Below are 56,799 nucleotides of genomic sequence, written 5' to 3' on the forward strand. Positions count from 1 at the left end.
TTTCCGGCCAAGGAAGACGGCTCGAACCCACGCGCCTGCCCCTCCTGCGGCGCCGGCCAGCTTTCGCTCAAACTCGGCAAATTCGGAGCCTTCATCGGCTGCTCCAACTATCCCGAATGCAAATTCACCCGCACCTTGGCAAATACCGAGGCCAGCGACCTGCCTGAGGGGGATCGCCCGGGGGTCAAGGTTCTCGGCGAAGACCCGCAGACGGGGGAAGAAATTTCGCTCCGCGATGGGCGTTTCGGCGCCTATGTGCAGCAAGGCGAAGGCGAAAAGCCGAAGCGCTCTTCCCTGCCCAAAAGCGTCAGTCCCGGCGACGTGACCCTGGAGCTGGCCCTCGGGCTGCTGTCGCTTCCCCGCGAGGTCGCCAAACACCCCGAGACCAAAGAGCCGATCCTGGCCGGCATGGGCCGCTACGGTCCCTATGTCCAACATGGCAAGACCTACGCAAGCATCGGCAAGGACGAAGATATCCTCGCCATCGGCGGCAACCGGGCGATCGATCTCATCGTCGCCAAGGAAAGCGGCTTGACCGGTCGACGGTTCGGCGCCGCCGCGACCGCGCCCTCGCGGGTGCTCGGGGAGCATCCGACGGGGGGCGACGTGGTCGTCAAGGCCGGTCGCTATGGCCCTTATGTCAATCACGGCAAAATCAACGCGACCTTGTCCCGCGATGCCGACCCCACCACATTGACCTTGGAAGAAGCGCTCGCGCTTCTCGCCGCGAAAGCCGACGGCGGAACGGATCGCAAAGGTGCCGTTCAGGGTCGTCTTCTCGGGGAGCATCCTGCGGGCGGGCCCATCACCGTCCGGACAGGACGCTTCGGTCCTTATGTGAATTACGGTAGGATCAACGCGACCCTGAAAAACGATCTTTCCCCGGATGCGATCACGATCGAGGAAGCTATCCGCCTGATCGAGGACAAGGAGAGCGCGGGAGGCGGTTCGAGGTCCCCCAAAAGATCATCCAAAGCGCCTTCGGCCAAGAAAGCGGCTCCGGCCAGAGCAGCCAAGAAAGCCGCGCCGGCAGCAGCCGCCAAGGCGCCGGCTCCGAAATCGAAAAAGGCTAAGCGAGCGTGAAAAAAAACGCGACAGGATCCGGCCTAGACGTGGCCGAATCCGCGCAGATCCCGCATCATTCACAGGATGGGGGATTTCCGTCACGTGCGGAAATTCTTGCCTTCATCGCCCGCGAGCGTGAAGCCACGGGCAATCCGCAAGGCAAGATCAGCAAGCGGGAAATCGCCCGCGCATTCAACATCAAGGGAGAAGACAGGATCGCCCTCAAGCGGCTCTTGAAAGAACTGGAAGCCGAGGGCGCCATAGAGCGGCGGCGCAAGAGCCTGCATAAGCCCGGACTTTTACCCTCGGTCGTGCTGGCCGATATGCTCGGGCGCGATCGCGACGGCGAGCTCCTCGCCGTCCCGGCCGAATGGGACACGACCCAGGGTCAGGCGCCGAAGATATTGCTGACGGCAAGCTCCCGCCAGAAGCCGGGGGGTGCGGTCCCGGGTCCCGGCGATCGCGCCTTGCTGCGCGTTGAATTGGTGCCGGGCGCGGAACCCGGCGAACCAACCTACACCGGGCGCGTCGTGAAGCTTTTGCCGCGCGCGAAATCCCAGGTTTTGGGGATTTTTCGCGCCGACGCGGGGGGCGGCGGACGCATTGTTCCGATCGACAAGAAAAATTTCCATCGGGGCGAACTGAGCGTCGGACCGGGCCATGAAGGCACGGCCAACGATGGCGACCTCGTGGCGGTGGAACTTCTGCGGACCGGACGCCTCGGCCTTCCGGCGGCGCGCGTGCGCGAAAGGCTGGGGGCGCTCGACAATGAAAAGGCGGTGAGCCTGATCGCCATCCACGCTCATCAATTACCCCATGTGTTCCGACCTGAGGTCATCGCCGAGGCGGACAGCGCGCGACATGCCGGCATGGCACAACGCGAGGATTGGCGGAGGGTGCCGCTCGTCACCATCGATCCGGTGGATGCCAAGGATCACGATGACGCGGTCCATGCCGAACCCGACCCCGATCCCGGCAATCCCGGCGGCTTTATCTTATGCATCGCCATCGCCGATGTCGCGGCCTACGTGCGGCCGGGGGGGCAGCTCGATCGCGAAGCCCAGGATCGCGGCAATTCGGTTTATTTCCCGGACCGTGTCGTGCCGATGCTTCCGGAAAGAATTTCCAACGACCTTTGCTCGCTTCGGCCGAATGAGGATCGCCCCGCCCTCGCCGCCCGGATCGTCATCGCCGCCGACGGCCATAAGCTGCACCATACCTTCCACCGGGTCATGATGCGCTCGGCGGCGAAACTTTCGTATGCGCAAGTGCAAGCCGCAATCGACGAGAGACCGGACGAAAATACAGCGCCGCTGCTCGCCAATGTTCTCGTTCCGCTTTACGACGCCTATCGCGCGCTCAAGCACGCGCGGGACAAGCGCGGGCCGCTCGATCTCGATCTGCCGGAACGCAAGATCATTCTGGACACAGAGGGCAAGGTTCAGTCCGTCGTGACGCCCCCGAGGCTCGATTCGCACCGCCTCATCGAAGAATTCATGATCCTCGCCAATGTCGCCGCCGCGGAAGCGCTCGAAGCCAAGCACCAGGATTTCATTTACCGTGTTCATGACGAGCCATCGCTCGAAAAGCTCAATAATCTCGCCGAGTTTCTAGCCTCGATCGGGATCAAGCTTGCCAAGGGCCAAGTTCTTCGTGCGACGCAATTCAACGGTATTCTGGACAAGGTGAGGGGCAGCGAAAACGAGCATCTCGTCAATGAAGTCGTGCTGCGCACCCAAGCGCAAGCCGAATATGTCATCGAGAACTATGGACATTTCGGTCTCAATCTCCGCCGCTACGCCCATTTCACCTCCCCGATCCGCCGTTATGCCGATCTCATCGTTCATCGCGCCCTGATCCTTGCGCTGAATCTGGGATCCGACGGCTTGGCACCTATCGCCAGGGAGCAGTTGGCCGAAATTGCTGCAAAAATTTCCGCCGCCGAACGCCGCGCCATGGCGGCGGAACGGGAGACATCGGATCGGCTGATTGCTGCCCATCTTGCCGGCCATATCGGAGCCAGTTTCGAGGGCCGTATCTCGGGCGCGACCAGCGCCGGGCTGTTTGTCAAGCTGAACGAGACGGGCGCCGATGGCTTCATCCCGGCCTCGATGCTCGGCGATGATTATTTTCGTCATGACCCCGCTTTGCATGCTCTGATCGGCTCGCGCACCGGCCAAATGCATCGGCTCGGCGACATCGTTACTGTCAGGCTTGTGGAAGCTGCCCCGCTCGCAGGCGCGCTCCGCTTTGAACTCTTGAGTGAAGTCTCGCCGCGCCAGGTAAGCGGACGCTCAGCCAAAGCCAAGCGATTGCCGCACCGCGACATACGGCCTTCTAGCGGATCACGGCGCACACGCCTATCTGGAGGCAAGACTTCAAAAAGGTGAATGTTGCAACGGTTGCACAGCTAGGCTAGCCAAAGTTCATTGCCGCGCGGCCTTCAGCTGGTGAGGATTGAGTTCATGGCAGACGACGGCCTCGTCACCATCCACAGCATGCGTTCGGCGCAAGACACAATAGAAGGCGTCGAAGCGGCCGTGAAAGCCAAGGGAGCGACCCTCTTCGCCAAGATCGATCACGCGGCCGGAGCCACCGAGGCCGGCGCCACATTGCGCCCGACCACGCTGATGATTTTCGGCAACGCGCCCGCCGGCACGCCACTCATGAAATCGAACCAGCGCATCGGCATCGACCTGCCGCTGAAGATGCTCGTTTGGAAAGACAGCGAAGGCAAAGTCTGGCTGACCTACGACGATCCAGCTTGGATCGCGAGACGGCACGGCATCGACGCCCAATTCGAACCCGTCGTGCACGCCATGTCGGCAACGCTTAGCGAAATTGCACAGGATGCGGCCGGGGTGGGTTAGGACAATTCCCGATGATCAAGACAGAGAGGAAGAAATGATGGAGTCGCCGGCGATCGATGTCCCCCCCTTTGCGCCCACGTCGCCCCGCGCCCCGCGCGATAAGGGTGCTCCCCGCAACGCATGGCAGGCAATTCGCCACGGCTTGCGCGGACATTGTCCCAATTGCACCGAAGGTAAAATTTTTCGTTCCTATCTGAAGGTCAATGACACCTGCCCGACGTGTGGCGAGGAATTGTTTCATCAGCGGGCCGATGACGCCCCGCCCTATATGACGATCTTCGTGGTCGGCCACATCGTGGGTGCATTCATGATCCTCGTCGAGAAATTCTGGCCGGATGCGCCGATGTGGCTCCACGCGATGGTTTGGCCGACCATAACCCTCATCCTCTCGCTGTGGTTTTTGCCGATCATCAAGGGTGGTCTCATCGCTCATCAATGGGCCCTGCGGATGCACGGTTTCGAAACGGCACCCGGCGCTACGATCGGCCAAAGCCCCTCCAAGTGACGCCTCAGAGTCTTCCGGCCGCGGGTCTTGCCAAGGGCAAAATCATCCCTGCGTTGGCGTCGGCGATTGCCACCGTCACGATCGTCGGCGTCGGCCTGTCGCTGACCATGCCTTTGCTCGCGCTGCGGCTGGAACAGCAAGGCTATAGCGCCCGCGCCATCGGGCTGAACCCGGTTGCCGGCGGCATCGCGATCCTGGCCGGCGCCGCCTTCGTTCCGGCCATGGCCCGGCGCATCGGCGTCAAGCCCTTGCTGCTACTGGCGCTTTTGGTCGGAGCTCTTAGCCTCCTGAGCTTTGCGCTGACCAATAATTATTGGATATGGCTGGTCATTCGCGCCGTGTTCGGCGCCGCCCTCAGCGTGCTTTTCGTGACCAGCGAATATTGGATCAATACGGTCGCGCCACCTGAGCGGCGCGGCTTTGTCCTGGGCTTCTACGTAACCAGCCTCGCCGCGGGGTTTGCCGCCGGTCCTTTGTTCCTGGTGTTTGTCGGCACCGCGGGCGCCACGCCGTTCCTGGCGGCAATTGCCCTTTTCGCGCTCGCGGCCCTGCCAATCCTGCTGTGGAGCGGCAGGGCGCCGGAGATCAAAAGCGCGGCGCATGTGCCGGTGTTCGGTTTTCTGACCAGCGTTCCCATCGCAACCCTCGCCGGGCTTCTGCATGGCGCAATCGAGACCGCGAGCCTCGGCCTGTTGCCGGTCTATGCCCTTCGCGCCGGGCTCACCGCCGAAATCGGCGCCATTTTCGTGACCCTGTTCGCCCTGGGCAATGTGTTCTTCCAACTGCCGATTGGCTATGTTTCGGATTTGATGGATAGAAGTAAGCTATTGTTGGCTCTCGGCCTTTTTGGATTTTGCGGGGCTTTGGCCCTGGCCCTGATCGGCCCTTCCTATTTTGTTCTGTTTTGCTGCCTCCTGACGCTCTGGGGCGGCATTGTCGGCAGCCTTTATGCCGTCGGTCTCGCCCATCTTGGCTCGCGTTTTCAGGGGGCCGAACTCGCCAGCGCCAATGCCGCCTTCATCATGCTCTACTCGCTGGGGATGCTGACCGGTCCGCCGATTGCCGGTTTCGGCATGGATTTCATTGTTCCGAACGGGTTTTTCTTCTCGATCGCTGCCATGCTCGGGCTCTATCTTAGTCTGGTTTGGCGGCGTCGACCTCGTAGGCTTTCTTGACAAGCCGGGCGCGATCCGTATGGTCGCGGCTTCACAATCCCCGAGCAGTCGGATGATCGCGCGCCTTGCGCCGCATTGAAGGAACACACCAATGGCCAAGGCCGCTATGATCAAGATCAAGCTTCTGTCCACGGCGGACACGGGCTATTTTTACGTGACCAAGAAGAATGCCCGCACCAAGACGGAAAAGCTGACGTTCAAGAAATATGATCCGGTCGTCCGCAAGCACGTCGAATTCAAGGAAACCAAGATTAAGTAACCGTCGAAAAATAGCGGAAACTTCGAACTATTTTACTCGACTTCGATAACAGCCAACCTCAACACGATGCAGAAGAAATTCGTCTGACGTGAACGCGAAGCACGATTGCGGATAATAGCTGCTGGAGCGTGCGAAGCCGAAGGTCTATCGGACTTTATGGTGGCCCTGCGCCATTCCATAAAATTTTTGCTCCTAATGAAACTGCCTGTCGCAGACTATGAAATTGATTTCTGCTTAATTGAGCAGGGACCATTAAGAGAAAATATTGAGTCGATCTCATTCCGGCTTGGACTTCTCCTAGAAAATGTTCGTCTGGTTTAATGTAAAGCGCTTGAGTGCCGATTCGAAAATCGTAGGGAAGACTAACTTGGATATCCGTCCAATCCATGATGTCGCCATCGCCCCTGTAATGCATGACTATCGCCACCAGTTTTTCGGTTGACCTTAGCTCTGAGCCCGAAACTACGATTTGCAATGTTTTGAAATCCGGACTGGCTAGGCCCCAGGCATTTATTCCCACGCCTATTTTTTCTAGTTTCCAATTTTGCCAAGTGGTGAGGCCCCACGGCACCCAAGCCAAAACGGTAATTATTGAGAGCGCAATAATGGAGGGTGACCGCCACCACGCCATTACTGGCGATTGGGGTGCGCCTTTTAATGAGTCCGCTTTCATGAGCTTGATCTGCTTGCGCTGGAGAAACGCGCTATATGATGCAACGCAGATAGCCAGAATCGCGAGTGTGAGCTGATAATCCATTGTCAAATAATACCATGGTAATTTTTGCCAAACATACCTCGGCATAGACGATTTTAACCACTGGAACTGCAACGCTCACGCCAATTGCTGCAATATCTAATTTAGGATCGACTTTACGCGGCCCAGCCCGGCCGCTTGGCGAGTTCCGTGAGATAGGCGCCATGCGCCTCCGGCAAGCCCTGTCCCCGCGGCCCGTAGAGGTCGCGCATCAGGAAAAACTCCATCAGCCTGAACCCGTCGCGGATGTCGCTTAAGGGCAACCCGTCGAGCAGGGTTTCGCCTTGCAAGAAGGGCGGCAGACGCAGCAGCTTGGTCTTGTACGGCTCGCCCGCGGCCTTGGAGACGGCGCGCCCGGATTTCGGCGAGACATAGACGAGATCGTCGGTGGCACCCGTCGCCGCGCATTGCGCGAGATCGAGACCGAACCCCATTTCGGTCAGAATTTCGGCCTCGAAGCGGACGACGAGCGGCGGCAAATTTTCCGGCCTCTGGACATCGTCGGCAATCTGCATGGCCATCTCATAAAGCAAGGGGTGCGGATCGCGCTCGGCGGCAAGGCGCAGCAAGGCCGCAACGAGCCCCATCGCATGGAGTGCTTCCGCGCTCGCCATCAAATGTTCGGTCCGCAATTTCCCCGGCTCGATGCAAAATGTACCGAGATGTTCGTCGAGCCGGGCCCGCCAGACGAGTTCGGCTTGATTGCCGGGTTGCAGATATGGCTGCATGCGTCGCGAGCGGCCGCCCCTGACCAGACCGAAATGTCGCCCATGCGCGCGCGTCATCGCCTCAAGGATGACGCTCGTCTCGCCATGCTTCTTCAGTCCAATGATGAGCCCGTCATCGCGCCATTCCATGCGGGCTCCGGACTATGGAATGAGGACGGTCGCGCCCGTCGTCTCGCGGCCTTCGAGGGCGCGATGGGCATTGGCCGCGTCTTCGAGCGGCATGGTCCGGTGCAGCGGAATCTTGACGTCGCCATTGTCGACCACGCGGAAAAGGTCGCGGGCCATTTTTCGAAAATCCTCGGGTTTCGCCGTGTGAGTATGCAGTGACGGGCGGGTCGCGTAGAGGGAGCCCTTGGAAGAGAGAAGGGTAATATTGAAAGCCTCGATCTGACCCGAAGCCGAGCCGAAGCTCACGAACATTCCAAACGGCCGGAGGCAATCGAGCGAGGCCGGAAAGGTCGCCTTGCCGACCCCGTCATAGACCACGTCGCAAAGCTTTCCCTTGGTGATTTGCTTCACCCGCGCGGCAAAATCTTCTTCGCGATAAAGAATGACATGTTTGGCCCCAGCCTTCTTGGCAAGCTTTGCTTTTTCGGGCGAGCCGACCGTTCCGATCACGGTCGCGCCCAGGGCCTTCGCCCATTGGCAAAGGATGAGGCCGACCCCGCCCGCCGCCGCGTGAACCAGAATCGTGTCGTCCTTTTTCACCTTAAAAGTTCGACGCAGCAGATATTGCGCGGTGAGCCCCTTCAGCATCATCGCCGCGGCGGTCTGATAGGAAATGCTCTTTGGCAATTTGACGAGACGATCCGCCTCGATCAGCCGCACCTCGGCATAGGCGCCAAAATTATGGACACAAGCGACCCTGTCCCCCTGCTTGAAATCCTTGACCCCCTTGCCGACCGCGATCACTTCCCCCGCAGATTCATTGCCGGGCGTAAAGGGGAGAGAGGGAGCAGGGTAAGCGCCGCTGCGAAAATAAGTGTCGATGAAATTGACCCCGATCGCATGGTTGTGGAGAAGCACTTCCCCGGGCCCGGGCGGCGGCAACTCAATATCTTCGATCCGCATGACGTCCGGACCGCCGACCTCGTGAACACGGACCGTCTTTGTCATGATGTTTCAGTCCCTTCTGTCGGCCGCAATCGATGCCGTGCGATCCGTGCTGGAATTGTGAGCATAGGTGTTCCAGGCAGGTTGATAGGAGTCATCCGCCTGGTCGCCCCAGGTTACCCAGCCGGGACGCACGCCGCGACCGAATAATTCGAGATAAGGACCAGGCGAACAGGATTCAATAAGCTTATATTGCTCGTCCGGCTTGCGCGAATGTTCGCGTTTGCGTGTCGCTAGATAGTTTACTTGCCTTCGACCCGGTGACAAAGTTCGCGCGTTCTTCCCCCGCGTGCCAAACAGGATCAGTTCCGTCACGTTGCGAAAGTAAAAACCGACGCCGCGGCCGTCCGATGCCCCGTCTTTTCGGACCTTGTGCCAGACAATATTGGCTTTGTAGGTAAATCCCCAGTCGGACATGACACGCAGTCCGTCCGGCAGAAGCGCATTCGGACACCAGAGATAAAGATGCGCCGTCGGGGCCGCGATCTCGGCCAGCGGGAGCGCGCCAATTTCCTCCAGAGCCATGGTGGCATAGCGGGAAAGGCGCCGATGTTCGGGGGCGACCTTGCCGGTCTTATTCTGGAACCGCCAGGGCGGATCCGCCAAGATCGTCTTGAACCGCGCGCCTGCCGCAGCGGTCAGGAGATCGATGGAGGCGGGGCTGAAACTTGAATCGGATTTCATGGGCCCTGTCCCAATGCCGGCGGGACTTTGAGCATAGGTGATTCGCCGCAGGACCGGCGGCTTTATCGATAGCAATGGGTGAAACTATACAGCTTCATCGGCCAGCATGGCAGCGATTTCCGCCTCGCAGACCAGAATGCCGTCGACCAGCGCGCGGCCCTTGTACCACCACATGGTCCGGCGCCGATTGGTCTTGGTCATATGGAATTCGACCCGATCGCCAGGGACCACGGGTTTACGGAACTTGGCCTTGTCGATGCTCATGAAATAAACGAGCGGCGCCTTCCCTTTTAAATGCGCATTGATGCAGAGTGCGCCGGCGGTCTGGGCCATGCCTTCGATCAGAAGAACGCCGGGCATCACGGGGCGCTCTGGAAAATGGCCTTGGAATTGCGGCTCGTTGATGCTGACATTCTTGATGCCGATCCCGGACTCGTCGCCCCTCGCCTCAATGATACGATCGACCATCAAGAACGGATATCGGTGAGGCAGCGATTTCAACAAACGCAGAATGTCCAAAGTTTCGATGGTTTCCGTCGCCGCCTCGCTCATCTTCTTGCCTTCCCCCCTATTGCGGTGTTGGAGCGCGTTTGCTTGATCAGGAAACGCCGGCCGCACCCGTTAAAACGGTAAAGTCCTGAAGGCGCGAGCCCGCAGATAAGACAGCCTGAGCGGGAATAACGCAATGGCGGCCGATCGTGACATTATGAGCGACCCGTACGAGATTATCGACTTTCGAGCCTTCGCCGACGACCGTGTCGCCGATCGCGCCGCGATCGATCGTCGAATTGGCGCCGATCTCGACAGCGTCCTGAATGATGACGCGGCCAATGTCCGGCGCCTTGGGAAACTGCGGCCCTTCAAGCGCGGCAAAGGCGACCGGGTCATATTGGCCGATTCGCACGCCGGCATGCAAAGCGACTCTGTCGCCGATCAGCGCGTGGGAAATCGTGACCTGAGGTCCGATTGTGCAATCGCGGCCCAGACGGACGTCCGCACCAATGACGCTATTTGCGCCGATCACCGTGCCTGAGCCAATTTCGGCGCGGGGTCCGATGACGACGCCCGGATCGACGATCACGCCAAGTTCGAGGCGCGCCTCGGGATGGATCGAAGCGCCCGGGTTGATCCCCACGGTGCCAAACAGCGAGCACGACCGATCGCCCTGAGGGAATATTCGGCGCAGAACGAGGGCGAAAGCCCGATAAGGATCCTCGACGACCAGGGCCAAAGTCCTTGGGGGAATCAGGCCCGCATGCTGGGGCCGCACGAAACAGGCGCTGGCGCGGCCCGTTTCCAGAAGCTCAATGTTCGGCAAAGCCTCAAAGAAGGTGATTTCGCCCGCTTCCGCGTCCTCCGGCAGCGCCGCGCCCCGGATAACCCCGGAGAGATCCGCGCCTTGGCCGACGGTTGCACCGGTGCAGGCAACGACTTCAGCCAGCGAAACGGAAACAGCCCGCGGAAAGAAGATTGGTTCGCTCATGGGAGCATCCCCGTTTCAGGCCGTCCCGGGAAATTCGCTCTCGTCCATTCCCCAGTCGCCGAACTGACGAAAACCGCCACTGCCTTCGTCAAATTGGGGTGAGATCGCTGGCGGAACGCACCGCCAGCGGAGGAACTCGGAAGGATCAGAAAGTGGTGCCGCCGGTAAAGCGGAAGAACTGAGTCTGATCGTACTGGTTCTTGGTGAGGGCCTTGGCGAAGTCGAAGCGAATGGGCCCAAGCGGCGACGACCAGATGATCGAAGCACCGACCGAGGTCCGAATCAACGCCGAGTCCGCGCCGACCGTAATGCAATTGCCTTGGGTGAATGCCGGCGCGACGTCATTCAGCGTGCAGACGCCGTTCGGGCTAAAATTGGTCCGCCCGGTAAATCCATACAAGGTGCCGGCGTCGGCGAAGAGAGCTCCCTTCAGACCGAGATCTCTCGGCATGCCGTAAATCGGGAATTGAGCCTCAATACTGGCACCGTAGTATTTGGTGCCGCCGAGCGGGTTACCCTGTGGGTTGGTGCCGAACGACACGTCGCGGGGGCCGATACCCGAGGGAGCAAACCCGCGGACCAGACTCGGGCCCAAATTAAAATTGTCGACGATGCGGATCGTGCTGTTGCTGCCAAAGCTTTGGATATCGCCGCCCTGCAGGTGAATAAGCCCGATGATCTGATCGTAGATCGGATGGTAGAAGCGGAGATCGGCGGTCGTGCGTACAAAGCGCGCATCGCCGCCAAGACCCGCAACATCCTGGCGCAATTCGGCATAGATCCCGGAGGTCGGGTTCTTGTTGTTGTCGAGACTATTATAGCCGAGCGTGTAGCCGGCCATCGAAGTCAGGAATGGACCTTCCGCTTCCTTCAAGGCAAGCGAGGCTTCGCCGTTGGTCAAGCAATTATAGAGGAAGCTCTGATTCTGCACGGGGAAGCCCGGCGTGATCCCATAAATCGGCGACGAACAATCATTATACGGACGCCGCGAATTATTCGGGATGGAGATATCCGTGCGGTAGATCGAATAGCGCGGCGAGAAGGTGATTTCTTCGGTCACCGGCAAGCCAAGGCGAAGCGTCGCGCCGGTTATGAAGTTGTTGTAGTAAGAATAGCGCCAAGCATCGCTTTTCTTCGCATAGAGATCGAAGCCCGCGGCCAAGCGATAGCCGAGGAAATAGGGTTCGGTGAAATTGAAGTCGACGCCGCGGCTGTATTGGCCCTCGGACACCGCAAGCCGAACATATTGGCCCCGACCCATGAAGTTCGTTTCGGTCACGGCGACGTCGGCGATGAAGCCGTCGGTGGTCGAATAACCGCCCGACACCGATAGAGAACCGGTGGGCTGATCCTCAACGTCGACGACGATGATCACTCGATCCGGGGTCGAGCCTGGTTCGTTGGTGATTCTTACTTTTTTGAAAAAGCCGAGGTTGTTGAGTCTGCGTTCGGCCCTATCGACAAGGACGCGATTATAGGCATCGCCCTCACCCACCTCGAATTCGCGCCGAATGACATAATCGCGCGTCCTTGTGTTCCCCCGCACGACGATCCGCTCGATATAGACTCGCGGCCCGTCATCGAGGACGAAAGCGATCGTGACGGTATGGGTCACGGGATCGCGGTCACCGCGGGGGCGGACCTGCGTAAAGGGGAACCCGTGCTTGCCAACTTCCTTGGTCAGCGAATCGACGGTCTTTTCGACCATGTCGCCGTTATAGATATCGCCGGCCGACAGACGCACCAATGGCATCAAAGCGGCAGCGTCGATATCGGGGATATGCGATTCCACATTGACGGCGGCGACCATATACTGGGCGCCTTCCTCGACGGTAATCGTGATGATGTAGCCGCCTTGCTCGGGGTCGAACTGAGCGTCCGAACCGACGACATGAAAGTCGGCATAGCCGTTCTTGAGATAGAAGCGACGGATGAGTTCGAGGTCCGATGCGATCCGATCTGGATCATAGACGTCGGAAGTCTTGAAGAAGGAGAGGAAGTTCATCTCCGTCGTCTGCATGAGATCGCGGAGCTTGCCGCCGGAATAGGCAACATTGCCGACGAAATTGATCGCCTTCACGCCGGTCTTGTCGCCCTCGTCGACGGTGAAGACGACATCGAGGCGGCCGTTCGGCAAATCGACTGTCCGGGCCCTCACCTTGGCCGCGGCGCGACCTGAACGGCGGTAGACGTCCTTGATGCGCTCGATATCGGCGTCGACCATGGCGGGGCTATAAGGCCCGCGCGACTTCGATTGAACTTCAACCGTCAGCGTCTCGGTCTTGACCTTGCTGTTGCCTTCGAAAACGACGCGATTGATGATGTTGTTTTCAGAGACGCTGATGACAACGCGGCCGCCAGCCCGGCTGACGCGAACGTCGGAAAACAAGCCGGTGGCATAGAGATCCTTGACGCCCTTGTTGATGGCCGCCTGATCGGAACCGGTGAAATAGGAAGCGATCGTCTCGGAATCCACGCGCTTATTGCCTTGGACCGAAACGCCCTCGGCAAAAGCGCCCGAACTACAGCTGATGAGCCACGCAAGAGCAACAATTGCGACAGTGAGCCGGGCTTGAAAGTTACGCATGAATTGCATTGTCAGACCGGTCCCCAAATACGCGAACGCCGAAAAACCACGGGCGCCAGATAGTTGATTCAACTGATGTTGCCCAAATCTCAAGAGCTGTACCAGCCTTCAACAAGCGTTGCTTTTACAAGCTTTGACCTCCGCTGCAAATCAAGTTTCGTCTTAGTTCAGCGTTTTATAGGGAGCGTGGCAGGTAAGACACGCATTGAGGTGAGCAAAGCATTAAGCAACAAGGTTAATGCTTTGCCTGAGCGGTATGACAACTTTGAGACCGATCGATGTCCAAGCAGCGTGCCGCCGTTGGACTACTCCCAATGCATCAGCTGCCGAGTGGTATGAATGACGTCGTTATAGGTTGCAAAGATCATCAAGCTCGTCACCAACATGAGGCCGATCTTGAAGCCGAACTGCTGCACCTTTTCATTGATCGCTTTGCCGCGAACCGCCTCCACTGCGTAATATAAAAGATGTCCACCATCGAGGAGTGGAATCGGGAAGAGATTAAGCATCCCAACTGAAATAGACAGAATTGCGGCAAGGTTAAGCAACGCCGCAAAGCCGATCTTGGCCATCGCTCCCGACACCTCGGCAATCCGAATAGGTCCGGACAATTGATCGGTGGATTCATTTCCGGCGATAAGGCCGCCGATGTAACCGCCGGTCCGGGCTACGACGTACCAGGTTTCCGATCCGGCGAGCCTGACCGATTCGAGGAGCCCATAGCGCTGGGTATGCCAATTCTCGGGCTTACCCTTTGATTCTACCCCCAGGACGCCCACGCGGGTTGTCCCGAACGGCGTCACCACGTCGCGGCGGCGCGGCGTGGCGACCAGTTCGACCAGCTTGCCGTTCCGATCGACCGTAAAGGGCAAGGCCGTGTCGCTGGCGGTCTGCACGACCCGCTGCATTTCCTCGAAGCTGCGAATCTTGGCGTCCCCGATCGAAACGATCAGGTCGCCCGGCATAAAGCCGGCGGCCTCGGCGGCGCTTCCGGCGGCCACGCCATCCACGACAGGCAAAAGGATCGCCCGGCCACTGACGTAAAAAATGCCGCTGAAAATGACGATGGCCAGAATGAAATTGGCAATCGGTCCGGCCGCGACGATCGCTGCACGCTTCCAGACCTTTTGCGCGAAAAAGCTGACCGCCCGTTCTTGCGGCGACATGGCCGCGGCGGCCGCTTCGTCCGTGACCGACGCACCGTTGGCGTCGCCATGGAATTTGACATATCCGCCGAGGGGAAAGGCCGCGACCCGCCAATGGGTCCCATAGCGATCGTTAAAGCCAAAAAGCTCGGGTCCGAAGCCGAGCGAGAATGCATCCACCTTCACGCCGCACCAGCGTCCGACCAGGAAATGTCCGAGTTCGTGAAAGAAAACCACCAGGCTCAGCACGAAAAGGAAGGGCACGATATATCCGGCCAGCGACCAAATATGGGTGAGGATCGACATTAGAACTCCTAGCGGATCTCAATCTCATCGGCACGATCCCGAAAAGACCCGGCTCTGCTTCGAATTAGATCGTGCATAGTTTAAATAAGAGGCCCCAGGTTAGTTCCATGGAAACGGCCCCGGTCAAGTTGCCCTTGCTTTGAGCAGATTCCGCCGCGAGTAAATCCTGCTTCAATGGCCGGACTCGTCTTGAGCCAAACCGCGGCAGTTCGCTCTCCAAACAAGGATCGCAAACAACCCTATCGTGGTCCGTTTTCAACAGTTTGTCCAACCTCGCGCCATGCAGAGGCGATTTGCGGCGAAGAGTAAAATCAAAAATAGGTTAGCGGTGCGACAAGCTTCAATTGCGTCTTCAAAGCAGGATCAACAAACCGAGGCGCGAACAGCACCCTGCTGAGGCAAATGGGTGCGCGCCCTTTCGCGTACAAGCTGATCAATTGCCAAAGCATCGGCAACCGACTCCGGCTCGCGCGCAATTCCGTCCGCCAGCGCCGAATTGCAGGCCTGCTCGCACATTCGGGCAATCTCATGAAATGAGATGAGCCGGTTCAAGAAAGCCTCCACCGCGATCTCATTGGCGGCATTGAGCACGGTCGGAAGGCCGCGTCCGGTCCGCAAGGCATCGATGGCGACGCGCAAGGCCGGAAAACGGTCGAGATCGGGGCGCTCGAACGTCAGTTGGCCGACCGCCGCTAAATCGAGCCTGCGGGCAGCGGTCGCAATCCGGTTTGGATAGGAGAGGCAATGCGCAATCGGAACTTTCATGTCCGGCGCGGCAAGGCCCGCCGTGACCGAGCCGTCGGTAAAGGCGACGAGACCATGGACCACTGATTGGGCATGGACGAGGACGTCAAGCCGCGCCGCGTCAATGCCAAAAAGATAATGGGCCTCGATCACTTCCAAGCCTTTGTTCATGAGGCCTGCCGAATCCACGGTGACCTTCGGCCCCATCGACCAATTGGGGTGGGTCAGTGCTTGTTCGGGAGTGGCGTTGGCGATCGCCTCGCTGGTCCAGGACCGGAACGGGCCGCCCGAAGCGGTCAAAGTAATCATCTCGATCATATCGAGGTCCGCGTCGCCCATCGCCTGGAAAATTGCATTATGTTCACTGTCGACAGGCAATAGTTTGGTGCCGGAGATCGCCGCTTGACGCATGAAAGCCGGTCCGGCGCAAACCAGGCATTCTTTGTTGGCAAGGGCGACCGTGCGGCCGGCCGACAGCGCGGCAAAGGTTGGCTCGACCCCGGCGGTACCGGCGATCGCGCCCATGACGATATCAGAAGGGCGCAAAGCGGCCTCGATCACGGCGTCGCCACCCGCAGCCGCTTCAATCGCCGTGCCGGCCAAGGCTTCCTTCAAATCAGCATAACCGGAGGGATCGGCAAGGGCCGCGAATTTCGCGCCGAGCTCACGTGCGAGCCGCGCCAAAGCCTTGGGGTTCCGCCCGCCCGCGACGGCCTCGACGCGAAAGGCGCCGCCGGAGCCTGAGATAATGGCGGCTGTGGACGTTCCGATGGAGCCGGTCGCGCCCAGGATCACCACGCTGCGAACGTCATGTTCGGCGGCACGCGCTTGCTGCAATTTGGTGATTTTCTCCATGCCGCTTCGTTCGCCTTCCCAAGTTTTTCCGAGCGAGGCGGATGAACGTTTCGCCCTGCGAAACTGCTGCAATCCAGATACCAAGCCTGATTCCGGCTCTTAATACCAGTCGAAGAGACCGGCCGCGACCGAGGACAGCCCGCGAGCGGCCCCAAAAACGGCTGCGAAGGCCGCGGCAGCCGCAAATCCATCGAGCCGGTCCATGAAACCGCCATGGCCCGGAATCAAACCGCTGGAGTCTTTAGCACCGAAGCATCGCTTTACCCAGGATTCGAACAGATCGCCAGCTTGCGAGACGGTCGCCGTGACGAGCCCGAGGACGAAAATCGGCACCGCCCGCCAGGGATCGCCCGGACCGTAAACGGCGACCGCCGCACCAACGACCGCGCCGGCGAGGATCCCCGTCAACGTGCCGGACCAGGTTTTAGAAGGGGAGATTTTTGGCCAGAGCTTTGGGCCCCCGATAAGCCGGCCGCCGAAATAGGCGAACACATCGGTGCTCCAAACCGTCGCGAATAGCCAGAAGATGGAGCGCGCGCCATAGTCCGTCGATCCATGGAGCGCATTGACGGAAACCAGGAAAGCCCCGCCATAAACCGCCCCCGCAAAAGCCCAAACCCTGCGGCCCGAGCCTGCGGCAAGGGCCAATAAAGACCCACAGACGGCAAGGATCGCGCAGGCGGCGGCGAACTCAGCCCGATGGATAAAAATCGCGGCCAGAATGAACGCCACAGCCACCAAACCAAGCCGCAGGCGCAGAAAGCGGGCAGCGATCAGGTTTTGCCATTCGAGAGCAACCGCCAAGGCGGCGACAAGCCAAATGAGTATGAAAAGCCCGCCGCCCAGCCAGACGGAAGAAAGTGCCGCGGCCATCAAGACAGCGGCGGAAACCGCGCGCGGCAGGAGATCGGCTAACCCGCGCCGCCGATATAAATTGGTTGCCCGGGGCTGTTGGCCCGGCACGTCGGCGGCATCGTTCGGCATGGTGGGCAGGGCAGATGTCTCGGCAACAAGATTCATTTTTGGGTCGTGCCGGTCAGAACCTTACCATTCCCATCCTGCCCCGTCACGCCGCCGAAACGCCGTTCCCGCGCCGAAAACTCGGCCAAAGCGGCGGTGAAAGCCTGCCGGTCGAAATCCGGCCAGTGCACGGGGAGAAATACGAATTCGGTATAGGCCGCCTGCCACATCAGAAAATTCGAAAGGCGCTGTTCGCCCGAGGTGCGGATGATGAGGTCGGGATCCGGGATCCCCGCGGTATCCAGATGGCAGGAAAGAAGGGTCTCGTCGATTTCGGTCGCCTTGATTTTGCCGGCTACTGCGTCCAGCGCCAGCGCCCGCGCCGCCGCGGCGATCTCCTGCCGGCTTCCGTAGTTGAACGCGACGATCAACGTCAGGCGGGTGTTGGCCCTTGTGAGATCCTCGGCCTCCTGAAGCAGGGCGCGGATTTCGGCCTTCAAATTGTCCCGCGCGCCGATCACCTTGACCTTCACGCCAGATTTATGCAAGTCATTGAGATCATTGCGGATAAAGCGCTTGAGAAGACCCATGAGGTCGGCGACCTCCTCGACCGGCCGATTCCAATTCTCCATGGAAAAACTGTAAACGGTCAGATAGTCGAGCCCGAAATCGATCGCCGCGCGAACCGTTTCACGCAGGGCTTCCAATCCGCGCCGGTGGCCCTCGATCCGGGGGAGGCCGCGCTTGGCGGCCCACCTCCCATTGCCGTCCATGATCACGCCCACGTGCACCGGAATGCCGGACATGCAGTTTTGCGCAGGAAGCGTTGTCTCGTCGGTGATCATGGATGGTTCATTATATCCTGGTCGCCAGCCGCCGTGGCATAGGTGTTGGCGTCCTCTTAGTTATGCAGACGGCGAGGCATGGTGCGCAGAGCGCCTCCGCCGAGGCAATAGGTCAAACAGCCGATTGGGCACGATGAAACGAAGTTCGAGAGGTCTTTAAAGAGTCTCTGCCGGATCGCAAGTCCGGTCGGCGTCGAACTTCCATCCCTCGATGTCTATAGCAGATCCTGGCGGTTCACACTTGCATGATTTCGGTTTCTTTTGCCGCCAGCGCGGAATCGATCTCGCCGACGAAACGGTCGGTCACTTTCTGAACCTCGGTCTCATGGCGTTTCTCGTCGTCCTCGCCGATGGTTTTGTCCTTGAGCAGCTTTTTCAAGGTGTCGAGCCCGTCGCGGCGGACATGACGAACCGCAATCCGCGCCTCTTCGGCATATTTATGCGCGACCTTCGCCATTTCCTTGCGCCGTTGTTCGTTGAGTTCGGGAATCCGGATCCGCAGGACTTGGCCTTCGACGGTCGGAGAAAGCCCCAAATTGGAATTGCGGATTGCCTTGTCCACCGCGCCAACCATGGCTTTGTCCCAGACTTGAACCGACAGCATCCGAGGTTCGGGCACACTGATCGTCGCCAGCTGGCTCAGCGGCATCGATTGTCCATAAGCCTCGACGTGCACGGGTTCAACGAGGCTCGCGGAGGCGCGCCCGGTGCGAAGACCGCCCAATTCGTGCTTGAGCGTCGAGATTGCGCCTTGCATGCGGCGGCTGAGATCTGAAATGTCGAATTCTGCGCTCATCTTGGAACCTTGCTTTATCCTCCCGCGGCCCGTCGAGGGCCTTGTCGGAGATAGTGCCCTTGAAACTCAAGGCGAAACCAACGTGGCTTTACCTCTTCCCTCCAGCGCGGCGAGGATCGCACCCGGTTCCCTTATCGAAAATACGATTATCGGAATTCTGTTCTCGCGCGCAAGCGCGAAAGCGGCGGTATCCATGACCGCAAGATTCTTGGCAATGGCCTCGTCGTGAGTCAATTGGTCGTAACGCTTTGCGGTTGGATCGCGCTTCGGATCGGCCGAATACACGCCGTCGACTTGCGTCCCCTTCATGATGAGATCGCAGGAAAGTTCGGCGCCGCGCAAAGCTGCTCCGGTATCGGTCGTAAAAAACGGATTGCCGGTGCCGCCAGCCAAGACCACGATCCGTCCCTTGCCGAGATGATGCAATGCCGCTTGCCGGGAATAGGCCTCGCAAAGGGAAGGCATCGCCACGGCCGACAGAGTCCGTGCCGTCTGGCCTTGCTTCTCGATTGCATATTCAAGGGCCAGCGCATTCATCACCGTGGCGAGCATACCGATAGAATCCGCTCGCGCCCGTTCAATCCCTTTGTCGGCCCCTTCGATGCCGCGAAAAAAATTGCCGCCGCCAACCACGACCGCAACCTCGACACCGCGTCGCGCCGCGCTCTTCAAATCGGCCGCGATCTGCGACAGGATTTCCGGGTCCAAGCCATGGCTTTGCGTGCCCATCAAGGCCTCGCCGGAAAGCTTGACGACAATGCGCCGCCAAGACAATTTGGGTAGACCGCGTTCGGACATTGGCTGGCCACTTGCTCCGTTTTTTACCGCAAACCTTTAGTCGCAAACCCGCTCGCATTGTAGATTCAGGGGAGTTCGCCAAACCAAAGCTACAAGGGGCACGCCTGTAATTGAGCGTCAAGTCCTACTCCTCGGCGGCTCACCAGATTCGACACGCGAGCGGTTGGTCAATGCTCCAAAAGACCACAAAGAATCGCAATGCGAATTCCTCTAATTCTTATTCAGACCACAATTGCAGCGCGCCGATGGCCAGGGCCTCCTGATGAGGATTTTGAACGAAGCGAGGTTGCCGATCATGCAAGCTGACTTATGTCGCGCCCCATAAAAAGAATCAATCGGAGACTGGCTTGGCTTGCCCCATCGACTCGGCTCATTTGCAGAAACTGAGCGAGCCATAGAAAGTGCCAATCGCGGGTCAGAAAGCATCGTGCCAGCCTTGCTTTCGCAAGTCGGGAATCCCCGCTGACGCGTTTATGGTGAGGTTGCAAGAGCGCCGTATCAACATGGGCAAATCTTTATGAACGAGCGGATCAAGATACTGTTGATCGAGGACCATCCGATTGTTCGGGATGGTTGCCGGCGTATTTTCGCCAGGCGCCCTGATTTCGAAACATTCGAAGCCAACACGGCGCGGGAAGGCCTCGCCCTGAATCAACAAGTTTTACCGCAGGTGATCGTCCTCGACGTCGAACTGCCGGACGCGAGCGGCCTCGATCTCATTCCCACTCTCCTGCGCGATAATGCAACAGCCCGCATCGTGGTTTTCAGCATGTATGAGGCGGGAACTTTCGTGACCAGCGCGCTGGAAAAAGGGGCTCTCGGTTATGTCACCAAAAACGACGATCCCAACACGATCCTGTGTGCAATCGACAAAGCCTTGGCGGGAGCGCTCTATCTGGGCCAGTCGGTTGGTCAAAATCTTGCCCTGGCCAATCTCGAACCCGCGGACGATCCCTTGCGCGATCTCAATGCCAGGGAACGTCAAGTCGTCCTCTTGCTCGGCGACGGCAAAAGCCTGACCGAGATTTCGACAACGCTTTCCATCGGCTATAAGACGGCGGCGAATATTGTCTCCGCGGTTAAGCAGAAATTGCACATCGCGACGAGCCCGGCGCTCATTAAATTCGCCGTTGAACTCAGGACCAAGGCCTGAGGTTCAGCGCCGCAGCAGCTGAACGACTTGAAGCGCTATTGCGTCCGGAATCTCGGCGCGTTCAGCTCACGGATGCCACCCGTGCCGGCACCAAGACTGTTGAGGTCGGCCATGCCGCCGGTCCCCGCGCCGATGGAAGAGTCGCGAATTCCGCCCGTGTCCCTGCCAGCGTCAACTTGATCGCCGATGCCGCCGGTTCCTACGCTCAGGCCACGCCCATTTCCAAGAATTCCACCCGTCGAGCTTCCCAAGCTCGCGTTGTCGCGAAGGCCCCCCGTTCCGACCCGGGTCGTCCCGGAGATACCTCCCGTCGCATTCCCAACCCCCAAGCCGATCCCGCCGGTTCCGGCGCCGACATGCCCGATGCCGATGACCAGCAGCGCGCGGCTGCCGTTCGGTCCCGCGCCCGAGCCGATGCTTGTTCCGGCGACGCCGCCGCCCTTTGTGATCACGGGAACCTGCGTGACTGGCGGCGCCTGCGCTGCCCCTGAAGGCTGCACAAAGCCCGACGCCTGCCCGGCCGTCGGGGCCGCCTGAGCGGCCGCGGGCGGCGGCGCGAGAGCACTCAGTATGGAAAAGCTTGCGAATGCCGCCGCTGAGGTCAGGATCGATCGGTCGCGCATCCGGCTCTTCCTTGGGTTGTTGAATGCAGAGTACCCATATGATTGCAGTTAGGTCGAAGTTTGTTCGAGGACCCCTTACTACCATCAATCTTTTGCGCGTTCCACCTCGCGACCTTGGCAGCGCGCGTCACCTAGCCGTCCGGATTGTTCTTTTCTTCCAGCTGTGCCTTGAGAACAAGCAGCTTGGCGAAAGGTGAGTTCGGGTCCGGGGGCCTTTCGCTGGCCCTTTTCTCGGTCGCCAAATGCTCGGGGCGCCCTTGCCTACGGTCGTCGGGTCTGCCGCGATTTTGTCCGCCACCTTGCCGACGATCACGCTGGGCGTCGAAGCGCGGCCGCGTCTGGCCTTGCGCCTCCCCCGCGTCCTTGCGTCGGCGATCCTGACCTGTCCTCGTCCTGGCGGCGAAATTTCTGTCGACGCGCTCTGTTGGCTCCGCGCTCTCCACGGAGGGCGGCGTTTGCACGGTCTGCGCACCAGCAGGGTTGCTAACCGCATTTGACGCCGCGCCCGATCGCTCGACCGGCCTTTTTCGCGCCCGGGCCTCGGGGCGACGACCGTGATGATGTTGCCGGTGCGGACGCCAAATTTCGATCGACAGCTCTTCCAGCACCTCGGAGGGACCCTCCGCGCCTGCTGAGTCGTCCGCTTCCGTTGCCTCGGCGGCCAGCCCCTCGGCCGCAGCGGTCTCGGTCCCCACCGCCTTCAGTTCCTCCGGCACGGGAGGTTCGGGCGCCGGCGGAGGATTGGCTTCCGCCTGGTCGGCCGCCTCTCCTGCCGCCTCCGCATTGGTTTCTGTTTCGGCGGACTCTTCGACGGATTTGTCTCCCGAACCCAGGTCCGGCCCCTTGGCGTGTTCCCCGACGCAGGGGGCCAAAGGCTCGACGGCCGCGGCGGCCAGCAAGGGGACCGTGATCGCCGGACCTTTGCGTTGTTCGGTGACATAACCGAGCGAACGAAGAATCGAGGCAAAGCTTTCCCCCGAACAGCCGGCAAGCGAGGTCATCGCCACGGTGACGACGAAAGCGTCGCCGTCGGCTGTGCCAGGTGGCGGATCGCCAGGCGTGGCGCCGGGCCGATAGCTGACGGCCGGTCGGATCAAATCGGCGAGGCGCTCGAGAATATCCACCCGTACGGCACGATCCCCACACACCCGAAACCCGGCCGCCCGGTAAAAATTCTTTTGAACCTCTTTGTCGGCGACGAGCGAGGTTCGGCCGGAGGCGGCGAGATGCAGCACGTCATCGAGCCCGTTGACCGCGTCGGCGCCGCCATGCTTCAGGGCAAACAGCTGTGCGGCGAGAGCCCGCGGAGCAGGCTTGATCAAGCTCGGCAGATAAAGATGATAGGCGCCGAAGCGGATCCCGAATTTCCGCAAGGCGGCGCGGGCATCCTGGGAAAGACCTTTGACGTCGTCGGCAACCCGCGCGCGGTCGAGAACCCCAAGAGATTCGGCAACTTGAAAGGCAATGCCGCGTGCGATGCCTTCGAGCCCCTCGCCCTTCTCCAGTTCAGCGAGTGGGCCGAGAAGCTTGTTCACATGCTGCGCCAACCAAAGATCGAGCCGACGCTGCACCATCTCGAGCGCCTGCCCGGTCAATTGTTCGTCAGCAATAATTGTAACGCGGGGTTCGAGCACATGCGGACCGGGGCCAATCTTGCCGATCGGTTCGCCAAGCCAACGGATGAGACCGTCATTGGCAAGAATGAAGGCTTCATCAACCGCCTCGTTGACTCGTTTCGCCCGGCCTTCGATCTCGCTCGCCAAAGCCTTTTGCGCGGCGGCGTTGAGCGCCTTCGCAGCTTCGCCGGCCGCCTGAGGGTCGGCCGTGAAGCGAAACCCATTGAGCTGGCCGACGTGCTGGCCCTCGACCATCACGTCACCGCTTTGGGTGACTTCGGCTTCCAACATGGCGTTCTCCCTTAGCCGGCGCATGAGAACACTCGTCCTTCGGTCTACAAACCTTTGGGCGAGACGTTCATGCAAAGCGTCCGATAATGTGTCCTCTACCTGACGCGTGACACTCTGCCAATGCGCTGGATCGCGCAACCAGCCCGAACGATTGGCAATAAAGGTCCAGGTCCTGATTTCGGCGAGCCGCGCCGAAAGTGTGTCGAGGTCGCCGTCGGTGCGGTCCTGGGCCGCGACATGGCGGGCAAACCAGTCGTCGGGAATCCGTCCCGCGCGCACTATGAAGTTGAAGACCGCAACGACCAGTTCCGCATGCGCTGCGGGCGAAAGCTTACGGTAATCAGGTATTTGGCAGCATTCCCAGAGACGCGCGATATCGGCCGTCGTCTTGGCGTGGCGAACGATTTTTTCGTCGCGCGCAGCAAAATCGAGCACCATCTGGTCCACGCCGAGCGGCGCGCGGGCAAGGCCCTGGTCCTTTGGCAAACGCTCGAGCGAGGCGACAAGACCCGCGATCGAAGAAAAATCGAGATCTGTATTTCGCCACTGCAGCATTCGGACCGATTCAAAGCGGTGATCCTCCAGCGCTTCGACGAGTTCGGCCTCGAAAGGCTGGCAGCGTCCGGTCGTCCCGAACGTGCCGTCGCGAAGGTGCCGACCGGCCCGGCCGGCGATCTGACCGAATTCGGCCGGCGTCAGATGGCGGTACTGCCAACCGTCGAATTTCCGATCGGCTGCAAAGGCAATATGATCGACGTCAAGATTGAGGCCCATGCCGATGGCGTCGGTGGCAACGATATAATCGACGTCACCGTTCTGAAACATTTCGACCTGGGCGTTGCGGGTCCGCGGCGAGAGCGCCCCGAGCACGACCGCTGCCCCACCCCGCTGGCGCCTGATCCACTCGGCGATGGCGTACACATCCTCGGCGGAAAACGCGACGATGGCACTGCGGCGCGGCAGGCGGGTCATTTTTTTCTCGCCCGCGAAGCTCAATGTCGACAGGCGCGGGCGTTCAAGAATCTTCACGCCGGGCACGAGCTCGCGCACCAGACGCTGCATGGTCGCGGCGCCGATCAGCAAAGTTTCTTCGCGCCCGCGCCGGTTCAGCAATCGATCTGTGAAGACATGGCCGCGGTCGAAATCGGCCGCGAGCTGAATTTCATCCACCGCCACGAAAGCCAGATCGAGATCGGACGGCATGGCCTCCACCGTTGCGATCCAGTAGCGGGCCGATTTCGGCTTTATTTTTTCCTCGCCGGTAATCAGGGCGACAGCGTCGACGCCAGCCTTCTCCACCGCGCGGTTATAAACCTCGCGGGCCAGCAGCCTCAGCGGCAGGCCGATCATCCCATTGGGATAGGCAAGCATCCGCTCGATGGCATGATGCGTCTTGCCGGTGTTGGTCGGCCCGAGCAAGGCGTTGACGACGGCAGCACGATCCGGCCGATAGGGTTTGCCGACAGGAAAGGGAACGTTCATGTGGTTAATCAGCGAAGAAGAAAACTCGGAAGGTCGCGCGGCTGACCCCATTCAATTCCGCTAGGCAGGATCTGACGCCCCCGGAGAGGTCATGGCCCATTGTCTTGCCCCTCCCATCACAATCCAGACGATCACCGCAAGCGAAGCGATTGATCGCTAAAAATGGGTTCGCCAACCTTTATCGCGGCCGGTGTGTCCCACTACGGCACTTGTGTGTATCACAATGGCGCCCTTGCAAGCAGCATTGTTTACAGTTTGAACGAGAGACGAACGAATCGCGCCCGAATCGCTGATGAACGATAAATCCTTGTTTGTTCACCACAATATATCGACCGGCAAAGCCAGGTCGTGCCTACGGATTGTAAAAAGAGGGCGCTAGCGCCGAACTTGGCGGGCTGTTCCGGGGAGCCTTCGGAAGACTCCGAACAGCTATTCTGTCAACCGCGAAAAGCGAAATTTGTTGCTGAAAAATCGAGCCTGAAGTTTGTCAGGCGTCGAAATAGCGTTGCAGAATCCGATCGCGGTAATCGACCAGATTTTTGCACTTTTCGGCCGCGGCATGGAGTGGCGTGTCGAAAACCGGGGTCAGGAATTGACCCACATAGGCAAAAACGGTCGCATCCGTCCCGCAGGGCGTTTCGCCCATCAAGAAACCCTTGGCCCCGATCAGATCGGAAAGTGCCTGGATGTCTTTGATCGCAAGTTGGTTTCGCTCGTCCCAATTATGACGGCCAAACCCTTGGAGATGAAGGGTTTTTTCGACTCTCCGGCGCATAAAATGTCGGACCACAGGCCGGATGGGCAAAGGCAAGGCTTTAAAAAATTGAGCCGGACCTTTGGAAAAATTGGCCTCGTCCAGCCAGCGCGTCGCCAACAGCGCAAGATGAAGGTGGTCTTCGCACATTTTTTCGACGGCCCAAGCCGCGGCCTTTTGTTCGGCGGTGAGCCCTAAGTCGAAATCAAAACCGTATTTCTTCTCGATGTGAAAGCGGATAAACGTCGAATCGGCTATGATGGTGCCTTCATCGTCGATATAGGGCAGTTTGCCTTTCGGCGCGCGAAAATAGCCATTGCGGTCCGTCCGATAGGGCAGCCCCGCCAATTTCAGCAGCAGCATGGCCTTGGTGACAAAAGGGCTTCCGTCGGGAAGCCCAAAGTAAGGCCCAAATGTATAGAGCGTGATGATGATCCTTCTCCGCTCTTAGCGTCCGCCTCGCACCCTCAATGCGAGGACGTCGCGGTCACATCGGAAGGCTCGATTGAAAATTCGATGGCATCGATTTCCGCGGCGCCCGCCAATGTCATCAACGCGACGTGAAACGGCACCACAACATGAGCCCGTGGAATCGGGGCGAGCCACGCCTCGATATTGCGGTTTTCGGCCATGAATCTCGTCGATTTGGAGTCGCGCTTATGGCCGGAGATCGGCGTGTAGCGGGCCGCACAGACCGTGACCGGGCCGGAATAGCCTTTGACCGAAACCCCCCTGATCCCGACATAACGGAGCGTGACGTCGAAACGAACGTAGCCGTCATAAACCGGGATGGTTCGGTTGCAGGCTGCCGGTCCGACCAAGGGTTGGCCCTCGGGAACGGCCATGATCAACGCGCTCGTGGGATCAAGAATGTTGTGCTTGTTGGCCTCGGTCACCGGAATGCGACCTTCCCGGTCCTCGAAAGGCGGATAGATCTCTACGGCTTTGACGTTTCCGGCATCGAGCGACATCCGAACCGTACGGGTGCCTTGGGTATTCGCGGACGTCGTCGCATAGGTGGAGGGGGCGACGCCGGTCTTGCGGACGGCACCGCTCGAAGCCAGCGCGAGCTTCACATTGGCGACCATGGCCGCGACGCCGGTCAGCTTGGCACTCAGGTCGATTCGATAATTTGTCGGATTGACGGTTCCGACGGCTGCCGCTTCCCCGATATGAAAACCAATCAGGCTCACGCTGTAGCGCGCCCGAAATTCATCGGCCTTCCCCGACGTCAGGCCAAGGCAAAAAACAACCGCGCAAACAAGGGCGAACTCCAGGATCAACCCGTGCCGCAAAAGAAGATTTCCTTGAAAAATAGCCATTTAGCGGCAACCATGATCAAAGAGCACAAACAACGAAAATTGTTTCACAAATCCGCCGCTTTCATGGCCCGAAAGCCAGCGAATCGTGGCGCCCTAAGTGGCATGATAGCAGGATCGTAGGCAAGCGGCTACGAGGGCAACCCGCGCCGCTTGGCGACAGACTTCCCTCCTCATTTCGCGCTTGCCAAACGCCGAAAGACCCACTCCCATGGGGCGATTGTTTGGTGCAGAGTGCTTTCCCTCGTCGAACGTCTTTCGGTCGAAGGCCGTTCTCAAAACAAAGTTGGAGCAAGTCCTTGTCTCAAAAGCCTATTCATTTTTTCGGGGCTCGCTCCCATCGGCCAACAACCGGGTCAATGTCTATTCTCATCTCCCAGCCTTTGCGAATCAGGGGTTGGAGCTTAGCCGTTGCCGCAAGCCTTTTTGCGTATTCGGCCGGTTTCGCCGACGCGGTCCCGTATGCGGCATTTTTACCCAAGCTTGTCGGTGAGGGGATTTCGCAGGTCAAACTCAAGGCAAAGCCGAGTTCCCAAGGCGGAACGACGCCCAGCGAAGTCGCGGGACGCTATGCCATTTTGCGAGAGGGTGGCAAGGATACCGGGTGCATGCTGACCCTGGACGGACAGGTGAAGGCGCGAGGCGGCGACAAGGCCACCCTATCGCCCGCGTGCCGGGATCAGGGGATCGTGATTTTCGATCCGATGGCTTGGCGCATCGTGGATGGCCGTCTCGTCTTGACCGCGCGCAAGGGACACATCACCCATCTCGACGCGCAACCGGACGGCACCTGGAAAAAAGATGCGAGCGAAGGCAAAGGCCTTAGCCTGAAGAAATTATAAGTGCCCAATCTCAGATAAGGCGAGGCCGCGAATCAGCGCGGCCTCGCTTCTGAGCCGCACATAACATTAGCCTTCGACGACTGGTTTTTTGGGTCCACCGTGCGAGGCATGACCGCCCTTGCGTCCTGCTTCGGATGCAAGCGTATGGTTGCGCGAAAAGCTGCGCTTGTTGGGGTTGACGCTCTGGCCACCCTTACGCCCAGCTTCCGCCGCGAGTCTCGGGTTCTGGGAAAAGCTGCGCTTTTCGTGCGGCACGCTCTCGCCACCCTTGCGCGCGATCGCCCGCTGCTTTTCCGGATCCATGGAGGCAAAGCCTCGTGTCGAGACGGACGACTTCTTGGGAGATTCCGCTGAAGAGTTCATTGTTCCTCTCTCGAAATGACTGTTCCACTCTAAATAGGTAATGTTTTGCACCGTTAAAGGTTGCCCGGATGCTTTCAAGTTCACGTGACCGGCAAAAGACGCCATGAATTGACGGCTAAGCCATCACTCGCAATTGAAACGAGGCAATTCTCGTTAAGCCGACCTGGCGCGGGCCGAGGTGTCAGACCGCACCCTCAATAGGTCCAGCCGACTCAAACGGACTGTAAGTTGAAAAGGATAACGTCTTCTTGATCGGGAAGTCTCATGTCCTACGCAAGCCATGCCGGCCGCACGAGATATGCTTTTGGCGATTTGCGGACGCTGCTCGCCCAAGCTTCGCCTGATCGCGCCGGCGACCGGCTCGCCGGGCTCGCGGCCCCCAGCGATGCGGCGCGCGTCGCGGCGCGCATGGCCCTGGCCGATGTCCCGCTAAGGCGGTTTCTGGACGATCCGCTCATTCCCTACGAGGCCGACGAGGTGACAAGGCTCATCCTCGATTCGCACGACGTATCCGCCTTCGCGCCCATCGCTGCCATGACCATCGGGGATTTTCGCGATTTTCTGCTGTCCGACGAAGCGACAACCGCGACGCTGAGCGGCCTGGCCGCTGGCATAACACCCGAAATGGCCGCGGCTGTCTCAAAGCTCATGCGCAATCAGGATCTGATCGCCGTCGCGCGAAAGCTTTCCGTGGTCACGCGGTTTCGAACGACGATCGGCCTGCCGGGCCGGCTGGCCGTGCGCATCCAGCCCAATCACCCCAGCGATGATCTGTCCGGCATCGGAGCCTCTATTCTTGACGGTTTGATGTACGGCTGCGGAGACGCCTGCATCGGCATCAATCCCGCGACCGACAGCGCCAAGCAGGCCATGCTGCTGCTTGAGCGGATCGAAGACCTGCGCCTGCGGTTCGATATTCCGGTCCAATCCTGCGTGCTTGCGCATGTCACGACGACCTTGCAGGTGATCGAGAGGAAGGGTCCGGTCGATCTTGTCTTTCAGTCGATCGCGGGGTCGCAGGCAGCCAATCGTTCGTTCGGCGTGGACCTCGCGCTGCTTGACGAAGCCCTTGATGCCGTCCGATCGTTGAACCGCGCCGAACCCGGCGCCAATCTCATGTATTTCGAAACCGGCCAGGGGGCGGCGCTGTCCGCCGAGGCGCACCACGGTGTCGACCAACAAACGATGGAAGCCCGCGCTTATGCGGTGGCGCGGCGCTATGCGCCCCTGCTGATCAATACGGTCGTTGGATTTATCGGCCCCGAATATCTTTTCAACGGCAAGGAAATCATCCGCGCCGGCCTTGAGGATCATTTCTGCGGCAAGCTCCTCGGCCTGCCGATGGGTGTCGACGTCTGCTATACCAACCATGCCGAGGCGGATCAGGATGATATGGATACCCTCTTGACCTTGCTCGGCGTTGCCGGCTGCAGCTACATCATGGGCGTGCCCGGCGCCGACGACATCATGCTCGGCTACCAATCGACCTCCTATCATGACGCGCTTTACCTGCGGTCCGTCCTTGGCCTGCGGCCGGCTCCGGAGTTCGAGACCTGGCTCAAATCGTTCGGAATTATGGACGTCGCTGCGCGGGTACGCCCGAGCCCGCAGAACCGCGCGGCGCAACTGCTCGGCGCGGCGCGGCGATGAAATCCAGCACCGATTTTTGGAGCTTTTTGCGCGAGTCGACGACCGCGCGGATCGCTCTTGGCCGCACCGGCGATGCGTTGCCGACAGACCGTGTTCTCGAATTTCAACTGGCGCATGCGCACGCCCGCGATGCGGTTCAAGCCAATCTCGATGACGCAAGCCTGATGGGGGAGCTTGCCGATTGGAGGCCGGTTCTTGTCCATAGCCGCGCCGCGGACCGGATGATCTTTTTGCAGAGGCCCGATCTCGGCCGCCGCCTCTCCGGCACTTCGGAGGCAGCATTATCGGCCGGCGCTTATGACGCCACGATCGTCATCGCCGATGGGCTCTCCGCAACGGCTGTCCAGCGTCAGGCGGCCCGTCTCTGCAAATTGCTGCTGGCAACGCCAAACCTCAATTTTGCGCCGCCGGTCATTGCGTTGCAGGCGCGCGTCGGCTTAGGGGATGAAATCGCGGCGAAGCAAGGCGCCAAGATGGTTGTGGTGTTGATTGGCGAGCGTCCGGGCCTTTCGGCCTGCGATAGTCTTGGCGCCTACATCACCTTTGATCCGAAGCCGGGCCTCACCAAGGACGCCGATCGCAATTGTGTTTCGAATATCCGGAACGATGGACTTTCGCTGGAAAGCGCGAGCCGGCGCATTCTCGCCATCATGGCGCTGGCCAGAACCATAGGGCGCACCGGCACGGCACTGAAAGAAGATGAAGCGCTGGCTTTGATCCCGCAAGCACCGCAAACCGAGATGCCGTGATCAACGCTCGCCAATGAACGGAGCCAGAATTTCTTCCGCTTTGATCAAAAGCTCATCGGCAACCTGCGCTTCGGCGGCGCGGACATTTTCGACAATCTGTTCGGGACGACTTGCTCCGATGATGGCCGAGGCTACTTCCCTTCGGCGCAGCACAAAGGCAAGCGCGAATTGGGCGAGAGTCATGCCGGCTTCACCCTCGGCCACGCGCTTCACCTCTTGAACAGCCTCCAGGACCGGGGCTTCCAACCAGCGCTTCGGAACCATCGCTCCCATGGATTGATCGGCGGCTCTCGAGCTATGTGGCATGGGCGCATTTGGCTTGTACTTGCCGGTCAAAACGCCCTGAGCGAGCGGCGACCATACGATTTGATTGATCCCAAGCTCGGCGCAGCGGGGAAAGATTTCCTCTTGCGGATACGGCCAGAGCATCGAGTATTGCGGCTGGCTGGAAATGAACCGCGCAACGCCCCCCATTTGCGCGGCCAATTCGATCTTGTCGAGCGGCCATTCGCTAAAGCCGATATAGCGTGTCTTGCCTTGCGCGACGGCCGCGGTCAAAGCCTGCATCGTTTCTTCGAGCGGCGTGTCCTCGTCGTAGCGATGGCATTGATAGAGGTCGACATAATCGGTCCGAAGCCGCCGCAGCGAATCATCAAGCTGCTTCACAATCTGGGCGCGCGACAGACCCCTGTCGGTGCTGCTCATGGCACCGAAAACCTTGGTCGCGAGCATGTAGGAACTGCGATCGATGCCTTCGAGCGCCTCTCCGACCACGATCTCGGCCGCGCCGCGGCCATAGACATTGGCGGTATCGAAAAAGTTAATGCCGAGATCGAGGGCTTTGTGGATGCACGCCGACGCTTGGCGCTTTTCCACGCCACCCGAATAGGTCAACCAAGAGCCCAGCGAAATGGCCGAAATCTGCAAATCGCTCGCACCGAGACGGCGGTACTTCAAACACAACCTCCGGGGTGAGGCTCACGCTCCGCCGACTGCAGGCTAGACCGGACCGAGCCAAAAACCGCTCGCACCGGAACTTAAAGTGGCCGGCGGCGCCGCGAACCCGGCGCCATGCCTATGCGATCTACCGCTCGGCCAAGATTGATTTCCTACCAGCCTCAAGAGGTCGGGTAACGAATATCTCCAAGTCGGCCTGACGCTACCGGCCAGTCGACTTACTTGAGATGCTGAGCAAGAAACTTGTTCATCTCGAACATTGTCACTTTATTCTTGCCGAACACCGCGGCCAACTTGTCGTCCGCGAGGATTTCCCGCTTATTGGCTTCGTTTTGAAGCTTGTGCTTCTTGATATATTCCCACATCTTGCTGACGACTTCGGTCCGCGGCAGCGGGTCTGATCCGACGACCGCCGCAAGCTCCTTCGACGGCTGCAGAGGCTTGGAGAAGGCACTTGTCGCGGGCTTAGCCTTTGCCGCCTTACCCCCGGACTTCCCGGCGGTGGTCTGCGACTTCTTATCTGTACTCGTCATTCGGTCTGCCTCCAATTAATCATCTGCGCGGGCGAAGGCCATGGGATGGCGAAAGCGCTCGCGGGCGTCACGCTCTGTCCGCGACTCGTTTTCTCTCAACGAGCTTACCACGACGGAACCCCAACCATCGCGCCCCGTCAAGCGAGGCGCGCATTGTTTGTGAGCGTATCGTCGTCGGAGTGCCATCTTCCCTATGGCCAATGCCAGGGCCAAAGGTGAATATAGACGGCCAGGGCCGCTTCGGAGAAACCCCCTTAACCTCTGATTCGTCTCACTAAGTTAAGCTAATTCTTGGGTTCCGCCGCTGTTTTTCGGCTCGAAATACTGAACGAAACCGAAAGTTTTGGGGAAAACCACTTTTGACGATCATTTACGAGGATTTTCCCTCGCAGAAGCCCCCACGGTCAGGTCATGGCTTCGGCAGCGTCGGCCATATGGCGTCTGGTGAGAGCTTCGCGCAATTTCTCCATGGCTCGGCTCTCGATCTGGCGAACTCTTTCCTTCGAAATGCCCAAACGGTCGCCCAGAGCTTCGAGCGTGGCCCCTTCCTCGGCGAGACGGCGCTCGCGGAGAATTCGCCTCTCGCGCTCGGAAAGGCCGGTCAGAGCTTCATTCAGCCAAGCGATCCGCCGGTCGGTATCGATCGAAAGACCCACAACCTCGTCCGGGCGCGGCTTGTCATCCACCAGAAATGCGATTCGCTCCGAGGTACCGGCCGAATCGCCCTCGCTGAGAGGCGCATTCAAGGAAAGATCGGGCCCGGCCAGGCGCGCATCCATCATTTCCACATCCGACCGGCTGACACCGAGAGACTCCGCAATATGATTGAAGACTTCGGTATTGAGCTGCCCCCCGCCGCTTTGGGCCAATTTCGCCCGCATCCGCCGAAGGTTGAAGAAAAGGGCTTTCTGCGCGGAGCTCGTCCCGCCCCGCACAATCGACCAATTATGCAAAACGTAATTTTGCATCGAGGCGCGGATCCACCATGTCGCATAGGTAGAAAAGCGCACGTCGCGCTCGGGTTCGAACCGTGCCGCCGCCTCCAGCAGCCCGATGTGGCCTTCCTGGATCAGATCGGCGACCGACAAGCCATAGTGGCGAAATCGCACCGCGAGGGCGATCACCAACCTCATATGGGCGCAGGTAAGCGCATGCATGGCCTCTTCGTCAGCGTTGTTTTTCCATCGCAACGCGAGTTCATGTTCCTCGTCACGCGCAAGGTAGGGAGCAGCCATTGCCGCAGTAAGAAATTGTTGCCCGACGCCAGCAAACTGAGCCATTGATCTCGCCTATTGCCCCGAATGCGCCTCACCGTCGGCGACCATGCCGACGCGAATCGCCCCCGCCCACCCGGCTGCGATGTCGATAAATGGGCGACGAGCTTCCCGTGTCTCGGCGCTGCCGCCGGAGGACTTTCAAAAGCTGCGTTGCTTCACTCTCCCCACCAGCCGGCTTGTCTTAAACGATTGCCCTGCGCGGCTGGTTCCACCTTTCCTCCCCTTGATTATCCGCCAAGCGATCGATCCAACAATTCCGGGTAATTTGGGAAAACTGGAGAGCGGCCCGTCCACCGCAGCCTTATCGCTTGCTCATTGGCGGTCTCTCCCTCATATTTTGCAAATATTAGCACCCCGCCGCAACCAGCTCCGGCCTTGAACCGGACGTTTGGGAGAGTTCCATGTTTATCGAGACCCAGGCTACACCTAATCCCGCAACCTTGAAGTTTTTGCCCGGCCGCCCCGTCATGACCCTTGGAACCCTGGACATCAGAAGTACCGAAGGCGCGGCGCAATCGCCGCTGGCTGAGGCGCTTTTTTCGATCGATGGGGTCTCCGGCGTGTTTTTCGGGTCCGATTTCATCTCGGTCACGAAATCCGCCGGCGAGTGGCAGGAACTCAAGCCCGTGGTGTTGGGCGCGATCATGGAGCATTTTGTTTCGGGCGAGCCGCTGCTCAATGAACAGGCAGAAACCTCGGTTGAAGGAGACGGCGAAGAGTTCTTCAAGGCCAGCGATGCCGAAACGGTGGCGTCGATCAAGAAGCTGATCGAAACGCATGTCCGGCCCGCCGTCGCCAATGACGGCGGCGACATAAAATTTCGCGGTTTCCGCGACGGAACCGTGTATCTCGCCATGAAGGGCTCATGTTCGGGCTGCCCTTCCTCGACTGCGACGCTTCGGCATGGGATCCAAAATTTGCTCAAACATTATGTGCCCGATGTGCGCTCGGTCGAACAGATTTAAGTCCGGGCGGTCCGCCCCGAACGGACGGCCGGCATGAAGATACTCGCGATCGACACGGCGCTTCCCGCCATTTCTGCCTGTGTCCTCGATGATTCGGCCGAAACCCCCGAGGCCCAAGAGACCATCCCCATGGAGCGGGGCCATGCCGAGGCGCTGCTTCCCTTGATCGACCGGGTCATGGCTCGCGTCGAGGGGGGCTTCGAGTCCTTGGGGCGGGTCGCCGTCACGGTCGGCCCCGGCTCGTTCACCGGACTGCGTGTCGGCATCGCCGCCGCCCGGGCGATCGGGATCGCCTGCGAGGTTCCGGTAACCGGCGTGTCGACGCTCGCCGCCCTTGCCGCGCCGCTGATCCTGGAACAAAAGCCCGGCCTGGTCGCCGTGGCAATCGATGCCCGTCATGGCAATGTGTATTTCGCGGCGTTCGGGCCGGATGGCAGGGCAATCCTGTCGCCCCGGATCGCGACGGTCCGCGAGGCTGTGCGCTCGCTTGGCGCGGGCCCGGTCCGGCTTGCCGGGTCGGGCGCCCAGTTGCTCGCGATCGAGGCCGCGGCGACGGGAACCGAAGCCGAAATTGCCCGCGAGAATGTCGGCGTAGAAATTGTTTTCGTAGCCAAACTCGGCCTTCTCGCCGACCCGGTCATGGCCCCGCCCCGGCCGTTGTACCTCAAGGCGCCGGATATCAAGCGGCCAGATGCGTCGCAGTTTCCAACACCGCCGCCATGAACGCAAAATGATCACTTGGCCCAGGACGGTCTCGCCCTTTATCCGCCAAATCGGCGCCGAGCGGAGTGCCGAATGCGCGGCCATCCATGCATCGAGCTTTGCGTTTCCGTGGCAGGAAGCCGATTTCGAACAGCTTTTTCTCGCTCCCGAGACCTTCGCCGATGGTGCCATCGAGGCCAAGGAGGAGAAGCTTGCCGGGTTTGTTCTCTCCCGCTTCGCGGCGGACGAAGCGGAAATTCTGACCATCGCCGTTGCGCCGGAATGGCGTCGCTGCGGGGTCGGCACTTTGCTTCTGGCGCCACATTTGGCCGGATTGGCGGCCCTGAGGGTCAATCGATTGTTTCTTGAGGTCGATGCCGAAAATGTCGCCGCCCGCGCACTTTATGCGAGCTTTGGGTTCGAGCAGGTGGGCGAGCGCAAAGCCTATTACCGCACCGCTGACGATCGGCTCGCGGCGGCTCTCGTTATGCGTCTCGAACTGCTATAATATCTATCACGCGAAGGGAGGCCTCTGCAGTCTTTGGACAAATGGCCTAAAATTGGGGGCTGGAATCGATCTATTTTTCGATTTGTCACAAGATTCGGCGCAATAATGTCGCCGAAGCGGTAATATTTTAGGACAAGCTTGAGAGGCACGTGCCTCGTAGACCGTGGGAGAAAATGTCAGGTTTCGATCCTTTGGTTATTGAGCGGGGCAACGCGGGCGATCCTCCCACTCATGCTGAAAAATCCGGCCGCAGGCTCTTCGTCAAATCCTTCGGCTGTCAGATGAATGTTTACGATTCGCAGCGAATGGCTGACGTTCTCGCGCGGGATGGCTTTGCCGAGACCGACCGCGTGGAAGATGCCGACCTCGTCATCTTGAACACTTGCCACATCAGGGAGCGCGCGGCCGAGAAGGTCTTTTCCGAGCTGGGCAAGCTGCGTGTGATCAAGGCTGACCGCGCCAAAATGCGGCTCGATACAAAAATCATCGTTGCGGGATGTGTCGCGCAGGCCGAAGGCGCGGAGATTTTCCGCCGCCAAAAGGCCGTGGATGTTGTCGTCGGGCCGCAAAGCTATCATCGCCTGCCGGAGCTTTTGCAGCGAGCCGAACGGCGAAGCGCGATCGACACCGAATTTCCGGCCGACAGCAAATTCGACCACCTCGCGGTGCCTTCGCCGGCGCAGATTCGCAAGCGCGGCGTCAGCGCCTTTGTCACGGTCCAGGAAGGTTGCGACAAATTCTGCAGCTTCTGCGTTGTGCCTTACACACGCGGCGCCGAGGATTCGAGGCCCCTCGCCGCGATCGTGGCGGAGGTGGAAAGGCTTGCCGCCGCCGGCGTCCGGGAGGTTTGCCTTATCGGCCAGAACGTCAACGCCTATCATGGTCGCACGGAGGAAGGCGGCTCTGCATCGCTGGCCGTGCTCTGCGCCGAGCTTGCAAAGGTGCCCGGCATCGCGCGCATCCGCTACACCACGAGCCATCCCGGCGACATGGATGCGAGCCTCATTCACGCGCATCGGGATCAGGCCAGCTTGATGCCCTTCCTCCATCTGCCCGTCCAATCAGGTTCCGATCAAATGCTGCTAGCCATGAATCGCCGGCACAAGAGCGCGGACTATGTCGCGCTTGCGGCCGAAATCCGCAGGGCGCGGCCCGACATTGCTCTATCTTCGGATTTCATTGTTGGCTTCCCTGGCGAAACCGAGGAAGATTTTGAGGCAACGCTCGCATTGATCGAAACGGTGCAATTTGCAGCCGCGTTTTCGTTCAAATATTCGGCTCGTCCCGGAACGCCGGCGGCCGAATTGAAGACTCAAATTCCGGAAGACATGAAGGCGGCCAGGCTTAAGCGCCTGCAAGCCCTGCTTGAGGAACAGCGCCAATCGTTCAATCGTTCCATGGTTGGACGCAGGCTCGACGTGCTGATTGAAAAACCCGGCCGACATCCTGGCCAGATCGCCGGCAAATCGCCCTATCTTCAGCCGGTACAGATGGACGGCGATGTCGAACATATCGGCGAAATTGTCGCCGTTGAGATCGTCGCCGCAGGCGCTAATTCGCTATTTGGACGCATCGTGCCAGATCAGGCCGCTCGAGAGGCTTTTCGTTGAAACCATCGGATCGATCAGCGCCGTTTTCACGGCCAGAATTCAAGCGCGCGCCGGCCGAAAATGATGCGGCGGAGATCACCTTGGCCTTCGATGACAATCGCCATGCATCGCTGGTCTTCGGCCAATATGATCAGAACCTCGCCAAGCTCGAACGCAGGCTCGGCGTGATTGCCAATGCCAACGGCAATCATGTGACGATCAAAGGCCCCGCCGAAGCGTGCCAACATGCCCGTCTCGTATTGGAAAACCTGTATACGCGGGTGACGCTTGGGCAGCCGGTGAGCCTTGGCGATGTCGATGGAGCGATCCAGGAAGGCGCCTTGCAAGGCACGCTCTTTCCCAAGGAGGAGGATGCCGGGCGCGTTGTCTTCGAACAGATCGGGACGCGTCGGCGCGGCAATGTGCGGGCCCGCAACGCCGCGCAAGACCTCTATTTGCGAACCCTGAAACGGCACGAGCTGGTTTTCGCGGAAGGACCGGCAGGGACCGGCAAGACCTGGCTCGCTGTGGGCTTTGCGGTTCTCTTGCTGGAACAGGGGGCAGTCGAACGCTTGGTGCTGTCGCGGCCGGCGCTTGAGGCGGGCGAGAGACTGGGGTTCCTGCCCGGCGATATGCGGGACAAGGTGGACCCCTATTTGCGTCCGATCTTCGATGCGCTGGCTGATTTCATGGATGCCCGCATGCTCGAACGCGGCATGCAAACCGGCATGATCGAAGTCGCTCCGCTCGCATTCATGCGCGGGCGCACCTTGAGCAACGCCTGCGTGCTGCTCGACGAGGCGCAAAACGCGAGTTCAATGCAGATGAAGATGTTCCTGACCCGCCTCGGCGAAGGCTCGCGCATGATCGTGACGGGGGATCCGTCGCAAACCGATCTTCCGCCGGGACAGAAGTCGGGACTGAGCGAAGCGATCGAGCTTCTCTCCGGGCTCGAGGGCATTGGCCATGTTGTCTTCAAGGAAGGCGACGTGGTCCGTCACGATCTCGTGCGCCGCATTGTCGGCGCTTACGAAGCCTCGCATCGGGCGAGCCTCGGACTCGAGAAGGCGCGGAGATGAACCCCGTGATCGAAGTCGCGATCGAAGCCGGCGATTGGGAGCCTCTCAGTAGGCTCGAGCGGCTTGCGGAGGAAGCAATCGCTGCGGCGGTTCGGCAAACCGCGTTTGTACTTCCCTCCAATGCCGAAGTCAGCGTGCTCTTCTGCGATGATGCATTTATCCGCGAGTTGAACCGCAAATGGCGCGGGATCGACAAGCCGACCAATGTGCTTTCTTTCCCGCCTGGAGGCGATCCGGGCGCAACCCCACTTCTGGGAGACATTGTCATCGCATTCGAGACGGCCGCGAAAGAAGCTCTCGCCGCACAAATTCCCTTGCATGATCACGTCGTTCATCTTTTGGTGCACGGCTTTTTGCATCTCATCGGCTACGACCATATCGAAACTGCCGAAGCCGAGGCGATGGAAGCCCATGAATGTGCCATTCTCGCCAAGCTTGGGATCGCCGATCCTTACCACGCTTGCTTGATTGAAGAAGCAGTCGACGCCCATGAGTGAACGTGACAATCCTGCCACCAGCGAAGCTGGGTTCGACCGATCGATCGTTGGTGGGAAGCCGACCCTGTTCGATCGGCTGCGTGCCTTGTTTGGCCTTGGCGGCGCTTCGATCCGCGACGACATCCAGGAAGCGCTCGCCGACACCTCGATCGAAGTCGATGTTTCGCCGCAAGAGCGAGCCATGTTGAAGAACGTCCTCGCCTTGCATGATGTGCTCGTCGGCGACGTGATGGTCCCGCGCGCCGACATCATCGCGGTTGCGCTCGACACCGAGCTTGCCGGCGTTCTGGACATTTTTCGTGCCGCTGGCCATTCGCGCCTGCCGGTTTACGGGGATACCCTCGACGATCCCCGCGGCATGGTGCACATCCGGGACTTCGTCGCTTATCTCGCCGTCGCGGCGAACACGCGGGAGGGCGAGAAGCGCGCAACCGATGTCCCCGCCCCGGCCCCCATACCGGGGGATAGCAAAAACTTTTGTGGACTTTGCGAATTGGATATTCCCCTGTCACAGACAAACATTCTTCGCCCCGTATTGTTTGTGCCGCCGTCCATGCCGGCTCTGGATCTGCTGATCAAGATGCAGGCCACGAGAACCCATATGACGCTGGTCATCGACGAATATGGCGGCACCGAAGGCCTTGCTTCGATTGAGGACATCATGGAGTTGATCGTCGGCGATATCGAGGACGAACATGACGAGGACGAAAGCCCGAAGATCGAAGCCACGGCCACCGGAAGCTTCATCGTCGATGCCCGCGCCGACCTCAACGACGTCTCGGAGGCGATCGGCACCGATCTCGCCGCAATCAGCGATGCCGAAGAAATCGATACTTTGGGAGGTTTGATTACCGCGCTCGCCGGATATGTACCGGTGCGCGGGGAAATCATTGCGAAAGGCGGAATCGAATTTGAAATTCTTGACGCCGATCCCCGCCGGGTCAAGCGAATCAAGATCCGCAAGGGTGGCCCCCGTCTCGGTCCGGGACAACTCGAAGAAAGGCTCGGTCAAACGCAGCTAAGCAACGCTGATAATTCCTCGACAGAAATATAGCCAAAAAATTCGGGCGGCAACAAAACTCGGGGTCATACGGCAACGTAATGGATACCTTCACGATGAATGCTTGGTACTTTGCCGCGATTTTTTTTACTGCCATAGCAGCATTCTGCACGTACTACGGATCAGTGGCGGAGGGTCGACGAAGCGCCGATGAACAAACTACTCACATCGAGTCCAAACTTCAGGTCTTAGGAACACAGATCCAGGAGCTTCGTCTTGGCTCGGGCTCACCAGCTCAGTCAGCAAAGATTGAAGAAGTCGATGAGAAGTATCGAGAATTAGCCGAGGAATTCTTCCACTCCATTCCGTTACGAACGGCTCAAGAGGAAGCGCGCACCGCGAAACAGCAGGTAGAAGAGGTCCAGAAAGCCCAGGAGCTCGAAGCACATTTTCGCGCTGTCAAACGTGAAGCTGAAAAGCTGGCTGCAGCCTACAACCGCTCAGGTGGACAGGTTGTATTAGAACTCCAGAGCGATGGCCTACCAGAAAATCTGTTTCGTACACCTCAAAACCATCCCGCTTACGTATTGCTTAAATTCCCGGGTTCCAAATATTGGGGTATTCGAATCGTTTCCTATCCGGACCGCACATTGGCGCTGCAGTTTGTCCGCCTCCTGTCACCTGATGGTTCTTCAAACTACCAGGCGATGCAGTTGACCAATGATTCCGTCAACCTCTTCCTTCTCAAAGACCAGTTCGGATTGTCCCTGAACCAATCCATTTCGGATCCAGTAAGAGCAAATGTAACTGACGGTCTCCTCACAACACCGCAACCGCTCGATCAATTCGAAGCCACCGCAACTGAGCTTACTCGGCGCATCATTGAGTATGAACTGTTGTCACTCAAAGCGCCTAAATGAATCATCAGGTTCCGATGCAAGGGCGACGATAGACGTCTTTTCGGGAGCCTATTGATCGCAAAAAAATTCTGGACCACCTGGCAGCGAAGCCAAAAACTATTTCGTGACAAGAAAATCAGTCAAATAACAAGATAGATGCCCCATCGAGTCGACACGCAACAGCGCCGACATCTAGCAAGAGACGGCTGAATGCACGCGATCGCCGCAACGATCATCCTCGCCGCCGGCTGGCGCCGCCGCTTGATCGCCTTCTTGGCCGGGGCCACCGGCGCGCTGGCCATGGCGCCGTTTGACATCTTTCCGGCGCTCATCATCGCAATGACAACCGCCGTATGGCTGATCGACGGGACAGCCAACAAGGTGAACATGCCGGCTTACGGGCAGGGCTCCGGTTTGCTCGGATCGGCTTGGCGCGCATTCTGGGTCGGCTGGTGGTGGGGCTTCGGCTATTTCGTCGCGGGTCTTTGGTGGCTCGGCGCGGCGTTTCTCGTCGATGCGAAGGAATTTGCGTGGGCGCTGCCCCTCGGGGTCGTCGGTCTTCCAGGCGTGCTGGCGATTTTTCCCGCCGTGGGGTTTCTGTTGGCGCGGCTTTTCTGGATGCCCGGCGCCGGGCGCATTTTTGCGTTTGCCACGGGCCTGAGCTTCTCCGAGTATTTGCGCGGGCATATCTTTACGGGATTTCCGTGGAATGCTTTCGGCATGGCGCTCGGCGGCAATCTGGTCACCGCCCAATTGGCTTCGCTCATCGGCCTCTACGGACTGACGATCATCGCAATTGCGGTGTTTTCCGCCCCGGCCGTCCTCGCCGATAAGCCGGCCCGCCAAACTCTGACGCGCCGCCTCCCGCCCGCGATCATGGCGGCCATCGCAGCTTTTGGCGCCATCTGGATTTTCGGAACGCTCCGGCTGGGGAAAGGCACCACGCCGGACGTCCCCGGCGTGAAACTACGCATCATGCAGCCGAATTTGGCCCAGGATGAAAAATTTCGGCCGGAAAACAAGGTGCCGATCGTTACGCATTATTTGAATTTATCGGCCCAATCGACAACGGAGCGGGCCGGCCTCGATGATGTGACCGTTCTCATTTGGCCGGAATCGGCGTTCCCCTTTATCCTGGCGCGCGACGCCGGGGTGCTTGGCGCGATCGGAGCGCTCCTGCCGCAAAACACAGTCCTCCTGACCGGCGCGGCGCGCGACGGGGACCTATCGTTCCGGCCCGCCGGAGACTCCGCAGGGCGGCCCCAGCACACCTATTTCAACGCCATTCAAGTGGTCGCCAGCGGCGGGTTTATTCTCGACAATTATGACAAGGTGCATTTGGTACCGTTCGGGGAATATCTGCCATTCCGTTCCCTGTTTGACCGGCTCGGCATTCGCCAGTTTGTCCATATCCCGGGCGGTTTCGAGCCGGGAACCGATCGCAAACTGCTTTTCGTACCAGGCTTACCGGCGGCGGCCGCGCCCTTGATCTGTTATGAGGCGATCTTTCCGGGCGAAGTCACCCCGGGGCAAACCAACGGGGAGCGCCCCGGATTGCTCTTGAACGTCACCAACGACGGGTGGTTCGGCACCACGAGCGGGCCCTACCAGCATTTCGCCCAAGCGCGATTGCGCGCGATCGAGGAAGGATTGCCGCTGGTCCGCGCCGCAAATACCGGCATCTCGGCAATCGCCGATCCCTATGGCCGCGTTTTAGCTGAGCTGCCGTTGGGATCCGAAGGGATCTTGGATGGCGCTTTGCCCCAGGCGATCCCTGCGCCGCTGTTTGCAGAGTTTCCGCTTGCCGGCGCCCTATTCCTTTGGGTAGCGAGCCTTATCACAACCGCCGCATTTTTTCGGTTTCGCTCTTGACGTATTTAATTTCAGAATTCATGATAATGTTTAGTTGAAAATTATTGCATGCGCTCTTTTGCAGCGTGATTATTCAACCCTCGCCTTTATTTTAATATTTTTTTCCCTATATTTTTAAAACTAACCTAAGAAAGTGCGCGGATCACACGCGCTTTCGATATTATCGGGTTTGGATTGGAGATTCGCGTTCAATCCATGGGGCGTGTGTGAAAAGGCTCAGCTGATACTGTTTTCAGCTGAAAGAAGTATGTTTGACGTGAAGGCGGTGGGTTGAGGCAGTCTGTACCGTGATTCTTTCGTCCCGGAATTTCGTAATCGGGCGGCCGGCGACTTCCTTTGCGCCAACCATGGGGATGCGAAAAGGGCAACGGGAAGGCAGGCTACTCGGTGAACACCGAGGCGGCGTGGGTGCTCGTTCAACCGAGGGGCTGCGCGGCAATGCCTAGGCGAGGATGATCATGTCATCGAACAAGCTCAGAGACTCTCTCAATCACACGATTCGCTTTATTCACGATCTCGACCGGGCCCGCAACCTTAAGGATATCTCCACCCAGGTCCTGCGCCATCTTTCACAAATCGGGGCGGAGCACGTTATCGCGACTTCAATTCCGCGGCTTGGCACGACCGGCCGCCAACAACTTAGCCACGTTCTGTTTCAGGATATTCCCCAGGAATGGATTAGCCGATATTCAACTCGCGGTTACGCCTTCGTCGACCCCACCATTCGACGGATGATGTCGGGTACCGCGCCGTTTTACTGGAACGAGCTGGATCCGGACATAAAGGACGACCCGGCCGCGCGGCGGGTCATGGAGGAAGCCGGAGAGTTCAATCTCAAGACCGGCTTTTCCTCGTCCCTGCTCACCCTCGACGGGCAGAGCGTCGCCTTCTCGCTCTCAGGGCGGCAGCTGTCCAATGATCCCGAGATGCGCGGCATGTTGACGCTCATCGCGAGCTACGCCATCGGCCGTGCGATCGCCCTCAATCAGGAAGCGACAACCTCCGAGCAAGGCAAGATGGTCAGTCTGTCGGCGCGGGAGCGAGAAGCCCTGCAATGGGCCTCAGAGGGGAAAGCCGATTGGGAGATCGGCGAAGTCATGAATATCTCCGAACATGGAGCAGATAAGCATCTGCGTTCGGTACGCTCGAAACTCGGGGCCAGCAACCGGACCCATGCGGTGGCTGAAGCCATTCGCCGCGGCCTCATCGCATAATGGTACGGGAAACCGTACTATCAACATGCATTCGCCATTGGCATTTTCCATACAGTTGCTGACTGGAAATTGACCAAGGCGCAGGGTGCGACCGGCATTTTCCAGCTAGCTATTCTGGAGAATGCGCGTGATTCACATAGTAACCGCAGAAAATGAGCATCTGTATCAAGAACAGATGGAGCAAGCTTATCGCTTACGTCATCGTGTGTTCGTTGAAGAAATGGGCTGGCACAATCTAGCCAAGCCCGATGGACGCGAGATCGATCAATTCGACGATAAACATGCCGTCCATATGCTGTATATCGAGCACGACAAGGTGCTCGGTTACCAGCGTCTCCTCCCTTCAACGCGTCCCCATCTTCTCTCCGAAGTCATGCCGGAGCTTTGCGAAGTCGAGCGGCCGGTCGGCGCCCACATCTGGGAATGGACCCGCTTCTGCGTTGAGCGCAGTCGCCGTGATAAAGGCCGGGCCGTCTGTCCCATCACCAACCAGCTTCTGACTGCTGTCGTCGAATGGGGCATGGAGTGCGGCATTTCCCAGCTCATTATCGAGACCAATCCGACTTGGCTTCTGCGAATGGTGCAGCTGCACTTCTGTCCGATGCCTCTGGGATTACCCCGCACGATTGAAGGTCAGGACATCATCGCGGTTTTGACCACCTTCGATTCCAGAACCCAGGCACGGTTGCAAGAAATGCGCGGCACCAGGAGGAAGGTCACGGTTGACAGAAGCGCTCGCCGCCCAGCCCTGCTCCATGCATAATTTGCGAAGATCCTATGTTTAATATTGACCGGCGGCCGAGGGTAAAGACTCGGCCGCCGGCGGGACGGTCCCCCGTCAAGACGTTTAGGTCAAAGTCCGGCCACACGGATAGGCTTAAGGTCATATTGGCGTTATGAGGCAGGCGGCGCCTTAAAGCATCGTTTTGGGGCGTCCAAGAGCCGAAACAGAAGCGCGGCCATTGGAACAAATTCGTGAAAAAAATACCAAATCCTATTGACCGGCACGTCGGGAGTCGGGCTCGCATGCGTCGGGTCATGCTAGGCATGAGCCAGGAAAAACTGGGAGAAGCCTTGGGCTTGACTTTTCAACAGGTCCAAAAATACGAAAAAGGCACCAATAGAATAGGCGCCAGCAGACTCCAGCAGATTTCAAGAACCCTCGATGTTCCGCCGGCCTTTTTCTTCGAGGGAGCTCCTTCCTTTGAGGCGGCGGCCGACCTTGAACCGAGGCAGTTGGGCGTCGCCGAGGAGCCAAAAAACAACTATGTGGCTGATTTTTTGTCGACGGCCGAAGGCCTGCATCTGAATATGGCCTTTGCCCGCATCCACGATCCAAAGGTCCGCAAGCGGATCATCGATCTGGTCTCCTCTCTCGCGGGCGAACAGCAACATGCCGAACCCCTTGAGAGTGAGATGACGGCGGCCGATAAAAACAGCTCTGATTGAGCCTGCCTGTCCGCTTTATCGAACATGACAGCGCGAATGGCTTGACAAAACGAACGGGTTCACAAAAGCATGGGCGCAACCAACGCGGACGCTCGCTGACCTGCGACATTCTGATCTGCGTGACCTTCTTTTTTTGGAGACAGTCCTTGGCGCGTGACAATTATCTGTTTACGAGTGAATCGGTTGCGGAAGGCCATCCCGATAAGGTCTGCGACCGGATCTCGGATGAGGTCGTCGATCTCTTCTTCCGTGAAGGCGCGAAGGCCGGGTTGGACCCCTATCAAACCCGGGTTGCCTGCGAAACCTTGGCAACCACCAACCGAGTCGTCATCGCTGGCGAGGTGCGCGGTGCCAAGATCCCCCCTGCCGCGATAGAGGCCGCGGCGCGCGAGGCGATCAAAGACATCGGGTATGAGCAAAGCGGCTTCCATTGGCAAACCGCCAAAGTGGAGGTTCTTCTCCACGCCCAATCCGTCGATATTGCGCAAGGTGTCGATGCCACCGGCAATAAGGACGAAGGCGCGGGCGATCAGGGGATCATGTTCGGCTACGCATGCCGGGAAACGCCGGCGCTCATGCCCGCCCCCATTTATTACGCCCACAAAATTCTTGAGGATTTGGCCCGCGAGCGCAAGGCCAACTCGAGCCCCGTCGGTAAGCTTGGACCGGATGCTAAAAGCCAGGTGACGGTCCAGTACCGCAATGGCAAACCCGTCGGCGTGACCCAGATCGTGCTCTCGACCCAGCACCTCGACGAAAACCTCAGTTCCGAGGATGTGCGCGATATTGTTCAACCCACAATCCTGGCGGCTTTGCCGGAGGGCTGGATCACCAAGGACACCGTCTGGCACGTCAACCCGACCGGCAAGTTCGTGATCGGCGGTCCCGACGGCGATTGCGGCCTAACCGGGCGCAAGATCATTGTCGATACTTACGGCGGAGCGGCGCCGCATGGGGGTGGTGCGTTTTCGGGAAAAGATCCGACCAAGGTCGATCGATCGGCCGCCTATGCCGCGCGGTATCTCGCGAAAAATGTCGTCGCGGCCGGACTTGCCGACCGCTGCACGATTCAGCTTTCCTATGCGATCGGGATTGCCGAACCCCTGTCGATCTATGTCGATACGCATGGCACAGGACAAGTTCCCGAGGCGAAACTGGAAGCGACGCTTGGGCAGGCCATGCGCCTGTCGCCGCGCGGAATCAGAGAGCATCTGTTGCTCAATCGGCCGATCTACGCGCGCACCGCAGCTTATGGACATTTCGGACGCTCCCCGGATGCAGACGGAGGCTTTTCCTGGGAAAAGACCGATCTGGCGGAGAAGCTCAAAGCCCATTTGGGCTAGCCGGGTCGCGCTGGCACGGGATGCCGGAAAATGACGCCTATGGCAAAGCCGCTGTCGCAGAAAAACGGCAGCGGCCACCACCTCGCGTCCCCGCAGAGCTTGCATGGGCGTCGCAAGGGCAAGAAGCTTCGCGCCAAGCAGACCGAGCTGCTTTGCTCCTTTCTGCCATCCATCCGCTTCGATCCCTCAAGGACCCTTACAGACCCAGCTGCTCTTTTTGTCGACCCGCCCTTGTCTCTCTGGCTCGAGATTGGGTTTGGCGGCGGCGAGCATTTGACCGCCGAGGCCAGCGCGCATCCGCAGTTCGGCTATATCGGCTGCGAGCCGTTTTTGAACGGGGTCGCCAAAGTCCTGGCCTCCATTGAAGATAGCCATTTGCGCAACGTCCGCATCTACGATGGGGACGCGCGGATGGTGATCGAAGCCTTGCCGAGCGGGGTCCTGGACGGGGTCTATCTGCTCTATCCCGACCCTTGGCCAAAGCGAAAGCACCATAAGCGCCGCTTCCTGTCCGACGACGTGCTTCTCGCGCTTGCGCGGGTGATGCGCCGGGGCGCCGAACTTCGTTTCGCGACGGACATCGATGACAACGCCGGCTGGACATTGGCCCGTGTTTTACGATCCAAGGAATTTGTTTGGGTCGCTGCCGGCCCGCAGGACTGGCAACAGCCCTGGCAGGAGTGGAGCGGTACAAGATACGAAGAGAAGGCGCTCAAGGGCGCCCGGAAACCCGCTTATCTCACGTTCAGGCGAGTGTGACGCCCGTCGGGCCACGCGCCTTGGCGCGCAAAGGGCCGTTCATCTCTTAAAGTTCTTCTTCACTCGTTCTTTAGCATGGAACGGAGTTTCCCTTCGCGCATTTCGTGAGAGCGCGTAAGGTTCCCGTATAGCGTTCATCCAAAGCTTCGCCAGGAAGGAAAAATGGCCCAAATAAGGCCTTTACAAACCCTTACCTTTGGCGTCTGATAAATGAAAACAATTAAGAAATATGGCACCTTGGCCATAAATTAATTGAGGAAGCGTCACATGATATTTGTGATTGGAAGTGTCCTTTTAGGGGCCATTCTCGGACGGTTTTTCAAGGTCCTTATTCTCGTCCCCGTATCTGCCCTCCTCGTCGCATTAGTCATCGGTTGGTCTTTTTACGACCAGTGCGGCCTGCTGTCGGCTTTGGGAAGAATGGCCATTTTGGTCACCGCTCTCCAGATCGGCTACGCCTCCGGCATGTTTACATACCTGATTCCGCCCTTGCTGCAACGCATGCATCTTGTTCGGAGCCATCGCGGATCGCGTGCCTCGGCCCCGGTCCATCACTAAATGTCGGCCACAAAAACTCCATAATATATCCTGATTATTGACGATTATTAATAGATAAGCTCTGGCTGAGTTAACCAATTTGGTTTCAGCCATTGGGTTAAATGGTTCTTCACGCTCTTAGCGGGACCCGTGCCACATCGTTTCAAGCCTTCACGGGCTTGAGACGGGGCTCGGCCACCCTGTTTCAGCAAACCGCAACGCCGGCCTTTGTTCCGGCGGAACTCGCTTTCTTGGTCCCTTTTGGCATTGCGCCGGCTGTCCTTCTCACTGCGGCGGCCCTTGCGGTCGAACAGGGCATCGAGCCGGACGTAGCCTTGCTGGCGAACGGCACGACCTCCGAGATTTTCTTTTACCAATGCCTGGCGCATCACCTCGGCGCAGCCTTCCTCGATGGCGAGGCCGTGCTCGGCGCCGGCGCACGTTATCCCCAATCCATTCATGTTGGGCTGGCCCCCCTCGCGGGAGACCGCAGCCCTCGCTGGCTGGCCGCGCCCCGCGGCAAAATGCTCGCACTGCTGTTGGCGCGCGCCCAAGCCGGCGAAAATCTGGGGACGGACCTCGCCATCACGACGCCCACCCGCATGTCCAGCCTGCTGCGTGCACGCGCGGCGCCTTCGATCCTGCGCGAAGCAAGTTTCGGCCTGGCAGATCTCGATCCAAGCCTTTCGGCGAAAAATGGCCCGAGCTCGCTGCAATGCGCTGGAGCGATGCTGACCCTCGCCGCCGGGACATTCGCATTTAGCCTGGCACCGGCGCCGACGTTGAACATTACCTCTCTGGCGATGACCTGTTTGTTTTTCGCTTCGATCTGCCTGCGCCTGTTCGCCGGTGCGGCCAGTTTGGGTCGGAAGCAGGAGCTGCAAAATCGCAGCCCTGTCGACGCGGCTGGCTTGCCCGCCTACTCGATCGTCGTCGCCTTGCATCGCGAGGCGCGGGTCGTTCCGCAGCTCATTGCCGCGCTCAACGCGCTGGATTATCCGCGCGGCAAGCTCGACATCAAGCTCGTGATCGAAAGCGAGGATTTTGCGACGCGGCGCGCCCTTGAGGCGCAGCGGCTTCCTCCCATTTACGAAGTCATCGTTGCCCCCGCTGGCTTCCCGAAGACCAAGCCCCGCGCGCTCAACATCGCCCTGCCGCTTCTGCGCGGCGAACTTGTCGCGGTCTTCGATGCCGAAGATACCCCGGCCCCCTCGCAACTTCGCGAAGCCGCCGAAAGATTTCTCCTGGCTCCGCGTCGTCTGGCCTGTCTTCAGGCCCGGCTCGCGATCGACAATATCGAGGATTCCTGGCTGACCCGCCTGTTTGCGATCGAATATGCGGTGCTGTTCGATGTGTTGAATCCCGGTCTTGCCGGTCTTGGCCTGCCGCTGCCGCTTGGCGGCTCGTCCAATCATTTTCGCACCGAAATTCTGCGCGAGGTTTGCAGCTGGGATGCCTGGAATGTCACCGAGGATGCCGATCTCGGCCTTCGCCTCGCCCGCCTTGGATATCGTGTCGACACTTTGGCGTCGAGCACGCAGGAAGAAGCTCCAGCCCGGATCGAGGCGTGGCTGGCCCAGCGGCGGCGCTGGTCGAAAGGATGGATGCAGACGTTTATTACGCTCACGCGCAATCCCGGTCGCCTCATTACCGAGCTTGGCCCAGCAACGGCTCTCGCGGTCCTGTTGATGATGACTGCATTGGTTATCGCGCCACCGCTCTGGCCTTTTCTTACTGCGCTCCTGATCTACGATCTTGGCACGGGCCTCCCATCGCCGAACACGATTTCCTTGCTGGTCGCAACGGTCCTTTGGATCTCGGTCGGAGCTTTTGGCTTGGGTTCAATCCTGTGGCTCTGCCTGCTTGGCATGAAGCGACGCAAACTACGGGGGCTCTGGCCTTTCCTGCCGCTGCTGCTGCCCTATTATTTGCTGACATCGGTCGCGGCCTGGATGGCGCTCGGTGATCTTATTTTGCGGCCCTTTCATTGGCACAAGACCGAACATGGGCTGGCAAAAACCTCCCGGCAAGGCACGCCGACGATCGCGGCCAAAACGGCGGCGGTCAGAGCAAGTCTGTGGTGACGCGGAGCCGCTGGAACCAGCATAGGATGGTGCGGATAGAATCGACTCTCCCGTCGTCATTTATGGCTTTCCTCGCGAACCGCCGCCGTCTAGTTCTGTTCCTCCCAGGCATACACCACTTTGTGGCCGAGCTTGTTTTCCAGATCTGCTCGACTGCCGTAATTGGTGATCAAGGCGCTGCGTAAGTCCTCCGGCATTTTCTGGTCACGATAAGGCATGGACGCAAATTCGTTCGATGCGGTCTCTGCGTCCATCCAATAGCCCTTGTCCGCGATCAGAGCTTTCGCGAGCGCCGGATCATCAAAGCCGATCACCGCGATCTCGGACGACCGCTCGCCCCACATAGCCCAGTTGAGCGAGCTTGGAATATAGGTCTCTATTTCCGTATGGAACGGAAATGGATCGTCCTCAGGATAAGGCTCAACCCAGCGCATCGAACAATATTCCTTTTTGCTGATATCGGCCTTGAAGTTGAAGGCATAGATCTTCTGGTACTTCTGATAGAAAAAAGTGATCGGATCTGGGTCAAGCACGCTCAGAAGGACGGTTTCGCGCGCCAGCGGAGACCGTGTCTTGCGCGGCACTTCCAGCACATCGCCCATAGCAAAATCGAATTCGCACAAGAGCTGGAACCGGTAGGGTCGCTTGAAGACCTGCTCAGGCAACCGTCTTTCGATATGGAAGACGCTTTCGACTTTCTGTCTGGCGGCAGGAAACTGTTCCAAGGTCAAAAAACTGTCGTTCATCTAATCATTCCGCTGGCTTGCAACCCAGCTTGCCAGAAGTTTCGTCGCCGCAAGGCGCGCAGTTCCTCTTGATGGCACGCCGCCGGACCGTTCCTTCTCGATCTTCACCAAATGGGTCTCCAACTGCGCGAGATGCGGATTGTCGCCAACGCCCAGCGGGTCCCAACACTTGAGGAGGATGGCTCGGATAGAATCTATTCTCCCGTCGTCCTTCATCACTCTGCTCGCGAACTGCCTGTCAAAAGAGTCTTCAGCGTGAGGTGCGCGATTCCTCATGAAGGCCTTGGGCGCTCAAAAAATGCCACCGGTACTCAAGCACCATGTTGTACGCAGCCCAGAATTCTTCTTGCAACGAACGATGTCTGCTTTGCTGGAATAGACTTCCACCGTTCTTCAATGTCTTTGAGATAACATTCCAATTCTTCTACCGTGCAATTGTTTCTTACAAGATCGACAATACCAGGAATGAGGTCGTCATATTCGTCGGTGAGATGCGGATTATCACCAACGATAAGCGGGTCCCAATCAGTCAGCAGGATGGCTCGAACACGCTCAGTGGGATCTTTGCTCATCACTCGCATCGCGCAGCCAAGAAATTCTATCCGGACTCAAACGTTATGAGCTAAAGTTTCGACTATGTTCTTTGCCGCGCGCCTTGTCCGCGGTCACTTTTTGCATGAACCATTGTATCGCTACCCGGGAGAGAATGATTTGATAACCTCCCCTTCATCTCTTTGTAGACCGCCTTCATAGTAAAGCTGAAATGTATTTGTATCTTCCGGCCAAGGCTCGTCAAACGAATACCCTTCAAGCATATAAATATACCCATCCTTTACCTGAAGCAGGAAGCCGGCTCCATTTTGTAGGCCGTCAATATTCCCGTCGACATCTCCGAACCGAAAGGACGGGTTGCCGGGAAGACTTGCGACTTCATCTGGAATTGAAAAATAAGTCCAGAAGCCGACGCCCGTCATGTGCCGCTTCACAACGCGCGCGGCAAGATATTGCCCGCGTAGAATCTGGAAGGTTTCAGCCTTGCCATCAACGAGCATTTCGAGGACGGCATTCTCTAACTTTGTTAATCCTTCCATGGGTAAGCCGTCCCTATTTTAATAGCTCCATCAGGCATAACCCTACCGCCTACACCGAGTTTGTAGCCATTTATTTCAATTTGTATCTTATATTGGCCAGTGATTTTCTGTTCCGTTATCACCTTACGAGTAGCGTCTTCGATTGCGCGAAAGGCAGTCTCTTTGGCATCATAGTGTGATAAAAACTCATCCAGTTCACGTCCTTCTTTATCGAAAATGTGATGCAACTTGTTCGAATCAACATTCGGAGGTTGCTTGGACTCCGGTGGCTCCGATGGCTCTATTGCCGGTTTAACCTTCTCTCGGGGAGGCGGCTTTTTTTTCGGGCTCTCGCTGTTTGAACCTTTCAGCCTTGTCCGAAGCCATTCGATGAAAGCACCAAGCGCTTTCATTCTTGCCTTCGTCCGATAGCCTGCCGGAGTTCCAGATCCGCCGCCCGACCATTGCCCGCTTTCGCGCCCGCTTCCGGCCGGCACGCGCGGCTGATCCGGGTTGAATTTCAAGAGAGCCATCGGCGAGAGATCAAATCCCTGCGCTTTCATCAGCTCGGCGGGCGCGACGCCCGAGTCGAGAAGTTCGTCGGCGACGAACAGGCGCAAGACTTGCTCATCGGTGCAAGGCGGTAGGCCCGCATGGGACAGATGAATATGTGCAAGCGCCTTCTCGCCTTCGTTCCAAAGCTCTGCCGCGCGGCCAATTTTTTCGAGAACATAAGGCGCGATGGGCCGCTCATAGGCGGTCGCGAGCAGCGCCATCGCGCGCCTCATCGTCAAGTGCCAGTCGCGGCGCACCGCGTTCCGCCCGCGTCGTTTTGGCGAGGATCGTTCCGGCGCCGAGCATCAGCCCTTCGCCGGTGATCTCCATGCGCGGACGGACACGGCGTCCCTCCCATTTTTGCAAAAGCTCTTGCGTTTGCGCCACCCAAACTCCGTTTCGAAAGCGGAAGAATCGAGTGGGAAGGGTACAGCCGACCCTCCAAAACGCCTAAAACAGACCGAGAACAAAAAGCCGAGGGAAAGTGGTAAGATCGCGGAAGCCGAACCGTCTTCGGCAGGCCGCGCTTATTTCCGCTTGAGCAAATCCGGCCTTCTCTCGCGCGTGATCCTGAGCGCTTCGGCCTCGCGCCAGGCCTTGATTTTCGCATGGTCGCCGGACAGCAGCACTTCGGGGATCTCCCTTCCCTCCCATTCGCGCGGACGAGTAAAATGCGGATATTCGAGCAGCCCTGCCTCAAAACTTTCATCCGTGCCGGAGGCTTCCTTGCCCATCACGCCGGGCAAAAGCCGCACGCAGGCATCACACACCACCATGGCGGCGATCTCACCGCCGGAGAGCACATAATCGCCGATCGAAATTTCTTCGAGGCTTCGCGCGGCGATCACCCGCTCATCGACGCCCTCGAACCGGCCGCAGATCAAGACCACGCCCTCACCGGCCGCAAGCGCCCGCACGCGCGCCTGGGTGAGCGCCGCGCCGCGCGGGCTGAGCAATAAGCGCGGCCGCCGGTCGTCCTGATCGAGGTTGGCGTCGAGACTCGCGCTCAGCACATCGGCGCGGATCACCATGCCGGGGCCGCCGCCGGCCGGCGTATCGTCGACGGCTCTATGCCGGCCAAGGCCATGCGCGCGGATGTCGTGGGTATCCAGGGCCCAGATACCGCGTGACAAACCCTCGCCAGCGAGCGAGACGCCGAGCGGGCCCGGAAACATCTCCGGAAACAGCGTGAAGACTGTCGCCTGCCACATGAGGGATCAACGCTCCGGCCGAAGAACCTCCGGCCCGTTTGTTCTTGGCACTGACTATCCGAAAACTCTGCAGCTCTTCGGGATCATGCTTCGGAAGGCTTGGCCTCGATCTCCTCGGGCGGCACCACGGTAACTTTGCCGGCCTCAAGATCGACGTGGGGAACAATCGCCTTGGTGAACGGCAAGAGCAATGTCTCGCCGCCATCGGCGCGGGCAATTTCCAAAATATCGCCGGCACCGAAATTGACGACCTGAACGACCTTGCCGATCGGCTCGCCCGTCTCGTTCATCGCAGAAAGACCAATCAGATCGGCAAGATAGAATTCTTCCTCTTCGACCGTGGGCAAGCATTGGCGCGGCACATAAAGCTCGACATTGGTCAAAGCCTTTGCGCCCTCGCGGTCGTTGACCCCGGCGATCCGCGCCACAAAGAGCCCGTCCTTGAGTGGACGCAGCGCGGCAATTGAGAATTGCCGCGTCCCCGTCGCATCAAGGAGAGGTTTGTAGGATGCAATCGCACGCGGAACGCCGGTGAAGGAATTGAGCCGCAGCTCGCCGCCGACGCCGTGCGGGGCGCCAAATCGGCCGACGAGGATGCGATCCTTGACCATGGCGTCCCAAAACATTTCGGCGAAACGCAGATTCGTTCGCGCAAGGAAGACGGGGCCTTAGATCACGATGATTTTGGATTGACTCAATCCAAAATCATGAACGTGATCGATTCCAAAAGCTTAGAGCGGGATGCGGGCGGAAAACCGGTTTCCACTTTTCCTCATCCCGCTCTAGGCCGCCGGAGCTGCCGGTGTGGCCGCCGCTTTTTCCGCCGCCGCGGCGCGTTCCTGCGCCTTTTTCCTCGGCAAAGCCTGTTTCGGATTGTTTCCCGGCGCGCGCTTGAGGAGGCCCAAACCATCGAGCAACCGGGCGACACGATCGGTCGGCTGCGCGCCCTTGGCGATCCAAGCCTGAACCTTTTCCTGATCGAGCACGACGCGGGCGGCCGAATCCTTGGCCTTCAGCGGATCGAAGGTGCCGAGACGTTCGATGAATCTGCCGTCGCGCGGCATGCGTGAATCGGCGACCACAACCCGATAGAACGGCCGCTTCTTGGCGCCGCCCCGCGACAGACGAATTTTCAAAGGCATGTGTACTTCCTTTCAACAGATGAACAGCTAAACAATGTCTAACCTTCGACGAGATCGAGCCGCTTTTCGATGCGCGCGACCCGCCCGTCGAGGCGATCGAGCTTGGTATTGACCTCGGCGAGCTGCACCGAATGGTCGGCGACGGAACGCTCGAGGTGGCCGAGGCGCACGATGACATCCTCTAATCTATTTTCCACACGATCGAGCTGCCCGCGCATATGACGCAAATGCTCGAGGATGAGATTGTCGGCCTCGGCCATTATTTCTTCTTTCCGAAGGGATTGAGCCCGCTGAACAGGCCGCCGCCAAGGCCTGGAAGCTTCGCGCCCCCAAGACCCGGCAAGGCCGGCGCCTCGGGCTTGCCGGCCGGCGGCTTCATGCTGGGTTTGACCGCCTGTCCCGGCCCTGGCCCGATCTGGCGCTGACCCATTTGCTTTTGCATGGCGGCGATCTGCTCGGGCGTCGGTTGCGGCATGCCGCCCATGGAATTGCCGCCCGGAAGACCCAGCATCGAGGCCATCTTGCCCATCGGGCTGCCGCGCTTGGCGCCGCCCATCGACTTCATCATGTCGGCCATCTGCCGATGCTGTTTCAAAAGCTTGTTGACGTCCTCGACGCGGGTGCCAGATCCCGCCGCGACACGCTTTTTGCGCGAAGCCTTGAGCACGTCGGGATTGCGCCGCTCCTCGCGGGTCATCGACGAGATAATAGCGCGCTGACGCTTGATGACGCGATCGTCGAGATTGGCGGACGCGAGCTGCTCCTTCATTTTGGCAACGCCCGGCATCATCCCCATGATTCCGCCAAGGCCGCCGATCTTCTCGACCTGGGAAAGCTGGTCCGACAAATCCTCGAGATCGAACTTGCCCTTGCGCATCTTGCCGGCGATGCGGCGGGCCTTTTCCGCGTCGATCGACTCGGCGGCTTTTTCCACGAGCGAAACAATGTCGCCCATGCCGAGAATGCGGTTGGCGATGCGGGAGGGATGAAAATCCTCCAGCGCGTCCATCTTTTCGCCGGTGCCGAGCAGCTTGATCGGCTTGCCGGTCACGGCGCGCATGGAGAGCGCCGCGCCGCCGCGCCCGTCGCCATCGATCCGGGTCAGCACAATGCCGGTCAGGCCGACGCGATCATCGAAGCTTTTGGCGAGATGGACCGCGTCCTGGCCGGTCAGACTGTCGGCGACGAGCAGGATCTCATGCGGTTTCGAGGCCGCCTTGATCTCGACCATCTCCTCCATCAGCGCTTCGTCGATATGCGTGCGGCCGGCGGTGTCGAGCAAGACGACATCATAGCCTTGCAGCCGCGCGGCCTGCTCGGCGCGCTTGGCGATCTGCACCGGGGTCTGGCCGGGGATGATTGGCAAAGTATCGATTTCGACCTGGCGGCCGAGCACGGCGAGCTGTTCCTGCGCGGCCGGACGCTTGACGTCGAGCGAGGCCATCAGCACCTTGCGCTTCATCCGCTCGGACAGGCGCTTGGCGATTTTGGCCGTGGTCGTGGTCTTGCCCGCGCCTTGCAGGCCGATCATCATGATCGCAACCGGCGGCGCCGCGTCGAGATCGATATGATCGGCATCGGAGCCGAGCGTCTCGATCAGCACATCGTTGACGATCTTGACAACCATCTGGCCGGGCGTCACCGATTTGACGACATTGGCGCCGACCGCGCGCGCGCGCACCTTGTCCACGAAGGAGCGCGCCACGTCGAGCGCGACATCGGCTTCGAGCAAAGCGCGGCGAACCTCGCGCAGCGCGAGGTTGACGTCCTCTTCCGAGAGCGCGCCACGCCGCGTGAGCTTGTCCAATATGCCTGAGAGCTTTTCCGAAAGCCCTTCGAACATGCGCTTGATCCTGTCGCAGTAGCCGCACGAAGCGGCCGAAAACCCCTAGGGCATGATCCCGAAAAGTTGCAGACTTTTCGGACAGGATCATGCCCAAAAACAAACAGATAAGGGCATGATCCCGATCATGCCGTGTCTTGGACCGCTCAGGGCTGTTCCGCGCGGAAAAGCCTAAGTTTAGGCTTCGCAACGCCAAACGCGCCCGGGAGCGCAACGCGCCGCCGGACGTTCACCGCTTGCCTCCCAGGACAAGGCGGAGCGCTCGAAACCAACCCTCAAACGGAGGACAGTGCCTTTTGGCCCGCGCGGGGGCGGAAGTCAAGGAAGGGGGTGGGGAGCGGGTGGCGGCTCAGTTTTGAGTATTGGTCGTGACCCAAGCGGACTGGCTCAGAATGTTGTTCTTGAACGTTCGAAAGGGGCGGTTGACCTTTCCGCCAAATGAAGAATCAGAAAT

At 59.3% G+C, this 56,799-nt stretch carries 58 protein-coding genes and 1 pseudogene (1 of these 59 only partly in view); 28 read left to right on the top strand and 31 right to left on the bottom strand.

What is annotated here, in order from left to right:
* The 6 genes from topA to rpmG all read left to right on the top strand — a co-directional run.
* Positions 1 to 1,083 carry the final stretch of a type I DNA topoisomerase gene (gene topA / locus CU048_06990; protein QBR71069.1) on the top strand. Its footprint begins 1,773 nt before the window's first position, so the window shows 1,083 of its 2,856 coding nt (coding positions 1,774-2,856); the start codon falls outside the window, past its left edge; the stop codon is at positions 1,081 to 1,083.
* A gap of 47 nt (positions 1,084 to 1,130) precedes the next feature.
* Positions 1,131 to 3,455 carry a ribonuclease R gene (gene rnr / locus CU048_06995; protein QBR72730.1) on the top strand — a complete coding sequence of 775 codons (2,325 nt, stop codon included), beginning with the start codon at positions 1,131 to 1,133 and terminating at the stop codon, positions 3,453 to 3,455.
* Positions 3,456 to 3,530: 75 nt separating this feature from the next.
* Positions 3,531 to 3,935, top strand: coding sequence for a hypothetical protein (locus CU048_07000; GenBank protein ID QBR71070.1), 405 nt, complete (start codon positions 3,531 to 3,533; stop codon positions 3,933 to 3,935).
* A 37-nt stretch (positions 3,936 to 3,972) separates the two neighbouring features.
* Positions 3,973 to 4,440, top strand: a complete 468-nt coding sequence (locus tag CU048_07005; protein QBR72731.1) for a hypothetical protein — start codon at positions 3,973 to 3,975, stop codon at positions 4,438 to 4,440.
* Positions 4,371 to 5,615, top strand: a complete 1,245-nt coding sequence (locus tag CU048_07010) for an MFS transporter (GenBank protein ID QBR71071.1) — start codon at positions 4,371 to 4,373, stop codon at positions 5,613 to 5,615. The genes CU048_07005 and CU048_07010 overlap by 70 nt, the downstream gene beginning before the upstream one ends.
* Before the next feature lie 91 nt (positions 5,616 to 5,706).
* Positions 5,707 to 5,874 carry a 50S ribosomal protein L33 gene (gene rpmG, locus CU048_07015; GenBank protein QBR71072.1) on the top strand — a complete coding sequence of 56 codons (168 nt, stop codon included), beginning with the start codon at positions 5,707 to 5,709 and terminating at the stop codon, positions 5,872 to 5,874.
* A gap of 154 nt (positions 5,875 to 6,028) precedes the next feature.
* On the opposite strand, the gene CU048_07020 is transcribed toward rpmG, so the two are convergent.
* The 13 genes from CU048_07020 to CU048_07080 form a co-directional block, all read right to left on the bottom strand.
* A complete protein-coding gene (locus CU048_07020; GenBank protein ID QBR71073.1) occupies positions 6,029 to 6,631 on the bottom strand; it encodes a hypothetical protein in 603 nt (200 codons plus the stop codon).
* 113 nt (positions 6,632 to 6,744) lie between these two features.
* The gene (locus CU048_07025; GenBank protein ID QBR71074.1) at positions 6,745 to 7,485 is read right to left on the bottom strand and encodes a DNA repair protein RecO; all 741 of its coding nucleotides are present in this window, start codon (positions 7,483 to 7,485) and stop codon (positions 6,745 to 6,747) included.
* 12 nt (positions 7,486 to 7,497) lie between these two features.
* A complete protein-coding gene (locus tag CU048_07030) occupies positions 7,498 to 8,472 on the bottom strand; it encodes a quinone oxidoreductase (protein QBR71075.1) in 975 nt (324 codons plus the stop codon).
* Between the two features lie 6 nt (positions 8,473 to 8,478).
* A complete protein-coding gene (locus CU048_07035) occupies positions 8,479 to 9,153 on the bottom strand; it encodes an S-adenosylmethionine-binding protein (GenBank protein ID QBR71076.1) in 675 nt (224 codons plus the stop codon).
* Between the two features lie 84 nt (positions 9,154 to 9,237).
* The gene (fabZ, locus tag CU048_07040) at positions 9,238 to 9,705 is read right to left on the bottom strand and encodes a 3-hydroxyacyl-[acyl-carrier-protein] dehydratase FabZ (protein QBR72732.1); all 468 of its coding nucleotides are present in this window, start codon (positions 9,703 to 9,705) and stop codon (positions 9,238 to 9,240) included.
* A 46-nt stretch (positions 9,706 to 9,751) separates the two neighbouring features.
* On the bottom strand, positions 9,752 to 10,636 hold the full coding sequence (locus CU048_07045) for a UDP-3-O-(3-hydroxymyristoyl)glucosamine N-acyltransferase (protein QBR71077.1): 885 nt from the start codon (positions 10,634 to 10,636) through the stop codon (positions 9,752 to 9,754).
* 145 nt (positions 10,637 to 10,781) lie between these two features.
* Entirely contained in the window at positions 10,782 to 13,232 is a 2,451-nt protein-coding gene (bamA, locus tag CU048_07050; GenBank protein QBR71078.1) for an outer membrane protein assembly factor BamA, read from the bottom strand.
* Positions 13,233 to 13,528: 296 nt separating this feature from the next.
* Positions 13,529 to 14,674 (bottom strand): RIP metalloprotease RseP, encoded by a 1,146-nt coding sequence (gene rseP, locus CU048_07055; protein ID QBR71079.1) that lies wholly within the window; start codon positions 14,672 to 14,674, stop codon positions 13,529 to 13,531.
* A gap of 363 nt (positions 14,675 to 15,037) precedes the next feature.
* Entirely contained in the window at positions 15,038 to 16,273 is a 1,236-nt protein-coding gene (locus CU048_07060) for a 1-deoxy-D-xylulose-5-phosphate reductoisomerase (protein ID QBR71080.1), read from the bottom strand.
* A 99-nt stretch (positions 16,274 to 16,372) separates the two neighbouring features.
* Complete coding sequence (locus tag CU048_07065; protein ID QBR72733.1) at positions 16,373 to 17,257, bottom strand: phosphatidate cytidylyltransferase; 885 nt, start codon at positions 17,255 to 17,257, stop codon at positions 16,373 to 16,375.
* 32 nt (positions 17,258 to 17,289) lie between these two features.
* A complete protein-coding gene (locus CU048_07070; protein ID QBR71081.1) occupies positions 17,290 to 18,078 on the bottom strand; it encodes a di-trans,poly-cis-decaprenylcistransferase in 789 nt (262 codons plus the stop codon).
* A 235-nt stretch (positions 18,079 to 18,313) separates the two neighbouring features.
* Positions 18,314 to 18,874 (bottom strand): ribosome recycling factor, encoded by a 561-nt coding sequence (locus tag CU048_07075; protein ID QBR71082.1) that lies wholly within the window; start codon positions 18,872 to 18,874, stop codon positions 18,314 to 18,316.
* A 66-nt stretch (positions 18,875 to 18,940) separates the two neighbouring features.
* Entirely contained in the window at positions 18,941 to 19,672 is a 732-nt protein-coding gene (locus tag CU048_07080) for a UMP kinase (protein QBR71083.1), read from the bottom strand.
* A gap of 517 nt (positions 19,673 to 20,189) precedes the next feature.
* Between CU048_07080 and CU048_07085 the strand changes: the two genes are divergently transcribed.
* A complete protein-coding gene (locus tag CU048_07085; GenBank protein QBR71084.1) occupies positions 20,190 to 20,825 on the top strand; it encodes a DNA-binding response regulator in 636 nt (211 codons plus the stop codon).
* Between the two features lie 35 nt (positions 20,826 to 20,860).
* Here CU048_07085 and CU048_07090 read toward each other — a convergent pair whose 3' ends face one another.
* The 4 genes from CU048_07090 to CU048_07105 form a co-directional block, all read right to left on the bottom strand.
* A complete protein-coding gene (locus CU048_07090; protein ID QBR71085.1) occupies positions 20,861 to 21,448 on the bottom strand; it encodes a hypothetical protein in 588 nt (195 codons plus the stop codon).
* A 131-nt stretch (positions 21,449 to 21,579) separates the two neighbouring features.
* A complete protein-coding gene (locus CU048_07095) occupies positions 21,580 to 24,837 on the bottom strand; it encodes a helicase (protein QBR71086.1) in 3,258 nt (1,085 codons plus the stop codon).
* 487 nt (positions 24,838 to 25,324) lie between these two features.
* Positions 25,325 to 26,023: a glutathione S-transferase gene (locus CU048_07100; protein ID QBR71087.1), complete on the bottom strand. Its 699-nt coding sequence runs from the start codon at positions 26,021 to 26,023 to the stop codon at positions 25,325 to 25,327.
* Between the two features lie 35 nt (positions 26,024 to 26,058).
* On the bottom strand, positions 26,059 to 26,913 hold the full coding sequence (locus CU048_07105) for a DUF3108 domain-containing protein (GenBank protein ID QBR71088.1): 855 nt from the start codon (positions 26,911 to 26,913) through the stop codon (positions 26,059 to 26,061).
* 356 nt (positions 26,914 to 27,269) lie between these two features.
* Between CU048_07105 and CU048_07110 the strand changes: the two genes are divergently transcribed.
* Positions 27,270 to 27,752 carry a hypothetical protein gene (locus CU048_07110; GenBank protein ID QBR71089.1) on the top strand — a complete coding sequence of 161 codons (483 nt, stop codon included), beginning with the start codon at positions 27,270 to 27,272 and terminating at the stop codon, positions 27,750 to 27,752.
* Between the two features lie 66 nt (positions 27,753 to 27,818).
* Here the strand turns inward: CU048_07110 and CU048_07115 are convergent, their stop codons facing one another.
* Positions 27,819 to 28,115 carry a stress-induced protein gene (locus CU048_07115; protein ID QBR71090.1) on the bottom strand — a complete coding sequence of 99 codons (297 nt, stop codon included), beginning with the start codon at positions 28,113 to 28,115 and terminating at the stop codon, positions 27,819 to 27,821.
* Positions 28,116 to 28,379: 264 nt separating this feature from the next.
* On the opposite strand from CU048_07115, the gene CU048_07120 reads away from it, so the two are divergent.
* Complete coding sequence (locus CU048_07120) at positions 28,380 to 29,765, top strand: ethanolamine ammonia lyase large subunit (GenBank protein QBR71091.1); 1,386 nt, start codon at positions 28,380 to 28,382, stop codon at positions 29,763 to 29,765.
* Positions 29,762 to 30,514, top strand: coding sequence for an ethanolamine ammonia-lyase (locus tag CU048_07125; GenBank protein ID QBR71092.1), 753 nt, complete (start codon positions 29,762 to 29,764; stop codon positions 30,512 to 30,514). The genes CU048_07120 and CU048_07125 overlap by 4 nt, the downstream gene beginning before the upstream one ends.
* Here CU048_07125 and CU048_07130 read toward each other — a convergent pair whose 3' ends face one another.
* The 3 genes from CU048_07130 to CU048_07140 form a co-directional block, all read right to left on the bottom strand.
* Positions 30,515 to 31,471, bottom strand: a complete 957-nt coding sequence (locus tag CU048_07130; protein ID QBR71093.1) for an aldo/keto reductase — start codon at positions 31,469 to 31,471, stop codon at positions 30,515 to 30,517.
* A 218-nt stretch (positions 31,472 to 31,689) separates the two neighbouring features.
* Positions 31,690 to 32,004, bottom strand: a complete 315-nt coding sequence (locus CU048_07135) for a hypothetical protein (GenBank protein QBR71094.1) — start codon at positions 32,002 to 32,004, stop codon at positions 31,690 to 31,692.
* A 404-nt stretch (positions 32,005 to 32,408) separates the two neighbouring features.
* Positions 32,409 to 33,284, bottom strand: a complete 876-nt coding sequence (locus CU048_07140; protein QBR71095.1) for an RNA polymerase factor sigma-32 — start codon at positions 33,282 to 33,284, stop codon at positions 32,409 to 32,411.
* A gap of 398 nt (positions 33,285 to 33,682) precedes the next feature.
* Here CU048_07140 and CU048_07145 point away from each other — a divergent pair, with 398 nt between their 5' ends.
* From CU048_07145 to CU048_07220, 16 genes are all read left to right on the top strand, one after another.
* Complete coding sequence (locus CU048_07145) at positions 33,683 to 34,246, top strand: NifU family protein (protein QBR71096.1); 564 nt, start codon at positions 33,683 to 33,685, stop codon at positions 34,244 to 34,246.
* 33 nt (positions 34,247 to 34,279) lie between these two features.
* Positions 34,280 to 34,969 carry a tRNA (adenosine(37)-N6)-threonylcarbamoyltransferase complex dimerization subunit type 1 TsaB gene (gene tsaB / locus CU048_07150; GenBank protein QBR71097.1) on the top strand — a complete coding sequence of 230 codons (690 nt, stop codon included), beginning with the start codon at positions 34,280 to 34,282 and terminating at the stop codon, positions 34,967 to 34,969.
* Positions 34,970 to 34,976: 7 nt separating this feature from the next.
* Positions 34,977 to 35,456, top strand: coding sequence for a ribosomal-protein-alanine N-acetyltransferase (gene rimI / locus CU048_07155; protein QBR71098.1), 480 nt, complete (start codon positions 34,977 to 34,979; stop codon positions 35,454 to 35,456).
* A gap of 173 nt (positions 35,457 to 35,629) precedes the next feature.
* The gene (locus tag CU048_07160) at positions 35,630 to 37,066 is read left to right on the top strand and encodes a tRNA (N6-isopentenyl adenosine(37)-C2)-methylthiotransferase MiaB (protein ID QBR71099.1); all 1,437 of its coding nucleotides are present in this window, start codon (positions 35,630 to 35,632) and stop codon (positions 37,064 to 37,066) included.
* A complete protein-coding gene (locus tag CU048_07165; protein ID QBR71100.1) occupies positions 37,063 to 38,124 on the top strand; it encodes a phosphate starvation-inducible protein PhoH in 1,062 nt (353 codons plus the stop codon). Before CU048_07160 ends, CU048_07165 begins: the two co-directional genes overlap by 4 nt.
* Entirely contained in the window at positions 38,121 to 38,621 is a 501-nt protein-coding gene (gene ybeY / locus CU048_07170) for an rRNA maturation RNase YbeY (protein QBR71101.1), read from the top strand. Before CU048_07165 ends, ybeY begins: the two co-directional genes overlap by 4 nt.
* Positions 38,614 to 39,675 (top strand): hypothetical protein, encoded by a 1,062-nt coding sequence (locus tag CU048_07175; protein QBR71102.1) that lies wholly within the window; start codon positions 38,614 to 38,616, stop codon positions 39,673 to 39,675. The genes ybeY and CU048_07175 overlap by 8 nt, the downstream gene beginning before the upstream one ends.
* 47 nt (positions 39,676 to 39,722) lie before the next feature.
* Entirely contained in the window at positions 39,723 to 40,541 is an 819-nt protein-coding gene (locus CU048_07180; protein ID QBR71103.1) for a hypothetical protein, read from the top strand.
* A 189-nt stretch (positions 40,542 to 40,730) separates the two neighbouring features.
* Positions 40,731 to 42,392: an apolipoprotein N-acyltransferase gene (locus CU048_07185; GenBank protein ID QBR71104.1), complete on the top strand. Its 1,662-nt coding sequence runs from the start codon at positions 40,731 to 40,733 to the stop codon at positions 42,390 to 42,392.
* A 458-nt stretch (positions 42,393 to 42,850) separates the two neighbouring features.
* On the top strand, positions 42,851 to 43,606 hold the full coding sequence (locus CU048_07190) for an autoinducer-binding protein (GenBank protein QBR72734.1): 756 nt from the start codon (positions 42,851 to 42,853) through the stop codon (positions 43,604 to 43,606).
* Between the two features lie 127 nt (positions 43,607 to 43,733).
* A complete protein-coding gene (locus tag CU048_07195) occupies positions 43,734 to 44,369 on the top strand; it encodes an autoinducer synthase (protein QBR72735.1) in 636 nt (211 codons plus the stop codon).
* 212 nt (positions 44,370 to 44,581) lie between these two features.
* Positions 44,582 to 45,055, top strand: a complete 474-nt coding sequence (locus tag CU048_07200) for a transcriptional regulator (protein ID QBR71105.1) — start codon at positions 44,582 to 44,584, stop codon at positions 45,053 to 45,055.
* Between the two features lie 146 nt (positions 45,056 to 45,201).
* On the top strand, positions 45,202 to 46,398 hold the full coding sequence (locus CU048_07205; protein ID QBR72736.1) for a methionine adenosyltransferase: 1,197 nt from the start codon (positions 45,202 to 45,204) through the stop codon (positions 46,396 to 46,398).
* Positions 46,399 to 46,437: 39 nt separating this feature from the next.
* Positions 46,438 to 47,157 carry a tRNA (guanosine(46)-N7)-methyltransferase TrmB gene (locus CU048_07210; GenBank protein QBR72737.1) on the top strand — a complete coding sequence of 240 codons (720 nt, stop codon included), beginning with the start codon at positions 46,438 to 46,440 and terminating at the stop codon, positions 47,155 to 47,157.
* 267 nt (positions 47,158 to 47,424) lie between these two features.
* On the top strand, positions 47,425 to 47,715 hold the full coding sequence (locus tag CU048_07215; GenBank protein ID QBR71106.1) for a hypothetical protein: 291 nt from the start codon (positions 47,425 to 47,427) through the stop codon (positions 47,713 to 47,715).
* 101 nt (positions 47,716 to 47,816) lie between these two features.
* Entirely contained in the window at positions 47,817 to 49,778 is a 1,962-nt protein-coding gene (locus CU048_07220) for a glycosyl transferase (GenBank protein QBR71107.1), read from the top strand.
* Between the two features lie 89 nt (positions 49,779 to 49,867).
* On the opposite strand, the gene CU048_07225 is transcribed toward CU048_07220, so the two are convergent.
* Positions 49,868 to 50,524, bottom strand: coding sequence for a hypothetical protein (locus tag CU048_07225; GenBank protein QBR71108.1), 657 nt, complete (start codon positions 50,522 to 50,524; stop codon positions 49,868 to 49,870).
* The gene (locus tag CU048_07230) at positions 50,525 to 50,800 is read right to left on the bottom strand and encodes a hypothetical protein (protein QBR71109.1); all 276 of its coding nucleotides are present in this window, start codon (positions 50,798 to 50,800) and stop codon (positions 50,525 to 50,527) included. It abuts the gene before it with no gap.
* Positions 50,801 to 50,844: 44 nt separating this feature from the next.
* Between CU048_07230 and CU048_07235 the strand changes: the two genes are divergently transcribed.
* The gene (locus tag CU048_07235; GenBank protein ID QBR71110.1) at positions 50,845 to 51,150 is read left to right on the top strand and encodes a hypothetical protein; all 306 of its coding nucleotides are present in this window, start codon (positions 50,845 to 50,847) and stop codon (positions 51,148 to 51,150) included.
* 66 nt (positions 51,151 to 51,216) lie between these two features.
* Here the strand turns inward: CU048_07235 and CU048_07240 are convergent, their stop codons facing one another.
* The 5 genes from CU048_07240 to CU048_07260 all read right to left on the bottom strand — a co-directional run bounded on the left by CU048_07240 (position 51,217) and on the right by CU048_07260 (position 53,971).
* Positions 51,217 to 51,615, bottom strand: a complete 399-nt coding sequence (locus CU048_07240; GenBank protein ID QBR71111.1) for a hypothetical protein — start codon at positions 51,613 to 51,615, stop codon at positions 51,217 to 51,219.
* A complete protein-coding gene (locus tag CU048_07245; protein QBR71112.1) occupies positions 51,603 to 52,370 on the bottom strand; it encodes a hypothetical protein in 768 nt (255 codons plus the stop codon). The genes CU048_07240 and CU048_07245 overlap by 13 nt, the downstream gene beginning before the upstream one ends.
* The gene (locus tag CU048_07250) at positions 52,345 to 52,536 is read right to left on the bottom strand and encodes a hypothetical protein (protein ID QBR71113.1); all 192 of its coding nucleotides are present in this window, start codon (positions 52,534 to 52,536) and stop codon (positions 52,345 to 52,347) included. Before CU048_07250 ends, CU048_07245 begins: the two co-directional genes overlap by 26 nt.
* A 140-nt stretch (positions 52,537 to 52,676) precedes the next feature.
* On the bottom strand, positions 52,677 to 53,360 hold the full coding sequence (locus tag CU048_07255; protein QBR71114.1) for a tRNA (guanosine(37)-N1)-methyltransferase TrmD: 684 nt from the start codon (positions 53,358 to 53,360) through the stop codon (positions 52,677 to 52,679).
* 83 nt (positions 53,361 to 53,443) lie between these two features.
* The gene (locus tag CU048_07260) at positions 53,444 to 53,971 is read right to left on the bottom strand and encodes a 16S rRNA processing protein RimM (protein QBR72738.1); all 528 of its coding nucleotides are present in this window, start codon (positions 53,969 to 53,971) and stop codon (positions 53,444 to 53,446) included.
* Between the two features lie 54 nt (positions 53,972 to 54,025).
* Between CU048_07260 and CU048_07265 the strand changes: the two are divergent.
* Positions 54,026 to 54,145 (top strand): annotated as a pseudogene (locus CU048_07265) (SAM-dependent methyltransferase).
* On the opposite strand, the gene CU048_07270 reads toward CU048_07265, so the two are convergent.
* From CU048_07270 to CU048_07280, 3 genes are read right to left on the bottom strand one after another with little or no spacing between them, the layout of a single operon-like run.
* Complete coding sequence (locus tag CU048_07270; protein ID QBR71115.1) at positions 54,143 to 54,502, bottom strand: 30S ribosomal protein S16; 360 nt, start codon at positions 54,500 to 54,502, stop codon at positions 54,143 to 54,145. The pseudogene CU048_07265 and the gene CU048_07270 sit on opposite strands and share 3 nt — an antisense overlap.
* 38 nt (positions 54,503 to 54,540) lie before the next feature.
* On the bottom strand, positions 54,541 to 54,762 hold the full coding sequence (locus CU048_07275) for a hypothetical protein (protein ID QBR71116.1): 222 nt from the start codon (positions 54,760 to 54,762) through the stop codon (positions 54,541 to 54,543).
* Positions 54,762 to 56,345 (bottom strand): signal recognition particle protein, encoded by a 1,584-nt coding sequence (locus tag CU048_07280; GenBank protein ID QBR71117.1) that lies wholly within the window; start codon positions 56,343 to 56,345, stop codon positions 54,762 to 54,764. The genes CU048_07275 and CU048_07280 overlap by 1 nt, the downstream gene beginning before the upstream one ends.
* Between the last annotated feature and the right edge of the window lie 454 nt (positions 56,346 to 56,799).

The sequence above is a fragment of the Beijerinckiaceae bacterium genome (genome assembly GCA_004564215.1).
GTDB lineage: Bacteria > Pseudomonadota > Alphaproteobacteria > Rhizobiales > Beijerinckiaceae > Methylocapsa.

Bases quoted from the DNA above. Each gene is read 5' to 3' on its own strand.
- CU048_07000 (QBR71070.1), top strand. From the start codon at position 3,531: ATGGCAGACGACGGCCTCGTCACCATCCACAGCATGCGTTCGGCGCAA.
- CU048_07005 (QBR72731.1), top strand. From the start codon at position 3,973: ATGGAGTCGCCGGCGATCGATGTCCCCCCCTTTGCGCCCACGTCGCCC.
- CU048_07010 (QBR71071.1), top strand. From the start codon at position 4,371: ATGGGCCCTGCGGATGCACGGTTTCGAAACGGCACCCGGCGCTACGAT.
- rpmG (QBR71072.1), top strand. From the start codon at position 5,707: ATGGCCAAGGCCGCTATGATCAAGATCAAGCTTCTGTCCACGGCGGAC.
- CU048_07020 (QBR71073.1), bottom strand. From the start codon at position 6,631: ATGGATTATCAGCTCACACTCGCGATTCTGGCTATCTGCGTTGCATCA.
- CU048_07025 (QBR71074.1), bottom strand. From the start codon at position 7,485: ATGGAATGGCGCGATGACGGGCTCATCATTGGACTGAAGAAGCATGGC.
- CU048_07030 (QBR71075.1), bottom strand. From the start codon at position 8,472: ATGACAAAGACGGTCCGTGTTCACGAGGTCGGCGGTCCGGACGTCATG.
- CU048_07035 (QBR71076.1), bottom strand. From the start codon at position 9,153: ATGAAATCCGATTCAAGTTTCAGCCCCGCCTCCATCGATCTCCTGACC.
- fabZ (QBR72732.1), bottom strand. From the start codon at position 9,705: ATGAGCGAGGCGGCGACGGAAACCATCGAAACTTTGGACATTCTGCGT.
- CU048_07045 (QBR71077.1), bottom strand. From the start codon at position 10,636: ATGAGCGAACCAATCTTCTTTCCGCGGGCTGTTTCCGTTTCGCTGGCT.
- bamA (QBR71078.1), bottom strand. From the start codon at position 13,232: ATGCAATTCATGCGTAACTTTCAAGCCCGGCTCACTGTCGCAATTGTT.
- rseP (QBR71079.1), bottom strand. From the start codon at position 14,674: ATGTCGATCCTCACCCATATTTGGTCGCTGGCCGGATATATCGTGCCC.
- CU048_07060 (QBR71080.1), bottom strand. From the start codon at position 16,273: ATGGAGAAAATCACCAAATTGCAGCAAGCGCGTGCCGCCGAACATGAC.
- CU048_07065 (QBR72733.1), bottom strand. From the start codon at position 17,257: ATGCCGAACGATGCCGCCGACGTGCCGGGCCAACAGCCCCGGGCAACC.
- CU048_07070 (QBR71081.1), bottom strand. From the start codon at position 18,078: ATGATCACCGACGAGACAACGCTTCCTGCGCAAAACTGCATGTCCGGC.
- CU048_07075 (QBR71082.1), bottom strand. From the start codon at position 18,874: ATGAGCGCAGAATTCGACATTTCAGATCTCAGCCGCCGCATGCAAGGC.
- CU048_07080 (QBR71083.1), bottom strand. From the start codon at position 19,672: ATGTCCGAACGCGGTCTACCCAAATTGTCTTGGCGGCGCATTGTCGTC.
- CU048_07085 (QBR71084.1), top strand. From the start codon at position 20,190: ATGAACGAGCGGATCAAGATACTGTTGATCGAGGACCATCCGATTGTT.
- CU048_07090 (QBR71085.1), bottom strand. From the start codon at position 21,448: ATGCGCGACCGATCGATCCTGACCTCAGCGGCGGCATTCGCAAGCTTT.
- CU048_07095 (QBR71086.1), bottom strand. From the start codon at position 24,837: ATGAACGTTCCCTTTCCTGTCGGCAAACCCTATCGGCCGGATCGTGCT.
- CU048_07105 (QBR71088.1), bottom strand. From the start codon at position 26,913: ATGGCTATTTTTCAAGGAAATCTTCTTTTGCGGCACGGGTTGATCCTG.
- CU048_07110 (QBR71089.1), top strand. From the start codon at position 27,270: ATGTCTATTCTCATCTCCCAGCCTTTGCGAATCAGGGGTTGGAGCTTA.
- CU048_07115 (QBR71090.1), bottom strand. From the start codon at position 28,115: ATGAACTCTTCAGCGGAATCTCCCAAGAAGTCGTCCGTCTCGACACGA.
- CU048_07120 (QBR71091.1), top strand. From the start codon at position 28,380: ATGTCCTACGCAAGCCATGCCGGCCGCACGAGATATGCTTTTGGCGAT.
- CU048_07125 (QBR71092.1), top strand. From the start codon at position 29,762: ATGAAATCCAGCACCGATTTTTGGAGCTTTTTGCGCGAGTCGACGACC.
- CU048_07135 (QBR71094.1), bottom strand. From the start codon at position 32,004: ATGACGAGTACAGATAAGAAGTCGCAGACCACCGCCGGGAAGTCCGGG.
- CU048_07140 (QBR71095.1), bottom strand. From the start codon at position 33,284: ATGGCTCAGTTTGCTGGCGTCGGGCAACAATTTCTTACTGCGGCAATG.
- CU048_07145 (QBR71096.1), top strand. From the start codon at position 33,683: ATGTTTATCGAGACCCAGGCTACACCTAATCCCGCAACCTTGAAGTTT.
- tsaB (QBR71097.1), top strand. From the start codon at position 34,280: ATGAAGATACTCGCGATCGACACGGCGCTTCCCGCCATTTCTGCCTGT.
- rimI (QBR71098.1), top strand. From the start codon at position 34,977: ATGATCACTTGGCCCAGGACGGTCTCGCCCTTTATCCGCCAAATCGGC.
- CU048_07160 (QBR71099.1), top strand. From the start codon at position 35,630: ATGTCAGGTTTCGATCCTTTGGTTATTGAGCGGGGCAACGCGGGCGAT.
- ybeY (QBR71101.1), top strand. From the start codon at position 38,121: ATGAACCCCGTGATCGAAGTCGCGATCGAAGCCGGCGATTGGGAGCCT.
- CU048_07175 (QBR71102.1), top strand. From the start codon at position 38,614: ATGAGTGAACGTGACAATCCTGCCACCAGCGAAGCTGGGTTCGACCGA.
- CU048_07180 (QBR71103.1), top strand. From the start codon at position 39,723: ATGGATACCTTCACGATGAATGCTTGGTACTTTGCCGCGATTTTTTTT.
- CU048_07185 (QBR71104.1), top strand. From the start codon at position 40,731: ATGCACGCGATCGCCGCAACGATCATCCTCGCCGCCGGCTGGCGCCGC.
- CU048_07190 (QBR72734.1), top strand. From the start codon at position 42,851: ATGTCATCGAACAAGCTCAGAGACTCTCTCAATCACACGATTCGCTTT.
- CU048_07210 (QBR72737.1), top strand. From the start codon at position 46,438: ATGGCAAAGCCGCTGTCGCAGAAAAACGGCAGCGGCCACCACCTCGCG.
- CU048_07215 (QBR71106.1), top strand. From the start codon at position 47,425: ATGATATTTGTGATTGGAAGTGTCCTTTTAGGGGCCATTCTCGGACGG.
- CU048_07220 (QBR71107.1), top strand. From the start codon at position 47,817: ATGGTTCTTCACGCTCTTAGCGGGACCCGTGCCACATCGTTTCAAGCC.
- CU048_07225 (QBR71108.1), bottom strand. From the start codon at position 50,524: ATGAACGACAGTTTTTTGACCTTGGAACAGTTTCCTGCCGCCAGACAG.
- CU048_07230 (QBR71109.1), bottom strand. From the start codon at position 50,800: ATGAGGAATCGCGCACCTCACGCTGAAGACTCTTTTGACAGGCAGTTC.
- CU048_07235 (QBR71110.1), top strand. From the start codon at position 50,845: ATGTTGTACGCAGCCCAGAATTCTTCTTGCAACGAACGATGTCTGCTT.
- CU048_07240 (QBR71111.1), bottom strand. From the start codon at position 51,615: ATGGAAGGATTAACAAAGTTAGAGAATGCCGTCCTCGAAATGCTCGTT.
- CU048_07245 (QBR71112.1), bottom strand. From the start codon at position 52,370: ATGGCGCTGCTCGCGACCGCCTATGAGCGGCCCATCGCGCCTTATGTT.
- CU048_07255 (QBR71114.1), bottom strand. From the start codon at position 53,360: ATGTGGCAGGCGACAGTCTTCACGCTGTTTCCGGAGATGTTTCCGGGC.
- CU048_07260 (QBR72738.1), bottom strand. From the start codon at position 53,971: ATGGTCAAGGATCGCATCCTCGTCGGCCGATTTGGCGCCCCGCACGGC.
- CU048_07270 (QBR71115.1), bottom strand. From the start codon at position 54,502: ATGCCTTTGAAAATTCGTCTGTCGCGGGGCGGCGCCAAGAAGCGGCCG.
- CU048_07275 (QBR71116.1), bottom strand. From the start codon at position 54,762: ATGGCCGAGGCCGACAATCTCATCCTCGAGCATTTGCGTCATATGCGC.
- CU048_07280 (QBR71117.1), bottom strand. From the start codon at position 56,345: ATGTTCGAAGGGCTTTCGGAAAAGCTCTCAGGCATATTGGACAAGCTC.